Here is a 55,619-nt window from a genome sequence, read left to right on the forward strand (position 1 = left end):
GGCTATGACAACGCGACCAAAGTCGCCAAGACCGCGCATAAGAACGGCACGACCCTCAAGGAAGAGGCGATCGCGCTCGGCTTCGTGGACGAGGCCACCTTCGACCGCATCGTGCGCCCCGAGGACATGATCGGACCGAAAGCCTGATCCACGCGTCCGAGGTCAGAACTCGAAGGGCGGTCCGAAGGGGCCGCCCTTTTCCATTCAGGGGGCTCCGCCCCCGCGCGTGCCGCGCTCCCCCCGGGGATATTTGACCAGAACCGAAGTGGATTGCGCGCGCTTTTTCGGGCCTGCCCGAAATATCCCGGGGGTGAACGGCGAAGCCAGAGGGGGCAGCGCCCCCTTTTCCGGCACGAAAAGCTGTGGCACTCTTCACGCCATGAGCAACGTCACCAATCTCAACCGCTTTCGCAAGCAGCAGGCCCGCGTGAAGAAACGCGCGCAAGGTAATGAAAATGCGGTGAAGTTCGGCCGCAGCGCCTCGCAGAAACGGCTCGAGGAGGCGCGGAGCGAGAAAGCCGGGCGCGCGCTTGAGGCGCATCGCCGCGAGCGCGAGGAATGAGCCGCCCCAAGAAGCGGTCTCTCACCCTTGGAGGGCATCGCACCTCGGTGACGCTGGAGGATGAGTTCTGGCGCGCTTTCCGAGAGATCGCGGCCGAGAAATCCATCGGTATCAATGAGCTGGCCGCCGAGATTGATGTCGCGCGTGGCACCGAGACCGGGCTCGCCACCGCGATCCGGCTCTATGTGCTGGCGCATTACCGGGCGCGCGCGATCTCGTAGGGAAGCCCCGACCGCACCGCCGCTTCCGCCGCCCCTGCAAGCGCCTTGCGCGACGGATGGTCCGCGACCGAAAGCGGTGCGTGGAAGATGATCTCGACCGAACCCTGCCGCCGTTGCGCCAGAACCTTCAGCAGATGCGGCCCGAACGCCATATCGCCCCACCAGCCGTAAAAGCGCGGGTCTTCCCCCACGGGCGGGCGATAGACGACCGTGACCGGCTGGATCTGCATCACCTTGTCGAGCCCGTGACTGTAAAAGGCCTGAAACAGCGTGGGCTTGAAGGGAAGGACACGGCGCGCATCGGTCGAGGTCCCTTCGGGGAAGAAGAGCAGGTGATGACCGGCCCGGATACGGTCCTCGAAGAGCTGCTGCTGCGCCTTCGCCTCACGCGGGTCGCGGCGGATGAAGACGGTGCCCGTCGCGCGGGCGAGCCAGCCGATCAGCGGCCAGCCCGCCACCTCGGCTTTCGAGACGAAATAGACCCGCTGGCAGGCATTGAGCGCGAAGATGTCGAGCCAGGAACCGTGATTGGCGACCACCGCGCCGATCTGCGTCATCGGGCGCCCCGTCACCTTGTAGCCCATCCCGAGGATCGGAAAGGCCGCACGGCAGACCGCGCGCGTGATCGCGGGCGTCCAGGGGCGGTGATGGCCATTGAGCGGAAGCTCGATCAGACGCAGGATCAGCAGCACGAGCAACCCGCCATAGATCACGATCCCGAGCACCAGTCCGCGGATCAGCGCGCGCGCCCAACCCGCCCCCGAGATCCGGACGGGCGGCGGCTCAACCTCGTTCCAGATCATCCCCGGCCCTCGAAGCGGCGCGTGTAGAAGGCGCGGTGCTTGTCGCTCATCGCCTTGGTATCCATCAGCAAAAGCACATCGGTCGTGTTGAACGGGTAGTCGATGAAAGCCCCCTCGCCCACGAAACCGCCGAGCCGCAGATAGGCCTTGATCAGGTTCGGCATCTGCGCCATCGCCGCACGCCGATCGAGCTCCGCCTCGGGCACGAGATCCATCCGCTGGAAGGCTTCGGCGCGCGCGCGCGGGCGCAGGCCCTCGGGCGCGAGATAATGGTGATGCAACCAGGAGAGCGGCATCTTCAGGGCTTCCGGATCGGTGCCGTGAAACGAGGCCACGCCGAACAGGATCTCGATGTCATGGGCCAGAGCGTAATCGGCGAGCGCGTTCCACATCAGCAGCATCGCAGCACCACCCCGATAGGCCGGATCGACACAGGAGCGCCCCAGCTCGAGCAGTTTGCGCCCCGAGGCGCGCAGCGGGGTCAGATCGTATTCCGCATCGCAATAGAACCGCCCCGCGGCCTCGGCGCGATCGGAGGGCAAGAGCCGGTAGGCGCCCACCACATGCTCACCTTCGGGACGGTTCCGGTCGATCAGCAGCAGGTGGTCATAAATCGGGTCGAGCTCGTCGCGTTCGATGCGGGCGACGTGATCGACGGTGTCCCCACCGCCGCCGAGCTCCTCGACGAAGACCCGATAGCGCAGGCGCTGCGATGCCTCGAGATCCGCCCCGGACCGGGCAATCCTGATATCGAAAGCCGCGTTTTCGGTCACGCCGTTCCTCCTGCCGCGAAACTGTGGCGCCGGTGTAAGGAGCGAGAGCGCGCTTGGCAATATCGGGGCGGCGCCATTTCCGCCCCCGGCGCGCAGTCGTGACTCGACCTTTCGCCCGCCGGTGTTAACCTTTCGTCAATTCTGATCCGTGAAAACAAGTTCAAGCGCGACACGCCGCCCGTCTATCACCTGTTTGCCGACATGCTCGAAATTGACCGTAACCTTTTCGCCGATCCGCGACTGCACCTGCCCGATGCCCCAATCGGGCTGGGCCGGGTTGCGCACCAGCATGCCGGGTTCAAGAATTTCATACATAGTGACCTCGCTTTCGGAGATTTGAATGCCGAACGACCCTGCCCAGCCCGACCCGCCCGAGGCCGATCTGGTCGCGCTTCTGGGCTCGCGCCTCTGTCATGACCTGATCAGCCCGATCGGGGCGATCGGCAACGGTCTGGAACTGCTCGCGCTCGCAGGAAGCGTGACGGGGCCGGAGATGGAACTGATCGCGCAAAGCGTCGCGGCGGCGAATGCGCGGGTGCGGTTCTATCGTCTCGCCTTCGGCCAGGTCGGCGACCAGCAGCGCCTCGGCGCGTCCCAGATCGCGAAGATCTTGACCGAATTCGGCACGATGGGGCGGATCAACTATGACTGGCAGGTCGAGGGGGAGCGCCCGCGCAGCGAGGTCAAGCTCGCCTGCCTCGCGATGCTCTGCCTCGAGGCTGCCCTGCCCTTCGGCGGCACCATCGAGGCGCGCGAGACCGGGGGGCACTGGGAGATCGCAACGCGTTCGGACAAGCTTCGCGCCGAGCCCCGGCTCTTCGCACGGCTCGACGGCACGCCGGGAGACCTCACCCCCGCTCAGGTGCAATTCGCGCTCCTGCCGATCGAGGCCGCCCGCCAGCGCCGCCATCTCAGCTGGACCCTTGCCGATCGACAGGCCGCGATCCGGTTCTGAGACGCCGCTCAGGACCGCACCGTGCCGGAGCCGGTGACGAGATATTTGAACGAGGTGAGCTGCTCGGCGCCCACCGGCCCGCGCGCATGCATCTTGCCGGTCGCGATCCCGATCTCGGCCCCCATCCCGAACTCGCCGCCATCGGCGAACTGGGTCGAGGCGTTGCGCATCAGGATCGCGCTGTCGAGCCGCTCGAAGAAGCGCGCCGCCGCCGCGTCGTCCTCGGTCAGGATCGCCTCGGTATGCTGGCTGCCATAGCGGCGGATATGCGCGATCGCGCCATCGACCCCGTCGACGATCTTCGCCGCGCAGATCATGTCGAGAAACTCGCGCCCGTAATCGTCGGCCGCGGCCTCGGTGACGCCCTCGATCGACAGCAGATCACCCATGCCGCGCACCTCGACACCGGCTTTCAGCAGGTCCTCGACGAGCACGCCCCCATGCTCGTCCCAGAAGGCGCGATCGATCAGAAGGCACTCCATCGCGCCGCAGATACCGGTTCGCCGGGTCTTGGCATTGAGCACCACCGCGCGCGCCTTCTCGAGATCGGCGGCCCCGTCGGCATAGACGTGGCAGATGCCCTCGAGATGGGCGAAGACCGGCACGCGCGCCTCGGCCTGCACGAGCCCCACGAGCCCCTTGCCGCCGCGCGGCACGATCACGTCGAGATACTCGGTCGCGCGCAGCATCTCGGCCACCGCCGCGCGGTCGCGCGTCGGCACGAGCTGGATCGCATCCTCGGGAAGGCCCGCCGCCTTGAGCCCGTCGACGAGGCAGGCATGGATCGCCCGGCTCGAATGATAGCTCTCCGAGCCGCCGCGCAGGATCACCGCATTGCCCGATTTCAGGCACAGCGCGCCCGCATCGGCCGTCACGTTGGGCCGCGATTCGTAGATCACGCCGATCACGCCCAGAGGGGTACGCACGCGCTGGATATGAAGCCCCGAGGGCATGTCCCATTCCGCGATCACGTCGCCCACCGGGTCCCGCTGCGCGGCCACAGCGCGCAAGCCCTTGGCGATCGCCGCGATGCGCGACTGGTCGAGCATCAGCCGGTCCATCATCGCCGGGCTCAGCCCCTTTTCGGCGCCATAGGCCATATCCTCGCCATTGGCGGTGATGATCTCGCCGGCGCGCGCGAGGATCGCGTCGGCCGCGGCCTCGAGCGCCTGCTTCTTCACCTCGGCGCTCGCGAAAGCCAGTTCGGCCGAGGCCGCGCGCGCCGCCGCGCCCATCCCCTCGATCAGCGCTTTCGCGTCCATCTCGTCCTTCATGCCGCACCTCCGCCGGATTTGCCGGTCTTGCCCGTTCTCACCCATTGCCCGAGCTTGATCGCGAGGATCACCCAGGGCAGCCCGTGCAGCACCAGATCGAACCAGTCGATCGGCCGCACCAGCGTTCCGGCGGCAAGCATTTTCAGCTTTTCCCAGACATGCGGCTCTGGCGTGAAGGGCGCAAGCCCCAGCAGCGCGGCGAACAGGATCGCCTGAAACAAAGTGATGTGGTCGAAAACCTGTCTGATCCAGCGCATCGCCGCCTCCTCGCATATCCGCCCGGATATAGGCGAGCGGAGCGCAAAGCTCAACGCGCCATCGCAGGGCCGTTTTCCGGTGAAGGGAGGAAAGTGGCGCGGTTGACGGGGCTCGAACCCGCGACCCCCGGCGTGACAGGCCGGTACTCTAACCAACTGAGCTACAACCGCGCACAGCGCTCGGGCGATCCGGATGATGGCGCGGTTGACGGGGCTCGAACCCGCGACCCCCGGCGTGACAGGCCGGTACTCTAACCAACTGAGCTACAACCGCTCGCATCATCTGCCCGGATCGCCATCCGAGCGTGGGGAGCGTATTACGCGGGCCACCTGCCCCCGTCAAGCGGCACGAGACGAAAAAGTTCGACGAATTTTCGCCTGCCGTCAGGGCAAGGAAATGCCCCGCGCATGGGTGCCCCGCGCGGCCGTCTCCGGCGGAAGGATTGCGCGGAAGGTGAAGCGCGGTGGCGCCTTCGATCTCACGAAAAATTCCCTGCGAGATCGCGGGCCGGGCGGAGCGCCGCCAAACCAACGCGCGTGGGTGAGCGCTCGGGGTCAGCGCGTGGGTGAGCGCTCGAGGTCAGCGCTCGGGGGCAGGAATGAAATCCCGGTCGTCCTCGGGCGGCAGCCGGAAGCGCCCATGCGCCCAGTCGCCCGCGCGCCAAGCCTCCTTCGCCGCCTCGATCTTGTCGCGCGAGGAGGCCACGAAATTCCACCAGATATAGCGCGGCCCGCCCATCGTGGCCCCGCCAAGCACCATCAGCCGCGCGCCCTGCCCGCCCGCTTTCAGCGAAATCCGGTCGCCGGGGCGGAAGACGAGCATCCGGCCCGCCTCGTAGGTCTCGCCCGCGACGGTGACCTCGCCTTGCAGCACATAGACGCCACGGTCCTCGTGATTGTCGGGCAGCGGCAATTGCGCATCGGGGGCCAGCCGCGCATCGGCGTAGAACATCTCGGAGGGCAGATCGAGCGGCGCGCGTGCGCCCCAGGCGTCACCGAGCACGAGCCGCACGGTCTTGCCCTCGCCCTCGAGCACCGGCAGCGCTTCGGCGCCGACATGCTCGAAGGCGGCCTGCCCCTCCTCGAGCTCTTCGGGAAGCGCGACCCAGGTCTGGATGCCGCCCAGCGTCTGCCCGGTCTCGCGCACGGCGCCGTCGGTGCGCTCGGAATGGGTGATTCCATAACCCGCATTCATCCAGTTCACCGCGCCGGGCTCGATCCACTGGTCGGTGCCGAGCGAATCGCGGTGATGCAGACGGCCCTGCAAGAGATAGGTCACCGTCGCGAGGCCGATATGAGGATGCGGGCGGATATCGATGCCGCGCTGACCCGAGAGGAATTCCACCGGGCCGATCTGGTCGAAGAAGATGAAGGGGCCGACCATCTGCCGTGCCGCGGAGGGCAGCGCGCGGCGCACCTCGAACCCGCCGAGGTCGCGCGCGCGGGGCGCGATGACGGTCTCGATCGCATCGACGGCGTCGCCGATCGGGATCTCGGGGTCGAGCGCGGGGTTCCAGCTCATCTTCGGCTCCTTTCGTTACAGGGCATTAAGATAGCATCCCTGCCCGGGCATCACAGAGCGGAGCGGCGCGCAGCCCCTCTGCACTGGCTCACAGCTCCGCTGGCCTTCGAGAAGCACTTGAAAAGGCTGCGGTCCATGCGATGATTTCGGCCGTGTTGATCGATGTCGTAAATGCACTGGGCGGGGTCGGGTTGTTCCTCTTCGGAATGATCTGGCTCACTGACGGCCTGCGTGGACTGGCGGGCCAGACCCTGCGCAACACGCTCTCGCGCTTCACCAACACACCGCTGAGCGGCGCGGTCACGGGCGCCGCGACCACTGCGCTGATCCAGTCCTCGAGCGCCACGACGGTGACGGCGGTCGGCTTCGTGAGCGCGGGGCTTCTGACCTTCCCGCAAGCGCTCGGGATCATCTTCGGGGCCAATATCGGCACCACGATGACGGGCTGGCTCGCGACGATCCTCGGCTTCAAGCTCGATCTGGGGCAGATCACCCTGCCGCTCGTCTTTCTCGGGGCGCTCGCGCGGCTCTTCGGGGGCGCGCGCCTGCCGCTGATCGGGACAGCCGTGGCGGGTTTCGCGCTGATCTTCCTCGGGATCGACATCGTGAAATCGAGCCTCGCGGCGTTTCAGGGCATCGTCACCCCCACCGATTTCCCGCAAGACAGCCTGATCGGCCGGGTCGAGCTGATCCTGATCGGTGCGCTGATCACGGTGGTCACCCAATCCTCGAGCGCCGGGGTCATCGCCGCGCTCGCCGCCCTGGGTGCCGGCGCGATCAGCTTGCCTCAGGGACTCGCGATGGTGATCGGGATGGATGTGGGGACCACGGTGACCGCGGCGATCGCGACGCTGGGCGGCTCGACCGCGACACGCCGCACGGGGCTGTCGCATGTGATCTACAACTGTCTGACCGGGCTGATGGCGTTTTTCCTGCTGAGCCCCTACAACGCGCTCGTCGGGGCGCAGGGCCTGCATCTCGACAGCCAGATCGCGCTGGTCGCGTTTCACTCCGGTTTCAACATTCTCGGGGTGATCCTGATCCTCCCCTTCACCGGCGCCTTCGCGAAACTCGTGACCCTCATCGTGCGCGACAGGGGCAATGCGCTCACCGCCGCTCTGGGCCGGCAGATGCTGAAGGACCCGAATGCCGCGCTCGATGCGGTCGTCTCGTCGCTCGACGCGGTGGTGAAGGCGCAGTTCGAATTTCTCGCGAAACGGCTGGAACACCGCGAGGCGACCCATGACGACACGGACAGGCTGCGCGAGATCGGCGATGCGATCACAGAGTTGCGCAATTTCGTCGACGGGATCCCGGCGATGCGCAGCGACGATCCGGCCGCGGCGCGGCTGGTCTCGGTGCTGCATGTGATCGACCATCTCGGGCGGCTCTATTTCCGCTGCACCCAGGAGCAGAGCCTCACCGCCTTTTCCCTCGACAACCGCCTGCGCCGTCTGAGCGCGATCCTGCGCTCGCTCACCGCCGAAGCCGCCAGCGCGACAAATCTCGCGGCGACGGAGGCCCGCCTCAACAGGGTCCGCAGGCTGCTGCGCGCGCAGCGCGAGGTCTATCGCACGCGGATCTTCGGACACGCCACGCGCCGCGCCGTTTCCGGAGACACGCTCGGCCAGCGCCTCGATGCGGCGCGCTGGCTGCACCGGGTGAGCTACCACCTCTGGAGGATCGAGCATCACATGGTGACGATCCATGAAGGGCTGGCCCCGGCATCGCCGCGGCGCGAGGCGGCGCTTGACGTGATGGAGGATTGAGGGGCTCCCGCCCTGCGGAAGGCAAAGCGCACGGACCGTTCCAAGGGAAAGACCCATGGACATGTCGGCAATTTCCGGAAAGGGGTGGTGGGCGGTGAGGGACTCGAACCCCCGACATTCTCGGTGTAAACGAGACGCTCTACCAACTGAGCTAACCGCCCCCGCCCTTCCTCTAGCGGCGATCCGCACGGTGATCAAGACCGTGCCTCACCCGAGATCGAAGAGACGCGGCGGCCTTCCGTATTCGCCCCGAAACCGGTTGCGAGCGCGCATCGCTGTGCGCCCCGCAAAGCAAAAGCGGGTCCGCAAGGAACCCGCTTCCGTTTCTCGATCGAAGAGGTGGCCGGTTTCGCTGAACGCCCCCTGCCCCGGTCCGCCTCAGAGGCGGTTGAGCGGGATCCGAAGGCTGAGCGACACCACGCCCGCATTGTTGTCGAAGGTCAGAGGCTCGACGGGCTCCGAGCCCCCCGCCAGCGGGACGGACCCGCCATTCGCGGTTCCGAAATGGTAGTAGCGATAGGCGAGTTCGAGGATCGCCGGATGCTCGCCCGGAGGGGTGAGCTGGACCGACACACCGACCCCGACAGAAACCGCCAAGTCGGTGTTGTTGTCCCCTTCGAAGGAACGGGTGACCGGCGTCGTCGAGCTATTGGTACGGGTCCAGGAACTGACCCGGTTATTCGCAAGACCGATGCCGCCCACGACGAAGGGCTGCACCCGCGAATTGACGCCGCGCTGTTCGAGCGGCGAATAGAAGAGGTTACCCATCAACGCGGTCGTGGAGACGGAGGCTTCGGTGATGTCGGCATGCGGGCCGGGCGTCGTATGCGGACCCGTAGCGTCCGAACGGCCGGTCTTGATGACGCTGACATCGCCGCGGAAACCGTTCATCCAGTCATAGCCCACCGCGATCCCGCCGAAGCCGGTATGGCCGTCGGCCAGATCGAAATCCACGCGCGGATCTGTGGGATATCCCGGCGGCAGCCAGTGACCGTCCGAGAAATCGGTCGCGAGCGAGCCCGCCTCGAGGCGCACATACGGACCGAAGGTCACGCTCGCGGAGCCGAGCCCGAAGATCCCGCCGGCGGTCTGCGCAGGCGCAATTGCGGGCGCTCCCGCCAGAACTCCGACAACCAAGGCTCCTGCGACGATAGTTTCCACGTTCATTTTCAGTCTTCCCCTTCTTATTTCCCCGACCGTCTCTCTGCTGGAGCTGTCCACGCTCCGATGGGAGAGAGCAAAATCGAGTATATGAGCGCTTGGAATTCGAGGAAGACCGGATCAACTTATTTCCGAGTCCTGTTGCCTCTTCACCAACCTCTGATTGCAGGCGAATGCGACCCGATCAGCCGCATTTTTCCTTTCTTCGCCCGTCCCCCGCACGAGGCCCCGCGGCGTCTCTGCCGCAAGGCAGCGGAACACGCGGCGGGTCGCCTCTCGAAAAATACAGCCCGCCACGCGATGCGCAGCGGGCTGTCGATCCCGTGTTGAGATCAGCCGTGACCGGCGAGGATGGCGATCCGCACCGCTTCGGCCTGAGCTGCAAGCTGATCCGCAGCCGCACCCGTGACAGGGCTCCCGAGGATCGTCGTCACCGCGGTGACGGTATCCTTGGTGATCGGCACGGACTTGTCCGAAGCCGAACCGAGGAAGATCGCCTCGAGCGTCGCGACATTGTTGGTCACGCCCAGGTTCGAAAGCCCCGAGCTGCCATCGAGCGCATCCTTGAGCAGCGCGAGGTTCTGCAGCGGCGAGTCGATGAAGGTCACGTTGTCCCAGTTCAGCGACAGGCTCGAGATCACCTGATCGAGGCTCAGATTGTAGAAACTCACCATGTCGGGCGAAATGGTCGCGAGCGCCTCGTCATAGGCACGATCGAGAACATGCGAGGGAGACCGCGCGACGTTCAGGCGACCCAGTTCGATCTCCGGGATCCCCTCCTGCGCCCAGACGGGCTTGCCGCCACCGGTCGAGGACGGTGCCCCGGCCTGCGGGCCCTGACCTTCGGAATCGGGCCCGGGACCGCCCTGGCCCTGCCCCTTGTCATTCTGGTTTTCCTGGCCAGCCTGTGCGCCCGGGCCACCCTTGCCCTCGCCTTCCGCGCCGGAATGGCCGCCCTCGTCCGATTGACCGGCCTGTTTGCCCTGACCGTCCTGACCGCCTTTGCCACCGCTCTCGCCGTCATGCGTATCGGCATAGGCCGCGCCTACGAACCCATGAAACGGGGCCTCCCAGGCCGTCGCCATGCCGAGAGCCGACACGATCGCAATTGCCGAAACGAAAGACTTACTCTTCGAACCGATCCCACACATTCGGAACCTCCTACCCGGTGAAAGAAAGAAATCGTGTCACCTACAAATCATGAAACCCACATCGCAAATATGATTTAGATCAAATGATTTTTACCAAGTCGGAATTGGACTTGCAGAGGCCGCGCGTTTCACCCGTCGCACGGTTCGCTTCACAGGAGGATGGCATCCAAGCAGGGAGGCTTTCCGAGGGTTCCGAGGCTGAAATACCGAGGCGAGGCGGGCCGTCGACTCGCATTAGGCTCTCAGTCCGAGGCCACCTCATTTTTCACCTGTCCCCAGGTGACAAGGGTGAAGACGGCGGTCCCCCCGACGACGTTCCCGGCCAGCACGGGGAAGAAGAATCGCGTGATCGCCTCGCCCGCCGGCAGTTCGCCATGCCACACGAGAAGCCCCGCCTCGACCGAGCCCGCGATGACATGGGCGAATCCCGCCGCCGAGAGGAGCCAGGTCATCACGAGAATGATGAAGAAGGAATTGCCCTGTGCGCCGGGCATGATCCAGACCACAGCGGCGATGATGAGACCCGCTGGCATGGCGCGGAAGAAATTCTCCGACACGCTGCCCTCGGTCGCGTGCCGGGCCACCGCGAGAAGGCTGTCGAGAAGCCCGGGCGGGACGACATGCGGGAGCACGAGAAAGCCCGACGCGACGGTCGTGCCGATCACATTCGCGCATAGCACCACGACCCAGAGCCTGAGCAGTTTGACGAAACAGGCCGGGGAGCGATCCGCGATCACCGGCAGAACGGTGGTGATCGTGTTCTCGGTGAAAAGCTGCATCCGACCGAAGATCACCACGAGGAAGCCCACCGAATAGCCCATGCTCTCGACCAGCACCGCCCAGTCGCTGCGCGGAAGATGGTCGCGCAGAACGGCCTGGGCGATCACCGACAGGCTGATGAGCACGCCCGCCGCCACCCCGGACCAGATCAGCGACACGACCGGTCGGCTGAGCTCCTCGTCGCCATCGCGGCGGATCACTTCGTAGATCAGGCGGGCCGAAAGACGCGAGGCCCGGAAGACCGATTTCTCCTCCGCCGGCTCCTGGATGGCCTCGGATTGGTCGTCATTCTCGGTGCGGGCGGAGGAGGAGGAGTTTTTCATGTCGCCAGAACCCCCTAGGCGGGAGTTTGTTCCGCACCAAACGCCGCAGCCGAGGACAGGTCACGTCTTTGGCATCGCAAGCGCGCAGAAAAAATTCCGAAGCGAAACCGCCGACGCGAAAACCTCGGTCGATCGTGTCAGCTGGCGTGGTCAGGAGGAGGATGGTGGGCGATGAGAGATTTGAACTCCCGACATCTTCGATGTGAACGAAGCGCTCTACCACTGAGCTAATCGCCCTCCGTGGCGCGCCTTTTAGCGCCCCTCTTCGGGCTCCGCAAGAGGGTTTCGCGCGGTTTTTTCATCCCCTGCACCGGGTGTCGACCGGGCCTTGGGGCGGCGCAGCTTGAGCACGAGAATCTCGTCGCCGGACTTCTCGAACTGGCGGTTGATCTTGAGCTTTCCGAGCGGCGGCAGCGTCAGCCCCTGCCCCTCCGCGAGCGCCTCGCCCAGCACCTTCAGGACGGCTTCCGACATCGCGCGGGCCTCGCCCCTCTTCACCCCGGCCTAGAGCATCACCCGCTCGACGAATTCCTTCTTGCGCAGCTCCCCCTTCGATTGCGGATCGGTTTGCGCGCTTTCGGGGGCGATCGAGGCGGTGTCAAGCGCCGCCTCCGGTTTCGCGGGGGCTCGGGTCTTTCTCGGTTTGCGGGGCGTGGCCATGACGGCTCCTTTTTCGTGATCTGCGGGAAGCTTAGCGAGCCGAAAGGCGGAACGCAAAACGCCCGCCGCGCGAGAGCACGGCGGGCGTTCATCATGTCACCACGAGCGGGCTCAGTGCGCGGTCGCCGCGCCGTGCCCTGCGGCCTTGGCAGCCGCCGCGGCAGCCGCCGCCGCTTCCTCGGCCTCCTCGTCCCATTCGACGGGTTCGGGCATCCGGGTCAGCGCGCGCGGGAGAACCTCGGTCACATGCGAGACCGGGATGATCTCGAGCCCCGCCTTCACGTTATCGGGGATCTCGGCCAGATCCTTCTCGTTTTCCTGCGGGATCAGCACCGTCTTGATGCCGCCGCGCAGGGCCGCGAGAAGTTTCTCCTTGAGACCGCCGATCGCGAGCACATTGCCCCGCAGCGTCACCTCGCCCGTCATCGCCACGTCCTTGCGCACGGGGATGCCGGTGAGAACCGAGACGATCGAGGTCACCATCGCGATACCCGCGGACGGCCCGTCCTTCGGGGTCGCGCCTTCGGGAACGTGGACGTGGATGTCCCATTTTTCGAATTTCGGCGGTTTCACCCCCATCGCAGGCGCGACCGAGCGGACATAGCTCGACGCTGCGTCGATCGATTCCTTCATCACGTCGCCCAGCTTGCCGGTGGTCTTCATCCGGCCCTTGCCCGGCAGGCGCAGCGCCTCGATCTGCAGCAGGTCGCCGCCCACCGAGGTCCAGGCGAGCCCGGTCACGACACCGATCTGGTCTTCCTTCTCGGCCAGACCGTAGCGGTGACGCTTCACGCCCAGGTAATCGCCGAGCTTCGCCTCGTCGACGGTGATCGTCTTGATCGCGCCTTTCGACTTGATCAGCTCGGTCACCGCCTTCCGGGCCACCTTGGCGATCTCGCGCTCGAGGCTGCGCACGCCCGCCTCGCGGGTGTAGTAGCGCACCATGTCGGTGAGAGCCCCGTCGGTGATCGTCAGCTCGCCCTTCTTGAGCCCGTGCGCCTTGATCTGCTTGGGGATCAGGTGCTGCTTGGCGATCTCGCGCTTCTCGTCCTCGGTGTAGCCCGCGAGCGAGATGATCTCCATCCGGTCCAGAAGCGGGCCGGGCATGTTGTAGGAGTTCGCGGTGGTCAGGAACATCACGTTCGAGAGGTCGTATTCCACCTCGAGATAGTGATCGACGAAGGTCGAGTTCTGTTCCGGGTCCAGCACCTCGAGCATCGCCGAAGCCGGGTCGCCACGGAAATCCTGCCCCATCTTGTCGATCTCATCAAGCAGGATGAGCGGGTTCGTGGTTTTCGCCTTCTTCAGCGCCTGGATGATCTTGCCGGGCATCGAGCCGATATAGGTCCGGCGGTGACCGCGGATCTCGCTTTCATCGCGCACGCCGCCAAGCGAGATGCGGATGAATTCGCGCCCCGTCGCCTTCGCGACCGAGCGGCCGAGCGAGGTCTTGCCGACGCCGGGCGGACCCACGAGGCACATGATCGGCCCCTTGAGCTTGGCCGAACGCGCCTGCACGGCGAGATATTCGACAATCCGCTCCTTGACCTTCTCGAGCCCGAAATGGTCCTGATCGAGCACTTCTTCGGCCCGGAGCAGGTCTTTCTTCACGCGCGACTTCACGCCCCACGGGATCGACAGCATCCAGTCGAGATAGTTGCGCACGACCGTGGCCTCGGCCGACATCGGCGACATCGACTTGAGCTTCTTCAGCTCGGCTTCCGCCTTTTCCTTCGCCTCTTTCGAGAACTTGGTCTCGGCGATGCGCTCCTCGAGCTCGGCGATTTCGTTCGCCCCTTCCTCGCCGTCGCCCAGCTCCTTCTGAATGGCCTTCATCTGCTCATTCAGGTAGTATTCCCGCTGGGTCTTCTCCATCTGCGTCTTCACGCGCGACTTGATCTTCTTCTCGACCTGGAGAACGGAAACCTCGCCCTGCATCAAGCCGTAGACCTTCTCGAGCCGCTCGGAGATGTCGAGCGTCTCCAGAAGTTCCTGCTTCTGCGCCACCTCGAGGCCCAGATGGCCCGAGACGAGATCGGCGAGCTTGTCGGCCTCGGTGGCATCCGCCACTGCCGAGAGCGCCTCTTCGGGGATGTTCTTCTTGATCTTCGCGTAACGCTCGAATTCCTCGGCGACCGAGCGCAGCAGCGCCCGGATCGTGTCGCGGTCGCCCTCGGTTTCGATCAGCGCCTCGGCCTCGGCTTCGAAATAGTCGTCATTCGGCACGAAATCCGTGATGCGCACGCGGCTCTTGCCCTCGACGAGCACCTTCACGGTGCCGTCGGGCAGCTTCAGCAGCTGCAACACGTTCGCAAGCACCCCCACGCGGAAGATCCCGTCGGTCTCGGGATCGTCCTGCGACGGATCGACCTGGCTCGCGAGCAGGATCTGACGATCCTCGGCCATCACCTCTTCGAGCGCCCGGACGGATTTTTCGCGCCCGACGAAGAGCGGCACGATCATGTGGGGGAAAACCACGATATCGCGCAGCGGCAGGACCGGATGGGTGAAATTGGTAAATTCGGTCATCGGCTTTCCTTCAGTGGCGAAAGGGCCAGGCCCCGATTTTCGGCAGCCTCGTCCCTTCCCGGTTCGACCCAATATCTAGGCATCTGGTGACGCCCGTTCAACTAGGCCATGTCGCTCACCTGTCACAATGCGCGGCCACGCTTCGTGCCGCAAGAGCGGATCGGCGGGCTCGGATAATCGGTGAATCGCGTCGCTTGCCCTATGCCTGTTCTACGCGGCTTCAGCGCGGCAGGATCATCTCGGCGAGCAATCCGCCAAGCCGTTCGGATTGCCCGAGTTTCAGCGATCCGCCGTGGCTGCGCAGGATGTCGGCGGCGATCGAAAGACCCAGGCCGACCCCCTGCCCCAGATCCTGATTTCGCGCTGGATCGAGCCGGGTGAAGGGCCGCATCGCCTCCTCGCGGCGCTCGGACGGGATGCCGGGGCCGTCATCATGGACCGCGATTCGCCATCCGCGCTGTGCGATCGAGACGCTGACCTCGGCACGGTTGCCGTATCGGGTGGCATTGCTCAGGAGGTTTTCCAACGCCCGGCGCAACGCATCGGCGCGGAAGGTCGCCGTCTCCACGCTCTCGCAGGGATCGAGGGTCACGTCGTGCCCGGCGCGCTGCGCATCCTCGACCACCTCGCGCACGAAACCGCAGATCTCGCGTGTCTCTGGCTCGCCCCGCGTCGCCCCCTCGCGCGCGAAATCGAGAAAGGCGTCGACAAGCCGCCCCATCTCCTCCACGTCACGCTCCATCGCCGCGACCTCGGGTCCCTCGGGCAGCATCGAGAGGCCAAGCCGCAACCGCGTGAGCGGCGTGCGCAGATCGTGACTGACCCCCGAGAGCATCAGGGTGCGTTGCTCGATCTGCCGCTCGATCCGCGCGCGCATGTCAAGGAAGGCCGAGCCGGCCGAGCGCACCTCGATCGCCCCGCCCACCCGGTAAGGCACGTTGCGCCCCTTGCCGAACTCCTCCGCGGCGCGCGCGAGCCGCCGGATCGGGCGGAGCTGGTTGCGCAGGAAGATGAAGGCGATCAGTGTCATCAGGAAAGAAACAAAGACCATCAGGACAAGCAATTGGTGCGGATTCGAGGCCGACACGCGCCCCCGCGGAAAGACCACCGACAGCGGCCCTTTCGGCGTCTCGAGCACCACCGTCACCTGGTTGTCGCCGGCCACCAGATCGATCGAGCGGATCGCCGTGAGATTGTTGCGCAGCGTCGCCAGAACGACGATCCCGGTCAGGTCGAGGACCCCACGCCGGTCGCCCTGTCGCGTGGCCTGCACCGGCGGCGCGGGAAGATGGGTGCTGAACCCCAATGTATGATCGAGCGCGAAAAGCCGGCTGCGCGCCGTGGCCAGATCGGGCGCCTCGGTCACGACCTGATCGAGCAGAACGATCTCGCGCACCATTCCCAGCGTCATCTGGCGGGTGACGCGCTCGAAATGGCGCTGGATGAAGACCACCGAAACGACCAGCTGGATCGTCACCACCGGCAGAATCAGGATCATCGCGGCACGCCCGTAGAGCCCGCGCGGCATCACCTGTTTGAGCCAGCGAAAATTCATGCCAGAACCCTAGCGGCGGCAAGAGCGGAGGGAAAGATGGAAGAGATGGAACCCGGGCTGCGCCGGATCGTGGCGCCCAACCCCTCGCCGATGACCTTCACCGGTACATGCAGCTACGTGATCGGCACCGGGCGCGTCGCCGTGGTCGATCCCGGCCCGGCGGACTCGACGCATCTCGAGGCGATCCTGAGCGGCCTGGCGCGCGGCGAAGAGGTCAGCCATATTCTCGTCACCCACGCCCATCTCGACCATTCTCCCGGCGCGCGCCTGCTATCGGAGGCGACCGGAGCGCCGGTCTTCGCCTTCGGCCCGCCCGAGGCCGGCCGCTCCGAAGTGATGGCCGATCTCGCGGCGGCCGGGCTCGCAGGCGGCGGCGAGGGCGTCGATCGCGACTTCCGGCCCGACGAGCGGCTCGAGCATGGCGAGACGCTCGCGGGCGGCGACTGGAGCCTCACCGCCCTGCATACCCCCGGCCATTTCTGCAACCACCTGAGCTTTGCGATCGGCGATGCGATCCTGACCGGCGACGTGGTGATGGGATGGTCCTCGACCCTGATCTCGCCCCCCGATGGCGATCTGCGCGATTATTACCGCTCCCTCGCCCTGATCGAAGAGCGCGCGCCCCGCATCCTCTATCCGGGCCATGGCGCCCCGGTGCGCGCCCCCGCGACCCTGATCGCCGAACAGCGCGCGCATCGCGAGGCGCGCAGCGCCCAGATCCTCGAATCCCTGCGCGCCGCCCCGGCCACGCCGCAAGCGCTCACCCGCGCGATCTATCGCGAAGTCCCCGCCGCCCTCCTGCCCGCCGCCGAGCGCAACGTCTTTGCGCATCTCGTTGAAATGACGCAACAAAACCTCGTCACCCCTGCGCCACACCTGACCCCGGAGGCGCAATTTTCGTTGACGTGACGAAAGGATGAATTTTTTGCGCCGAACCCTCTGGACAACCCGTTTCGAGATTCATATACACCCCCTCGTGTTCCGGCGTAGCTCAGCGGTAGAGCAGTTGACTGTTAATCAATTGGTCGTAGGTTCGATCCCTACCGCCGGAGCCATCTTCCCCTCCAGGGTGTTAATTTAGCTACAAAAAGCCTTTCATGGCTTCGTAGGTGTGGCATACGGGTGTTCCATCACCCGAGTTTTGCGTGGGTCCGTCCGAAACAAGGGCGACGCAAGACCATGCACGGCCAACCTCATCTCTCCCGTCGCGGCACCGCCTATCAATGGCGCCGTCGGATCCGGGTGTTTTCCACAAAATTCGTCGACCTGAAGCTCTCCTTGGGGACGACGGATCGCCGTGTTGCGATTATCTTAGCCCGTAAGATTAGTGCGGAGAGCGACACATTTATGGATGGCATCATCAGGACCGAGATCTCGCCTCAGGAGGCGCGCGCCTGGCTGGCGGATGTAATCAAGCGCGAGCGGGCGAAGATCGAAAAGCTGCAATTTCTGCGCCGGTTCGACTCCCTCGATCCGCTCGATGATTTGCGCCAAGACGAGGCCGCGCGAGACGCTTGGGCATATCTGGCACGGTCGGGATTGAATGCTGAGGCACCCGAAGGTGCTTCTGATCTGTTGAGGTCGACGATCGACCTGTATCGCCGTGACCTTGCCAGCGATAGCCGCAGGCGTATCGTCGCAAGGGAGTTTCAGGATCTGACCGGGCGTCCGGCAAGTTCTGCCTTTGAGGTGGTGACCCTCATGAGCCTACTGATTTCTGGCAAGCGGGCCGCGTGGGCCGGCAACGATACAGCTCTTGAGCCGATCGAGGCCCTGGCCGATGACTTGGCCGCCCAGACACCGTCCGACCTGCTGGGGCCCGAACCGCATTGCGCGGCGCCTAATTTCCCTCCAGAAAATGCGGCGCGAACGCCCTCTGTGGTGTCGCAGCCTGCCCAAGACCCTGCTCTTGATCCATCGCTCGACGGTGTGATCGAGCGCTTGATCACGATGAAACGCGAGGAAGGTATCGAAGAGAAGACGCTGCGCCAATATCGTAGTTTTGGCGATTTGTTTACGCTTCTCACCGGGATCACGGATATCCGGCGGGTCCGCCAGGCTGATGCGACCGCCTTCCGTGCCGCGCTCTTGAAAATTCCGAAAAGCTGGGGGAAGAGCCCGAAGGATCGCACCGCGACCCGCGACGAGGTTATGGCGCGTGCTGCCGCCCTGCCCGCCGATCAGGTGGGCCTCTCGACCGGCACGATCAATCGGCACCTCGATCATCTCGGTCAGGTCGCGACCTGGGCCGCCGATGAGGGCTTCTTGATCGACCCACGCCTCGATCCGAGCAAGCTGCGCCGTAAGGAAACTGTGCGCGAGAGCGAGAAGAAGGATGCGTTCACCCCACTCCAACTCGAGGCGCTGTTCCAAAACCCGGTCTGGACGGGCTCTGCGACAGAATACTTCCAGACACGTCCGGGCAAGACGATCTACCGCAACGGCATCTATTGGTGCCCTCTGATCGGCGCGGTTACCGGGGCACGGCGCGAAGAGATCGCAGGCTTATCGCCCGAGGACATCATCGAGGTCGACGGCATTCCTTGCATTTCTATCCGTGAGACCGAGCAGCGCCGTGTCAAAACGCTCTCCTCTTGTCGCACCGTGCCGATCCATGTGCGCCTGATCGAGCTCGGGTTTCTCGACCATGTGACGAAGATGAAGCGTGCCGGGCACCCTGATCTGTTTCCGGACCTTCGGGAACCGAAGAGTGGCAAGCACGGCAAGAAACTCGGGCGTCGGATGAGACAGATCATCGATGATACGCTGGGTGCCGATGGCGCGGCGCTATCTTTCCACAGTTTCCGCCACTACGTTCAGAACGCGCTCGAACACGCGGCAATCGACGATAAGATCATTCGCGACATCGTGGGCCATGAAGGGCGCGATATTCACGAGAAGACTTACCACAAGCCGACCCCACCCAACCTGATGCGCCCGGCAATCGATGCTCTGCCACTTTGGGTTTGACGGGGATGTGCCAGGCGTTTTTTTGGGGGGGGACAGCGGCCATTAGCTGCGTTTTTTTCCAAGGCCTGCTAAACACGCGAACGTCGATTGTGACGATCCCCGCGGTAGTCATAAATAAATGCCTCACCCAAAGAGGGACCAATAGCAAGATGGCTACTTTCCTTGCGCCTTCACGATGCTGATCGCCCCGTTTCGTTCGATGTAGGCGACTTCGACCTCACCTGGGCCACGAAGCCCTTTGAGGCGCAACTGTTCGGTGAGGTCTCGCTCTCCGAGACGGCTTCGCGGGCGTCGGCAAGGCTCATGAACCAGTGGGCGTTCAGGCACTCCGCCCTGAGCTTGCTGTTGAATGCCTCGATGAACCCGTTGTCGGTGGGTATGCCGGGCCGCGAGAAGTCCAGAATGACGTCGTTGGCATAGGCCCAGAGATCGAGGTCGCGGGAGATGAACTCGCTGCCGTTGTCGACCCGGATCGTCCTGGGATAGCCGGTGCGGGCACAGACGCGTTCCGGGGTCTGGACGACGTCCTCGCCGCGGTAGGCGAAGCGGGGATCGGTCGCCGGACTGAACCTCGAATGGGTGTCGACAATGGTCAGGATGCGGAGCTTCTTGCCCATGGCGAGTTGGTCGTGGACGAAATCCATCGCCCAGACATCGTTCGGGCCGACGGCTTCCTGACGGTCCTCGCGCAGCTTTGCCTTCACACGCCGCTTCGGGCGCTTGTTGCGGAGCTGAAGCCCCAACTCGTTGTAAATCCTGCGGGTCTTCTTGATGTTCACCTGCCAACCCTCCCGGCGCAGCAGCACATGCACCCGTCGATAGCCGTAGCGAATACGGGTCTCGCAAATCTCCTTGGTCCGTCGTTCGAGACCCGCCTGTCCGGTGCGGCGGGATTTGTAATGATAGGTCGAGGTGTCGAACCGCAGAGCCCGGCAGGCCCGGCGGATCGACACGCCCCAATCGACCAACATCCCGTCAACCAGCTGTCGCTTCCGGACAGGCCTCAGAGCTTTCGGCGGATGTCCTGCAACATCTCGCGGTCGAGCGTCAGGTCGGCCACGATCTTCTTCAGCCGGGCATTCTCGTCCTCAAGCTGCTTCAGCCGCCGCATCTCGTCCGGCAGCAACCCGCCGTATCGCTTCTTCCAGTTGAAGTAGGTCGCCTGGCTGATCCCGGCCTTGCGGCAGATCTCTGCGACCGGCGTGCCTTCCTCGCCCTGCTTCAGGATGAAAGCCTGTCTCGCGCCTCCGTGAACTTCGATGCCTTCATGCGATTCTGCTCCTCTCCCAGCCAGGAAAAATTAGCCGAAAACTCCAGCTTCAAACGGTCCAATTTTTAGGGGGCAGAGCACTCTGTGTAGGTGAGAAGAGACCAGTCACTCCCTCGGCGCATCGGCAGACAGTTGATATCCGAACACCAGACCTGCGTCGGGCGATCCACCCGCAGACCTCGCAGCAGGTAGGATAGGTCCTAGGGCCCTTCGCCGGTCTGTTTGCCGTCATTGCTCGGCTTCTCAGTCTCAGGCGGTCGCGACCACAACATTCGACACATGTGGGAAGCGCAGCGAGCGAGCCTCCAGATAATCGCCTAATCCAGTGAGAAACGCCTGGACGGCTCGGTCGATGGCTCCGTCCGGAAGACCTGCGAGCTTGTCTCCTGTGTGCATTCCCCCCATCGCTCCGGCAGCAAACGCCGCGGCATCAGGATGCTCAAGCTCAAGGGAAACCGATTCCAGTTCGATACCCCGAAACCCTGCAGCTTCGAAAAGGTCTCTGAGTTCGGAACTGTCCGGGAGGCTGCAAATCGCGTGCACTGCAGCGGCAGCCTCGGCTCCGACATGGGCTTCAAGCGCTGCTGCCTGCGCTTGAAGCATTGGGTTGACGGCCATTTCCCGTTGAACGCAAAAGACCGCACGCCCTCCGGGTTTGAGCACACGTCGCAATTCTCGCAGTGCGCCCAGCTTGTCCGGGAAGAACTGCAAGGCTTGCTGGCAGATGGCAAGATCGAAGCTGTTGTCGGCGAAAGGCAACACGGCTGCATCGGCCTCCACCCATTCGACTTCAAAACCTGCTTTCCTGGCAAGAGATCGGGCGACATAGAGCATGTCCGGGCTATGATCTGCCGCGGAAAGTCTGCACGGTTCCGGAACCTGTTTTGCAATTTCTTTTGTTACGACACCGGTCCCGCAGGCGAGGTCGAGGATATGCTCACCGGACTGCGGTCGAGCACGCCGGATCAATTCTCTGGCCCATGGTTCAAAAATGACTGGGACCAGAACGGATTGATACCGTTCGGCGAAGGTAATCCGCTTCGTCATCGTCATCTCCAAATTTATTGGATGATACCATACGGAGCCCGTCGAGTCGCTTCGGATGCGGGCCTTCGCTGCACTTGCCACGAAGGTCTCCTATGGGCCGATCACAACGCTCTGATGAAAGGGCGGAAAGCCGCCCTTCGCTGCGTTACTCACGAATGTCGGCTCAGCGACACTTCGACAGCGCGCGACAGGTCGTCATCTCCTTGTATAGTAGATTCATGTTCCAGAGCGGAAGTCGCTCTTCCCTCTGGAGGCCGCCGAGACATGCCGCGCGGCCAATTTGCCGAATGCGCTTCCCCCGCCCGATGCCCGCAACGCCGGCGCCGGGTCAGTGGGGCGGCGCTTCTCGCGTCAGAGAATTCAGGTCATCCCACGGGAGCGCAGGAGTTCGTCTCGCGCCCCCTGCAGCACTGCCTCCATCGCTTTCTTCGCGGCGTCGGGCTCGCGGTTCTCGACGGCCCTGACGATTGCGCGATGAAGGGCGACGACCTCGGCCATTTCCGACGGTCCGCGCTGCTGGTCCTCGGTCTCGCTCGCCAACAGCGAATAGAGCGCGGTCTGCACGAGATCGCCGAGCGACTGGAGAAAACGGTTGCCGGACAGATGCAGGATCTGGCGATGAAAATCGAGATCCGCGAGCGCGAACTCACCGCGGCTCGCGGCAGCCTCCAACGCATCGCAATGCGCCGACAAGGCGGCATTCCCGCTCGCATCGGCGCGTTCGGCTGCGAGAGCCGCAGCGGAAGGCTCGACGATCAGGCGCATCTCGAACATGTCGGCCAGAAAGGAATCCGGGCGTCGCTGCATCGTGTGCCAGCGCAGCACGTCCGGGTCGAACATGTTCCATTCCGTGGCCGGGCAGACGCGCGTGCCCACCTTCGCCTTGGAAACCAGCAGGCCCTTCGCGATCAGCGTTTTCTTCGCTTCCCGGATGACGGTCCGCGATACCCCGAAGAGCTCTTCGAGATCGGGATCGAGCGGGATCATCGTGCGCTCGGGATATTCGCCGGACACGATGGACAGCCCCAGCCGGTCCACGACGAAAGCAGTGTGGTTCGAAGCGCGATCCGCTAGACCGCCCGCCGTGGCGAGGTTCATGATTGCGCGGCGGATGCGCTCGCCCGCGGGATGCGTCCCGTCGTTACCCAAGCAAGTCCCTTTTGCAGCATGATGAACGTGAACAGCAATATGCCTATCACGATCTTGGTCCACCAACTCGACAATGTGCCATCAAATACGATGTAGGTCTGAATGAGCCCCATTATCATGATACCGAAGAAAGTCCCTGCGACGAAACCGCTCCCCCCGGTCAGCAACGTGCCCCCGATGACAACCGCAGCGATGGCATCGAGCTCCGTTCCGACTGCCGCCAAGGAATATCCGGCCGAGGTATAGAGCGAAAAGACAATACCCGCCAGCCCCGCCAGCCCGCCGGAAACGGCATAGATCATGATCGTGCTGCGGGCGCAGGAGACGCCCATCAACTGCGCGGTCTGGGCCGATCCGCCGAGGGCATAGACATTCCGCCCGAACCGGGTCCGGTGCAGGACGATCATCGCGCCGAGGAACACCAGAAGCATGATCCCCGCGATCAGTCGAAACCGCCCGCCGCCCGGCGCCTTCCAGTAAAGCGACTGAAGCCAGTCGTAGAACTCGTGATCGATCGGGACGGACTCGGTCGAGAGCACGTAGGCCAACCCGCGCATCAGGAACATGCCCGCGAGGGTCACGATGAAGGGGGGCATCTCGAGGTAGTGGATGATCGCCCCCATCACCGCGCCGAAGAGGGTGGTGATGCCGAGCGCCAGCACGAAGGCGACGAGCGGGTGGATCGACGTGTCGCGCAGCACGACGGCCAGAAACACTCCGGTGAAGGCGATGACCGAGCCGACGGAGAGGTCGATGCCGCCCGAGAGGATGACGAATGTCATGCCGACCGCGGTGATGCCGAGAAAGGCATTGTCGGTCAGCAGGTTCGCCACCACCCGCGTCGAGAGCATCGACGGAAACTGTGCGATGCAGAGCGCGTAGGCGAGCAGGAAGGTCGCGATCGTGATGTAGAGCGGAAGCTTCGTCGAATGTCTCATGTCCTACCCTCTTCGGTAATTCGCTCGGTGCCGGCGGATCTCCTGCGTGGCGCGGATGGCCTTTCCACCGGGGGCTGCGTTCCGGACGACGCGCGCAGCAGATAGAGTGAGTGTTTTATGCGCGGCGACTGGATGACGAGGATGGCGATGATTATAAGCGCTTTGATCACCAGATTGAACTCCACCGGCATGCCCGACAGCAGGATCGCGGAATTGACCGACTGGATGATCAGCGCCCCGAGCAGCGAGGCGGTGATCGAGAACCGTCCGCCGAGCAGCGAGTTGCCCCCGATCACCACCGCGAGGATCGCGTCCAACTCCATCCATAGGCCGGCATTGTTGGCATCCGCGCCGCGGATGTCGCCCGCCACCACGATCCCGGCAATCGCGGCGCAAAGCCCCGCGACAAGGTAGACCGCGACCAGAAGAACCCGGGCATTGATACCGGCGAGCCGCGCCGAGCGCTCGTTGATGCCTGTGGCTTCGATCAGCAGGCCGAGCGCGCTGCGCCGCACGACGATGCCGACGATCAGTGCCAAAGCGATCCAGAGCCAGATCGGCGTGGGAACACTGAAGATCGTGCCGCCACCCAGACGCACGAGGCCAGGATCGTTGAATGTCAGGATCGCGCCATGTGTCAGGAGTTGTGCGATACCGCGCCCCGCCACCATCAGAACGAGTGTTGCAACGATCGGTTGAATGCGGAAGATAGCCACCAGCACCCCGTTCCACAGCCCGCAGAGCGCTCCGGCGCCAAGCGCCGCGAACACCGCCACGAGCCAGTGCGACCCTTCGGTCACGACGGAGGCCGCCACCGCGCCCGCGATCGCCATCACCGCCCCAACCGAGAGATCGATGCCGCGCGTCGCGATCACCAGCGTCATGCCGATCGACAGAAGGGCTACCGGCGCGCCCCGATTGAGCACGTCGATCAGGTTCCCGAACAGGCGCCCCTGATGCATCTCGACCTTGAAGAAACCCGGCGAGAGCAAGAAGTTGAGAAGAAGGACGAGCCCAAGGATAAAGATTTGCGGTGCCACCCGACGAAGCGTTGCGCGGATCATGCGACCTCCTCCTCTTCCGCAGCGATCGCACGCACAATCGCGGCAGGCGAAATTTCGTCCCCGCGCAGTTCACCGACCTGTTTGCGGTCGCGCAGCACAATGACGCGGGTCGAATAGGCGACGAGCTCCTCCATCTCGGACGAGGCGACCAGAAGCGCCATGCCGTCCGCGCGAAGGCGTTCGATCAGCGCGATGATCTCGGCGTGCGCGCCGACATCGATGCCGCGCGTGGGCTCGTCGAGGATCAGGAAGGCGGGATCGGTTGCCAGCCACCGCGCGAGCAGCGCCTTTTGCTGGTTGCCGCCCGAAAGCAGGCGGATCGGCGTGTCGAGGCTGGCGAGCCGGATATCCAGGGCCTGAACGTAATGCTCTGCGATTTCCTCGATGCGGGCGCGCGGCAGGGGCCGGAACCAGCCTTGCCGTGCTTGCAGCGACAGGATGATATTCTCGCGCACAGACAGATCGCCCACGATCCCGTCGGTCTTGCGATCCTCGGGGCAGAGCGCGAAGCGATGCCTGATCGCTGCGCGCGGGTTCGAAAGGCGCAGCGGATCGCCCCGCAGCCTCGCCTCACCGCGATCCGCGGGATCGGCGCCGAAGACGGCATTGCAGGTCTCGCTCCGACCCGATCCGAGCAATCCTGCCAACCCCACCACTTCACCTTCCCGGATCTCCATGCTGAACGGCTCGATGCTGCCGCGACGACCGAACTCCTCGAGCGAAAGCAAGACGTCGCCCGGAACACCGCGATCGGCGCGGCTCGTCACTTCTTCCAGTTGCCGCCCCAGCATCATCGTCACGATCTCGGTGCGCGAGGCCTCGGCCAATTTCAGCGTTCCCACCACGCAGCCGTTGCGCAAGATCGTCGCCCGGTCGCAGATGGCCTGCACCTGATCGAGGAAATGGGTAATGAAGACCACGGCGAGTCCGCGCCCGGTCAACCGTCGGATCACCGAGAACATCAACTGCACCTCGTCGCGATCGAGGCTCGCCGTCGGTTCGTCGAGGATCAGCACCTTGCCCGACAGCTCGACCGCCCGCGCGATCGCCACGATCTGCTGCACTGCGATCGAATAGCTGGAAAGCAGTCGCGCCGGGTCGATGTCCAGCCCGTATTCGGACAGGATCGTGCGGGCGTCCCTTACCATTCTGCGTTGGTCGATCATCCCGAAACGGCGCGGTTGCCGGCCCAGGAACAGGTTCTCGGCGACGCTGAGGTTCGGCAGAAGGTTTACCTCCTGATAAACCGTGCCGATCCCGGCCTCTTGGCTCGACAACGGATCGCGCGGGCTGATCTCCACCCCGTCGAGTTCGATCTTGCCGCCGTCGCGCGCGTAGGCGCCGGTTAGGCATTTGATCAGCGTAGATTTCCCCGCGCCATTCTCGCCGAGAAGCCCGTGGACCTCGCCCGGATAGAGCGTCAGCTCGACATCATCGAGCGCAATGACGCCCGGAAAGAATTTCGAAATACCCGTGGCGTGCAGCACGGGCGTAATATCTGTTGGCATGACATCTCTCCCCCTCTGAAAGCCTATCCCTCCCGAGCGCCGCTCGGAAGGCCGGACGCAAACCCGTTGCGCCCGGCAGAGAGGAGATCAGTAGCCCAGGTCCTTTTTGCGGTCATACGCCGCCATGTTGTCGGAGTCCTGGGTGTAGAGCGTGGATTTCGTCTGGATCCACTTCGGCGGCATGGTGCCGTCCTTCCAGTAGGCCTTGAGCGCCTTGAAGGCGGGACCGGCCATGTCGGGGGTGAGTTCCACAGTTGCGTTCGATTCACCATGCGCGATGGCGAGATGCATGTCCGGGACCGAGTCGATCGAGACGATCTTGATATCCTTGCCCGGCTTCAGACCTGCTTCCTTGATCGCCTGGATCGCACCAAGCGCCATGTCGTCGTTATGTGCGTAGAGGGCGCAGATGTCCTTGCCGCCGTCTTCGGCCTTGAGGAAGCTTTCCATGACGATCTTGCCTTGGGCGCGGGTGAAATCGCCGGTCTGACTGCGAATGATCTTCAGGTTCGAGGCGCCGTCGATCGCGTCCGCGAACCCCTTCTTGCGGTCGATGGTGACGGACGCGCCCGTCGTGCCCTGAAGCTCGACGATGTTGCAAGGTTTTCCGTCCACGGCATCCTTGAGCCATTCGCCCGCTACCTTACCCTCATGGACCGTGTCCGAAGTGACGGCGGTCATGTAAAGATCGTCGGGGGCATCGACCTTACGGTCGAGCAGGATGACGGGAATGTCGGCATCCTTCGCCTCTCCGAGAACTTCATCCCAGCCCGTGGCCACTACCGGCGCGAGGAAGATGGCATCCACGCCCTGGGCGATGAAGCCGCGAAGGGCCTTGATCTGGTTTTCCTGCTTCTGCTGCGCATCCGCGAACTTCAGGGTGATGCCCTCCTGCTTCGCATCCTCCTTCGTTACCGCGGTCTCCGCAGCGCGCCAGCCGGATTCCGATCCGATCTGCGAAAAGCCAACCGTTTGCGCATAGCCGGAAACGGGCAGCAATGTCGCGGCAGTCACAAGCAAAGTTTTGAGTAGTTTCATAATTTCCTCCCTTGAGTCGGTCCTCCAACCAACGCCATTAAGTATTACTTTATTATATTTGTAAACAGGGCTCCGTTTTCTCGGGCTGTGAGCGTCGGACTGATTTACATGATAACGCGGTCGCTGAGAGCTTCTTTGACCTGTTGAAGCGTGAGCGGATCAGAAGACGGACCTACCGAACACGCGAATAAGCCGGACAGGATGTGTTCGACTACATCGAGATGTTCAACAATCCAAAGCGCAAACACGCCCGGAACGGAATGCTGTCGTCCGTCGACTTCGAGCGGCGCAGAAACTGAGACACGAAGGCGTCTACGAAATCGGGGCTATTCACGGGCACCTCCGCGATGAAGCGGGACATAACCCAGCTCATGTTGCCATCGACGGCCTCCCCCACGGCTCTGTAAACCGGGTGCGCCAACTTCAAGGGTTATAACCATCATCGCCGAAGCTCGATATCCAGCTGTGCAGGAACGCGTCGCGCTTGATCTTGTCGAGGAAGGTCAGCAGTCCCGGACCCAGACGAATTGGAAGAAAGCTTGGATTTCCAGACAGCGGCAGATCGCCCTGAGCGATGAGACCGCCGCGTTCAGGATGAAGGGGAATGAGCGGTGTTTTCTCTGCGATGATCGCCTGACCGTCGACAGAAAGCAGGAAGGTGACGAATTTCTCGGCCATCTCCGGCTCGGGTGCAGTCTTGGGAACCAGCGCGGTCCGCGACATCACGAGATTGTAATCTTCGAGAAAGTGCACGCCGATATTGTCATTGGCGGCATCTGGGCCGCGTTTCAGCGCGTAGGATCCGATAACGTTGAGCGCCATGGATAACTCTCCCGAAGCGATGCCGTCGAGCATCTCCGAGGTGCAGCAATAGCTGCGTGCTCCGGCCCGCCCGAGCACCTCTGTCAGGCGCTGCGCCTGCACGCTCTGGATGGTATCCTGCGTCGCGAAGAGATAGCCGATGCCTGATCTGCGTAGGTCGTAGCCGCCAATCTTGCCGCGTAGCTTGGCTTCGTTCTTACGTATAAATGCGACGAGGTCTGGATGACTGGTCGGCAAGTCTTTTTCGGAGAGGACCCGTTTGTCGTAGATGATGGCGGCCGGCTCCCATGTGAAGCCGAAGAGCTCCGAGCGCCAACGCGCCCAGCCCGGCGGAAGCAAAGTGTCCGGGATCCACAGCTTTCGGGCCAGCCCGCGGTTCACCAGGTCGACCTGAAGGTCCATGGCCGAGGAGATGACAACGTCGGCCGGCGCGCCCGGTTTGCCATTGAGCACTTCCTGATAGAGATCAACCGTCTGATATTCTCTGTAGATTACATTCCAACCCGGGTTTTGCGCCTCGAATGCGTCGACAAGAGGCTGGATCGCTCCCGGATCGGTTGCCGCATGGATCACGAGATCGCGAGCCGACGACGGAGCCGCCGGAAGCATCATCAGGAAAGAGAGCAGAATGCACGTCAGAAGCCGTGGAAAGGCAATGGTGGCCCTCAAGCCACCGAGGGCCGAATCTCCGAGCTCCAGCCGCGCGCCATGGCCCTCGGCCACCGAGCGCACGATCGCGAGTCCCAGCCCGGATCCTGCGGTCTTACGGTTGATCGATGTAAAACGCTCGATCGCTCGCGCCCGATCGGCTGGCGCAATGCCCGGACCGGCGTCTGACACCGCGAGCCACACGGTTTCCGCATCCGCATCGAGTTCTATCAGAATGGAGTTGTCCGGCCCACCATGACGCACCGCGTTGTCGATGAGGTTACGCAATGCCTCGCGGATGGAGATCGCGTCGCCCCGGATCGGAGCGGAACCAGAGGGCAAGTTGGCCTCCTCGAGAGAAATCACCACGTTGCGCAACCGCCGCTCGCGCAGCAGCTCGGCGAGCGTGTCCCGCACGAGCCTGCGCAGGTCCATGGGCTCGAGATGCGTTTCGTCCGAGCGGTGGATCACCATGGCATTGGCCAGCAACTGGTTGGTCAGCTGCACCGTGCGCTCTGCCTGCCGTTCGGCGCGACCGACCCGGTCCCGCATGCGCTCCGGTTCCTTGGCGTCGGCCGCCAATTCGAGTTGCCCTTGCAACGCCGAAAGCGACGTGCGGGTCTGGTGCGCGACATCCGCTATGAAGCTCTCGGTCAGGGCGCGGCTGCGCCCCAATTGGGCAATGAAGCTGTTGATTGCCCGGAAGAGGTCGGAAATTTCAAGCGGCGGGTCGCCCTCGATTGGCGACAGGTCGCGCGGGGTGCGGGCGTGTAGCGTCTCGGCTATAGCCCGCAGCGGCGCGAGCGCGGTGCGTATCGCAAGCCAGACGAAGGCCAACCCGATCAGGGAAACCCCTCCAAGCCCGGCCATTCCGTATAGAAACAGCGTGTCGCGCTGGGATTTGCGGGCGTTGAGAGTTTGCCCGACCTGGACGAAAACCCACTCTCTGCCGTTGGTCGACGTAATCTGACGGCCCTGGTAGACGAACCGGAACCCCTCGTCGAGTTTCGCGTCGTAGAACACCGGATCGACCGACGGTTTGAGATCCTTGGGCTTGGGCAGTTCCGGTGTGCCGGTCAATTCACCGTAGCTCGGCGAAAAGACCCGGTAGACCACACGGTCATCGGGGGCCAGCGCAAGGATGTCCATCGCGGATTGCGGAAGGTCTACCGTCGGCCCTCTGGAATTGTAGGAGACCCGTTCGAGCACCGAAAGCGCCGCCCCCGCCAACAGCAGATCATAGGTGCGGTTCGACGCGGCCTTCGCGTAGTTCCACAGCAGCAATGAAATCAGCAGGAGCAGCAGCAGAAAGGCCGCGGCCATCCCGGCAAGCAGGCGGCGTTTGAGCGAATGCCCGCGCCGGGCCTCAATCGTCGTCGTTGACATAGGCGATATATCCGAGGCCCCGCGCGGTCTTGATGATCAGCTGCGCGCCTTCCAACTTGCGGCGCAGTCGCGTGACGAGCTGTTCGACCGCATTGAGGCTCGGTGTCTCATCGAAGGTATAGAGCTTGTCGGCCACCTCCTCCTTGGTCAGCATTCGGCCGAGATTGTCGATCATGATCTCCAGCAATTGCACTTCGCGCGCCCGAAGCTCCAGCTGACGACCGTCGACATGGGCCTGCTTGGCGGCGCGGTCAAAGCGAAAGTTCCCTGCACTGAATGTATTGCTCGACGCGCCCGCGCGGCGCCTGGCCAGAACTCGGCAGCGTGCCGACAATTCACGGAAGTCGAAGGGCTTGATCATGTAGTCATCGGCGCCGGCATCGAGTCCGACGACGCGGTCGTCGATTTCGCTCCGGGCGGTCAGCACGATCACGGGCGTCGCGTCCCCGCGCGAGCGCATCGAGCGCAAGACCTCGTAGCCGCTGCGTCCGGGCAGGTTGATGTCGAGCAATACGATGTCGAAGGAAGAGAAGCGCAGAAGATCATTGGCCTCGTCGCCGTTGATTTCGCGATCTACGGAATGGCCCTCGCTCCGCAGACGATCGAGGATCGTCTCGGCAAGCTCGTCATTGTCTTCCACCAAAAGCATTCGCATGGCGCGACAGTAGCGCCTTTGGATCGGGCCCGGAAGCGAGCATCGACGCTACGGCGGTCAAGTCAGCATCCTGTCAGTTTCGCGTCAGCATCGGCACAGGCTTGATGGCGCATAAGCGGGGATGCCCGATGGGCTTTGATATTAGGGAGGATCATATGAACTTTAAGCGTCTTTCGACCGCGCTTGTCTGCGCTCTTGGCTTCGCGGCCCCAGCTTTCGCCCAGAGCGTTATCGACCACCCCGAATGCGTGGCTCCGGCCAACCCGGGCGGCGGCTTCGACCTGACCTGCCGCGTGGCTCAGACCGGCCTTGCTCCGCATGTCTCGAGCCCGGTGCAGGTCAACTTCATGCCCGGCGGCATCGGCGCCGTTGCATTCAACCAGTTCAACACGAACCGGGCCGATGACGGCAGCGCCATCGTCGCCTTCTCCACTGGCTCGCTGCTCAACATCATCACCGGTAAATACGGCGCCTTCGACGAGAATTCCGTGCGCTGGGTCGCGACCGCCGGCGCAGATTTCGGCGCAGTGGTGGTTCGCGCCGACAGCGATTACAAAAACCTGAAGGACGTGATGGACGACCTGAGCAGCGACCCGCAGAGCGTGGTTGTGGGCGCCGGCGGTTCGGTCGGCTCGCAGGATTGGATGAAGGGCGCGTTGCTGATGCGCGAGGCCGGCGGCACGCCGATGCAGATGCGTTACGTGGCCTTCGATGGCGGCGGCGACGCGATCGCGGCACTGCTTGGCGGCTCGATCGAGGTATACACCGGCGACGTAGGCGAAATGGTGCCCTATCTCGAAAGCGGTGACATGCGCATTCTCGCGGTCCTTTCGCCGGAGCGCCTCGACGCCCCCTTCGACCAGATCCCGACCGCGAAGGAGCAGGGCTACAACGTCGAATGGACGATCCTGCGTGGCTTCTATATGGGCGGCAAAACCTCGGACGAGGACTACAAGAAGTGGGTCGATGCCTTCAACGCGGCTTACGGCACAGAAGAATTCGCGAAAATTCAGCACGACAAGGGCCTCTTGCCGCTCAATATGTCCGGCGAAGAGTTGAGCGCGTCAATCGAAGAGCGCATGAAAACGCTGCGCGAGATCGCGACTGAAGCTGGCCTCGTCCAGTAAACATTTGCGGAAAGCGCGCAGGGCCGGGTTCCAAAATGGCCTCGGCCCTGATCACACACCCGCCACATCCCTGAAAATAGGAGGCCTGGAATGGCCAACCGCATCTTTGCGGCGGTGCTTCTGGTTGTGACCCTCGGCTACGCGGTCATCGCCTTCACCGCGATCAAGGCACCTTTCCAATACGACCCGCTCGGCCCGGAAAGCTGGCCGCGCATCCTGTCGGTCGTCGCGATCCTGTGCCTGCTCATTATCTTGTGGAAGCCTGACGAAGAGGCGTTCGACGTGACGCGGCACGTATGGTTTCGCCTGACCGCTGCCGTGGCGCTGCTCTTCGGCTATGCGGAGCTCTACGAGCCTCTCGGTTTCATCCTGTCGACGATCCTCTTCGGCACGATTGTCTCGGCCATGCTCGGCGCAACGAAACTGCGTGCGCTCGGGTTCGGCGTGGTAGCAGGCATCGCGGGCTACCTGCTCTGCGTCACCCTGATGGACCTCAACCTCCCCGAAGGCGAGCTGATCGCGCCGCTCTTCGAAATCAGCCAACAAGGAGAGAGCTGATGGATACGGTTCTATCCGGTCTTGCGACCGGCTTTTCGGTCGCGCTCGACCCGTTCAACCTCATGCTCGTGATGGTTGGCTGCTTTGTCGGCACATTGATCGGCGCGTTGCCCGGTCTCGGGCCGATCAACGGTGTGGCGATCTTGCTGCCCATCGCCTACGGGCTTGGCTTCGCGCCTGAGTCCGCACTGATCTTGCTTGCCGGCATCTACTACGGTGCCGAGTATGGCGGGCGCATCTCGTCCATCCTGCTCAACGTGCCGGGCGACGCGGGCGCAGTCATGACCACCCTCGACGGCAACCCCATGGCGCGCGCGGGTCAAGCCGGCCGAGCGCTGTCTCTCTCGGCTGTTGCCTCCTTCGCGGGCGGCACTTTCGCGGTAATCCTCATGTCGCTCTTTGCCCCAGCGCTTGCGGGCTTCGCGGTGACCTTCGGCCCAGCGGACTACGTGGCATTGATGGTCTTCGCATTCGCTTCGCTGGCTTCGTTGGTCGGCAAGAGCACGGTCAAGACGCTACTGGGCGCGACCATCGGCCTGATGCTCGCGACCATCGGCATCGACGCCAATACCGGCGTGCCGCGCTACACGTTCGGCCTGCCGGACATCCTTGCCGGTATCGACTTCCTGATCGTTGTCGTCGGCCTCTTCGGCATGGCGGAGCTGCTGACGCTGGTCGAGCACCAGGCCCGCGGCACCCTCAAGTCGCTGCCGGTGGACAAGAGCTTCGTTCGGATGGCCGATCTGGCGGCGACGAAATGGACCATCGCCCGCGCCTCGGTGATCGGTTTCTTCATCGGCATCCTCCCCGGCACCGGCGCGTCGGTCGCCTCCGCTGTGGCCTATGGCACGGAGAAGCGGATCAGCGACAAGGATGGGACCTTCGGCACCGGCGACGTGCGCGGCCTCGCGGCCCCCGAGGCGGCGAATAACGCAGCCGCCGGTGGCTCGATGGTGCCGATGCTGACGCTGGGCATTCCTGGCTCGGGCACCACGGCAATCCTGCTGGGAGCGCTCTTGATGTTCAACATCCAGCCGGGCCCGATGATGTTCGCGCAGCGCCCGGAAGTGGCGTGGGGCCTCGTTGCTTCGATGTATGTCGGCAATGTCGCGCTGCTGGTGATTAACCTGCCGCTGGTCGGGCTCTTCGCCAGGATGCTGACGATCCCGCAGCATTACCTTACGCCGCTGATCGCAATCCTCGCGTTCATCGGTATCTACACGATCGTCGGAAATCCGCATGACCTGTTCATGATCACCGGGCTGGGGATATTCGGCTGGTTTCTGCGCAAGCTCGACTTTTCGTTGGCGCCAATCATCCTCGGTTTCGTGCTTGGCGGGCTTTTCGAAGACAATCTGCGGCGCGCCCTGTCGATCTCCGGCGGCGACTGGAGCATCCTGTTGTCGAACTGGAAGAGCCTGCTGCTCTACGGTTTGGCGCTCCTGGTCGTGATCCTGCCGCTCTGGCTGGGGCGCCGCGCCCGCGCTGCGGCAGCGCGCGAAGCCGCAATGCACTAGTGCCCGGAATGCTGTTGCGCAACGACTTGCAAGTGGCGGGGCTCACGGGTCTCGCCGCGCTCGGGGGGGCGGCGCTTGCCGCCCTTCTGGGCATTCCGGCCGGCGCGCTTGTCGGCGCCATGCTGACGGTGGCGATGCTGGCGGCGCTCGGTCAGAACGTCGCTGTGCCGGCCATCGCGCGCGACCTTGCCTTCCTCGTGATCGGCATATCGCTCGGTGCAGGTGTTGACGCCTCGGTGGTGCCGCATCTGCCGGGCTGGTCGGTGAGCCTGCTCGGCCTTTCGATGGCGCTCGTGACGACCATGGCGGCGAGCAGCATGCTATTGCGGAAGGTCTTCGGGATCGACTGGCAGACTGCCGTATTGGCGAGTTCGCCTGGCACAATGTCCAATGCGGTGGCCATCGCCGTGGAAGGGAAAGGTGACGCCTCGGCTGTAATGATGCTGCAATTGATGCGACTGATCATCCTCGTCACGTTAGTGCCCCCGATTGCATCGTTCCTCGGGGCATCGGACCCGTCGTCTTCCGTGACGCGTTCCGCGATGTCGTTGCTGGCGCTGGTGGGCCTCTTGTTCCTCGGCCTGCCGCTCGGGCGCTACGCGGGCCGGAAGGGCGTCTCTGCCGCCTGCCTGTTGACTGGCATCCTGCTAAGCGGCCTCTCACATGGCGCTGGTCTCGTGCATGGCGCGGCTCCGTCGTGGATGATCTTCCTTGGGTTCACTGTCACAGGTGCGGTTCTCGGAACACAGATCAGCAAGGTAGATCTGCGTTTGGCAATGAAGCTCGTCGGAGCCGGCGCGGTCGTTGTCGGCATGGCGCTTGGCATGGCGGTCGCCTTTGCGCTGATCATCCGGGCGCTCACCGGCTTTCCCTTGGGCCAAATCCTAATTGCCTATGCGCCGGGCGGGGTCGAGGCGATGGCCGCAATCGGCCTTGCGCTGGGATATGACCCGGCCTTTGTAGCCGCGCATCACTTCGCCCGGATCCTCATCCTGCTGGTGCTGGTTCCGGTCTTCCTGTCCCGCAGTCGGAGGCGAGACAATTGGGGGCGCGACAACGACGAGAGCGGTGGGCAGGCCTAAGTTGAACTCCTCCAGTTTTCAATCTTCGAGGCGGCTTCGCCACGCAAGCGTCAAAACCGCGGACCATGGCGGGCTTTTGTCGCGTCTGCAGCGATTGGCGACAAACTGCTCCGCCCAAGGAGGCAATCGTGTTACGCTGCCGCAAGTCAAAATGTCCGATCTTTGACCCGCACCGAACACACCACGGAGTTTTGCGTGGCTTGACATCACTGGGAGTTTGATGGGGCGTATTTCTCTAACGATCCCCCTCAGCGACAAGAGGTGCGAGAATGGGAGCCTTCATTATCGGCCAGATGCAAATTCACAGTCGAGACTGGATGGACGAGTATTTCTCGAAGATACCCGACGTCGTAGAGCAGCATAATGGACAGTTTCTGGCGAGAGGCGGCAACCCCGAGAACATGGAAGGTGAGAACGCGCTTCCTGATGCTGCGTTCATCATCGAGTTTCCAGACCGCAGTTGTGCCAAAGGTTTTTGGAACTCTCAGGAATTCCAAGAGCTTGCCACCTTGCGTCGCTCAGGTTCAACGCTCAATGCGATCTTGGTCGATAAATTGGCATAGGATGTCTTGGCAATGACTGCTGTCCTGTCTCCCTTTTTCGGCGATGAAAAGATACAGGCGCTTCAAAAAGCCAGGGATGAGCAGGTGGCCGAGCTCATGGACATGCCTGGCGCGGTGGTCCACGCCCGCACCTTTTCGAGTGATGATCCGGCGCAACTGGGTTGGGACCGGTTACGAAATAGCATGGCCGACGAGGGCATGATCACGCTTCGCGGTGTCGATGCGCAGACGGTTGAGACTGCGCGCGAAGAGCTGAGCAGCTTCGATCCCAAGCTGCATCTCTGGGACCTGTTCATGGCGGACGCAAATACCATCCGCGACGTCTGCGCAAAAATAACAGATAGCGGACTTCCGGAGGACCTGTCGCGTGTGCCCGACGAAGCGTTGACTCCGCAGAAAGCTCGCGATGTCCAGTCATTCTTGGCAGATCAGGGCATTTCTCCCTTCTCGACGGACGCTCTGCTTGGGAAGCTTTTCCCCGCGCGGCTTATCGCTTTGCAGAGTAGCGACGGGCTCAATATCGGGATGCGTGATACGGCGATCGAATGTTGAAGCCAAAGCGCTCCAAGCCGCACCGAGTTCGGAGCGCTTGCTGCCAATCGGTGGATCGAACGCGTCCAGGTCGTAATGTTCGAGTCCATCGTCATGGGCGAGCACCGAAATGTCCCGCGGGACCTGAAGCCCGGCTTCCTTCACTGCGGCGTGGGCCGCTCATTGGCTATGCGAGGTTCGACAAGGCAACGCTTAGCGTCGACGCCGCAACGCTAAGCGGCCTGCTTATGCCCCCCTAGCAAATACGCGGCAACTGCTCGCCTACCAGCATATCGACGATGCGCTGACCGCCGAACGCCGTCGTCATCCGCACCTGTTTGTGCCCCTCGACCGCGCGGCCCACGATCACCGCGCCGGATCCCTCGGGTCTCGCGCGCATCGCGGCCAGCGCCGCCTCTGCCTCGGCCTCAGGCACGAAAACCACCAGCCGCCCCTCATTGGCCAGATACAAAGGATCGAGCCCGAGGATTTCGCACATCCCCACCACCTCGGTGCGCAGCGGCAGCGCGTCCTCGACGATCTCGATGCCGCAGCCCGCGGTTTCCGCAATCTCATTGAGCGCCGAGGCCAACCCACCCCGCGTCAAGTCGCGCGCGGCCTTCGCGCCCGGCGCTGCGGCCAGCACATCCGCCATAAGATGCCCCAAGGCAGCGCAATCGCTCTCGATCGCGCTCGACAACGCCAGATCGCCGCGCGCGGCGAGGATCGTCGCGCCGTGATCGCCCAGCACCCCGTTGACGATCGCCACATCGCCGGGCGCGACCAGCCCTGCGGCCATCTCGACCCCACTGGGGATCACGCCGACGCCTGCCGTGGTGACGAACACCACGTCACAGGCCCCGCGCCCGACCACTTTGGTATCGCCGGTGACGATCTTCACGCCGGCAGCCTCGGCTTCGCGTGCCATCGTCGCCACGATCCGGCGCAACAGCGCGATCTCGGTGCCTTCCTCGATGATGAAGGCCGCCGAGAGCCAGAGCGGCTTCGCGCCGCCCACCGCCAGATCGTTCACCGTCCCGCAAACCGCGATCTTGCCGATATCGCCGCCCGGAAACTCGATGGGCGTGACGACATAGCTATCGGTCGTAAAGGCCAGCCGCGCGCCGGGCTCGGCCAGCGCCTCGGCCTGCAGCCGCGCCTGATCCTCCATGCCGGGCGGCGCGAAGACCGAGGTGAACACCTCCTCGATCAGATCCCGCATCGCCTTGCCGCCGCCGCCATGGGCCAGCGTCACCCGCTCGTCGCGCAGAGCCATTCTACCTACCTTCGCCTTGGTTCAAATATCCCCGGGGGAGCGGCAAAGCCGCAGGGGCGGAGCCCCCTCCTCCCTCAATCACTGTCGCCCTCCGGCGACGGGGGCGGAGCCCCGCCCTACTCCGCCGGCTCGACGGCGCGCGCGCCGCCATATTGCCAATAGGCCGCACAGGCCCCTTCTGAGCTCACCATCAGCGCACCGAGCGGCATTTCCGGCGTGCAGCCGCGCCCGAATTGCGGACAGTCCACCGGCTTCGTCCGCCCCGTCATCACCTGCCCGCAGGCGCAACCCTCGGCCTCTTCGACCTCGCGCCGCCCGGTGGCATAGCCAATGCCGAACTTCTCCTCGGCGTCATAGGCCTCGTATTGCGCACGGATGCGCAGCCCCGACTTGTCGATCTCGCCCAAGCCGCGCCATTCAAACGACGGTCGCGTCTCGTAGACATCGTCAATCGCGGCAAGGCTGACCGGATTGCCATGCTCGGGCACGACGCGGGCATATTGGTTCTCGACCTCGGCGCGGCCTTCGGCAATCTGACGCAGCACCATCAATACCGATTGCAGCAGATCGAGCGGTTCGAACCCGGCCACTGCAAGCGGCTTACCGTAATCCTGCGCGATGAAATCGTAGGGATGGATCCCGATCACCATCGAGACATGACCGGGCCCGATGAAGCCATCGAGGCACATATGCGGATCGTCCAAGAGCGCCTTGATCGGCTCGGGCACTTTGATGTGGTTGCAGAACACGCTGAAATTGCCTAAGCCTTCGCGCGCGGCCTGCTGGATCGCGAGCGCCGTGGAGGGGGTCGTGGTCTCGAACCCCAACCCGAAGAACACCACTTCGCGCTCCGGGTTACGGCGCGCCAGCTCCAGCGCGTCGAGCGGCGAATAGACCATGCGGATATCCGCGCCATCGGCCTTCGCCTGCAGAAGCGATTTCTTCGTGCCCGGCACGCGCATCGCATCGCCGAAAGTGGTGAAGATCACGCCCGGACGCTCGGCGATCTCGATGCATTCATCGACCCGCGCGCGCGGCAGGACGCAGACCGGGCAGCCGGGGCCGTGGATGAACTCGATGCCCTCATGGACCAGCTTGTCGAGCCCGTAGCGGAAGATCGAATGGGTATGCCCGCCGCAGACCTCCATGATGTGGACGGGCTTGTCCTTCGTCGCGCCGATCCGGTCGGCCACCTTGGCGATCTCGGCCAGCAGCACCTTGGCGGCTTTCGGATCGCGGAATTCGGATGCGAATTTCATCTGCCTCACTCCCCTGCCAGCGCGGCATCGCCCGCGGCCATCTGTTCCAGCGCCTCCTGCGCTTCGCCAAGATCGCGCAGCGCTTCCAGCGTCTTTTCGGCCTCGTCCTCGTCGATCAGGCTCATTGCGAAACCGACATGGATCAGCGCCCATTGCCCCACGAGCCCCTCCAGCGCGCCCTCGGCCACGCAGGCCACATTCACTTCGCGGCGCACGCCCGACACTTCGGCCATCGCCATCTGGCGCGTCTCATCGGTGATCGCCACGATCTGGCCCGGAATACCCAAACACATCAGTCACTCTCCTCCTCGGTGGCCACCGACGGGTCGGCGATGCCGTAACGATCCAGTTTCGCCCGCAGGCCCACGCGCGACAGGCCCAGCTCGGCCGCCGCACGGCTCTTGTTCCAGCGGTTGCGGGTAAGCGTCTCGCGCAGGATGCGCATCTCCATCAGCTCGATCCGGTCCTTGAGCGTGCCCTCGGCGGTCATCACGTCCTCGGCGGCGCGATCGGCGCCCTCATCCGATGGATCGGCCTGCAGGATGTGGCGCGAGATCAGCTCTGCGCCCAGCACGTTGTCCTGCGCGAAGATCAGCATCCGCGTGACCTCGTTGGTCAGTTCGCGCAGATTGCCCGGCCAGTCGTAATTCTCCAGAAATTCCAGCGCCGCCGCCTCGAACCCCATCACCGGCTTGCCGTGGCTCGTCGCGACCTCCGAAAGGATCGCCTGCGCCAGCATCGCCACGTCGCCCCGCCGCGCGCGCAGCGGCGGGATCGCGATCTCGCCAAGGCTCAACGCATAGTAAAGATCGGTGCGGAACCGCCCCTCGGCGACGCCTGCGCGCAGGTCGCCCGACGCGCCCGCGATCAGTCGCAGATTGGTCGAGACCGCCTCCTGCCCGCCCACCGGGGTCACGACCCCGTCGCGCAGCATCCGGTGTAGCGCAAGCTGCAATGCCGGGCACGCGCCCTCGATCCCGGCCAGATAGAGCGTGCCGCGATCGGCTTTCTGCGCCAGCCCGATCTTGGCCACGCCACCGGGCAGCACGCCGCGCTTGGCGCCGAACAGCTCGACCATCGCGAGATCTTCCGGCATGCCGGAAATATTCAATTCGTAGAACGGCTTCTCCGAGCGCAGGGAGCCGTAATGCATCGCGCGGGCCATCTGCGTCTTGCCCGTGCCCGGCTCGCCCGTCATGAGCACCGGCACGTCGAAGCTGGCATATTGTCGCGCGAGAGTGACCGCCGCGTTCATCGCGGAATTGGGCGCGCGCAGGATCGTCTCGAACCCCATCCCCCCGCGCAAGGACCGACGCCGCTTCTCGACCCGCGTCTCGGTGGTCGAGTTAAGGAACCGCATCTCCAGCGTCAGCCGCTCGTTCTCGCGCGACAGCTGGAACATCCGCGCGGAATTGCGAGCCACCGCCAGAAGCTGCTCGGGATGCCAGGGTTTGGCGATAAACTGGTGAATGCCCGCATCATTGATCGCGGCCACCATCGAAGCGCTGTCGGTATAGCCGGTGATGACGATGCGCACCGTTTCGGGCCAGCGCTCGCGCACCTCGGTGAGGAAATCGACCCCCGAGCGGCCGGGCATGCGCTGATCGCAGAAGATCACCTGCACCCATTCCTCTTCGAGCACCGCCATCGCCTCTTCAGCCCCCGGCGCGGTGAGAATCTCGAACTCGTCCTCGAGCGCCATTTTCATCGCCTGAAGCGAATGGGGCTCGTCATCGACGAGGAGGATGGCCGGGGTCGAGCCGGTCATGACGCGGCCTTCCGGTCGAGCCCGTGCTTGAGCCAATCGAGCCAAGCCTGCATCCCCTCGCCCGTGCGGGCCGAGACGCGCAGCACCTCGATCTCCGGATTCACGCGCTTGATATTGGCCTCGTAGAGGTCGAGATCGACATCGCAATAGGGGGCCAGATCGGTCTTGTTGAGAATCGCGAGACCGGCGGCGGCGAACATGTCCGGGTATTTCAGCGGCTTGTCCTCGCCCTCGGTGACCGAGAGGATCGCGACCTTCGCATCCTCGCCCAGATCGAAGGCGGCGGGGCAGACGAGGTTACCGACATTCTCGATGAACAGCAGCGACCCTTCGGGCAGCGCGAGCCGGTCCAGCGCGGTTTCCACCATGCGCCCGTCGAGGTGGCAGCCTTTGCCGGTGTTTACCTGAATGGCCTTCGCGCCTGTAGCGCGAATGCGGTCGGCGTCATTCGTCGTCTGCTGGTCGCCCTCGATGACGGCGAGCGGCGCATCGCCCAGCATCTCGATCGTGCGGCACAGAAGCGTGGTCTTGCCCGAACCGGGAGAGGAGACGAGGTTGGTTGCGAAGATACCCTTCTGCGCCAGTCGCGCCCGGTTCTTCCCGGCGAAATCGTTATTTTTCGACAGGATATCGGTCTCGATCTCGATCAGACGTTCCTGGCTCATGCCCGGCACTTCGGTGCCTGCCGCCCCAAGGCCGATATGGATATCGCCGTGGTCGTGGTGGTGGGCGTGATCGTGAGAATGATGACCCTGCGCGGGTGCAGGCGGCGCCGGGGCCGCTTGCGCGAGCACCGCCAGAGGCGCCGCTTTCGGCGCAGCCTGACCGCTCTTTTCCAGATGGGCGCGGAACTGATCTTCCACGCTATGTCCGCTGCATCCGCACACCGTGCACATCAGAGCACCTCCATATCCTTGATCCGCATCTCCTCGCCGCCCTGCGCGAGCAATTTGCCGCCGCCGCAGTTCGGGCAAGGGTCCAGTCGATGTTCGATTTCCACAGTCTCCGCGCAATCATAGCAGAGCGCCTTGCCGGGAATGTCGATAATCTGCAATTCCGCACCTTCCGCGGGCGAGCCGCGCATCACCACGTCGAAGGCGAATTCCAACGCGTGCTTTTCGACGCCTGCGAAGCGTCCGATTTCGAGCCGCAGCGTGGTCACGCGCGAAAAGCTGTTGGCCTTGGCCGCATTCTCGATCACGCCGCGGATGCCTTCGGCGATCGACATCTCATGCATCGGCGACCTCCCGCATCAGAACTGGCACGCAGGGATCGAGTATGTCCACAACCAAGCTTGCCAAAGACGCTTTCTCTGCGGGCAGGGTCTCCAAGCTGCGCTGCAACATCCCACCCGGCACGGTCAGATGGTCGATCGGCGTGATCCGCGTGAGCGCGCTCACACGACCGCCGCTCAGTCTGACCTGCAAGGTATAGGCGCCCCGCGCCGCCGCGACCGAAGCCACGCCCGGCGCGATCCGCCGCGCGGGTGGCGCATCGAAGCACAGCCGATCCAGATCGACCACGCGCCCCAGCGCCCGCCACAGCGGCCCGCGCCCGTAGCGCGCTTCAGCCTGACGCATCAGATCCGCGTCGCGCACCCGTCCAGCGGCGGAATTCTCCTGCGGCACCATCGACAAAGGCTGCGACAGGTCGGGCAGATCGGCCACCGCTTCGCCCGGCGCGAAGCGCTCCGCGATCGCGGCCAGAAGCGGACTGATCCCCGCACCGGAACTCAGCCAGTCCGCCAGCCGCGCGGGCCGCGCACCGCCCCAGATCCAGCGCTGCAGCGCCGCGCCGCCCTTCGACCAATCCGCGGGCAGCGGCATCGGGTCGTGTTCAATCAGCGCGGGCCAGCGCAGGCATAGCTTGGAGAGATGGTCGCGCAAAATCTCGCGCCGCGGGTCGCATCCGGCAGTCTCCAGCCCCGTCGCCAGCCGCACCGCGAGGCCCTGCGCCATGCCGCACAGGTTGAACAGGCGGGGCATCAGTTCCGCGACCTCTTCGGGGGTCTTGCCCAGCATCATCGCCTCAACCGGGCTCGGCACGGGCAGCGCAAGCACCGCCTTCAGCCGAGCGCCGTCGCGCGCGATGGTTATGCCGAGCGTCTGGGTCATTCCGCGTCATCCGCCTCGTCGCGCGGCGCATCCTCGGCCAGACCGGCCGAGATCAGCTTGCGCCGGGTCGGTTGCGCCATCTCCTCGACGCGCGCATCTTCCGCCGCCTGCGCAGCCTCGGCCTCCTCGACCGCGGCAAGTTCGGCCTCGCGACCGGCGCGGATTTCGGATTTGCGATCCGTCTCGGCGCGGTTCTCGTCCTTGAACAGCTCCATCATGATCGCGCGGGCGACATCGGTCGCCTGCATCTGCGTCTGGAAATCGCCCATCGGCGAGAAAAGCGAACACGCCTTGTAGCCGCCGCCCATCTCGCGGACGTTATGGATGAACTCATAGGTGCCGGACGGGAAGTCGATGTTTTCCTTGGCGCCGGGGACCAGCGTCGACCAGTCCTCGTCCTCGCGCGGCAACATGATCAGGTTCATGAACCACGGGCTGACAAGCACGCCGAGTCCGCGCCCCTCGTGCGAGACGAAGCCCACCGGCTCGACCGAGAGCGCCTTGTTCACCAAGGGCACGTCGCGCATTTTCGAATGCCAGACCTCACGGAAATCGGCCGTGAGCTTGGCCACCTGTTCCTCGATCCGGCGCGCCTCCAGCATCGCGGGCGCGCCCGGATCGGTCTGCACCATGAACTGCTCTTTCGGTGCGTCGCAATTGGGGCAATGCCAGTCCTCGGGCAGCATTGAGAACGGCGTGCCGGGCAGGACCTGACGGAAATCGTCGCCCTCCGCCGGATCGTAAGGCGTCCAGCAGATCTTGCATTCCATGATCGCCTGATCGGAAATCCGGTCATTGGCGCCCATGTAGCTTCCCTCGAACCCCGCGACGCTCATCGGATCGCCTCCAGCACTTCGACGATCCGCTCGGCGGAGTCGACGAGATCCTCTTTCGCGGCGATCGCCACCTCGGGCATCGTGGTCACTTCGAACGTGTCGAGGATCAGCGTGTCCATCGAGTTAAAGAACTGCACCCGCCAGACATGGGGCAGCCCGGTCGCGGTGACGCGGCAATTGCCGTAGCCACGCGACAGTATCGTCACCGCGCCTTCGCCCGTCGCCGCATCCAGCCAGACGAGGTCTTCCTCGGTATGGGGCAGCAGGGTCAGGTTCACCACATGCGGCTCGCCACCCATGAAACTGCCCGATTTATCCTCCAGTTCGGCCATCAGCGCCGGCGCATTCACAACGCCCGGACCGCGCGGATGGGTCTTGCCTTCGGCCTTGCGGAACGGCTCGAAGGCGCGGCTCAGCGCCGCCGAGGGGACCGGACCGACCTCGATCTTGTCGACGCCCGACCCTGCGATCATCCAGACGCCCGCGAAGACCGACTCCTGCACGGCGAGCGCCGGGATACCGCGGATCTTCATCGCGACCTCGCCCTGCCCCATCGTCTCTGCGATGAGCGCGCGGTTCTCCGCGTCGAGATGGCTCAGATCGAAGCTCGCCATGCCGCCTTGCGCCGCCGCCCCGCAGGCCTTCGCCACATCGGCCAGCGTCTTGAGCGCTGGCGTCACGCTGGAAGGGTCGTCGATGTCAGGCATATGCGCCGAATAGGTGCGCATACCCGAAGGGAGCTGCATGTATTCGAGTTGCGCATCCTCGTCTTCGGGTTGCGAGCCGGGACCGAAGCCCATGGGCGGAAGGTGGAAATTGGAAACCATCGTCTCAGCCTTTCGCGGTCAGGATATGAGAGGTGCGGGCGACGTAATCGTCCCAGTCGCGGATCTTCTCGATCGCGCCGAGATACTCGCCCTCGCGGTAGAACAGGAAACCGGGGGCTTTCAGCGCGCGGGTCTGCTGGCGCAGCTCGGTCTCGATCGCATCGCCCACCACCGCGCAGTCGAACGCGTGCTGGAAGGCCATGCGGATTTCCGGCAGCACCACGGCGGCGTCGGGGGTCTCGAGGTTGCGCTTGGCGTCGCCCGGAATGAACAGGCAATGCGCCCCGGGACGCGCGGTGAACTCGGCCACATCGGACATGTTCGCCAGAAGCGGATAGCCCATCTCGTCGATCAGGCGGGTTACCAGCGGGTGCATCGCGCCCGAGGGCTGGGCAGTATCGGGCATTGCGAAATCGTGCATGTGTCTCTCCTCAGGCAGTCGTTTTGCCGGCATCGCGCGCGGCTTGCAGATGGGGCGGCAGTTGCGGCTCGCGGGCGTCGAGATCGGCGAAAGCATCGCCCAGATCGCCGCCCTGCATCAGGGCCCGCAGCCCGCCAAGCGCGGCCGCGATCTTGGTCGCCTCGTCCTCGGTGATCACCTCGCGAGAAGCCCCGAGAAAGGCCAAAAGCCAGTCGCCGGGCTTGGCGTCGGGCGTCAGCGACAAATCGATGATGCCGGGCTGCCCCTCTTCGAGAACCTCGCCGCGGATGCCATCGACCGCCACCAGTTGAACCGGGATTCCGACGCACATCAGGCACGGACCTTCTCGGCGCCGGGGAAGAAGCGGTGATCGCCCATCCGGCAGGCCTCGCCCTCGGTCGGGCGGCCCCCTTCGTACGCGCCACGACGGATCGAGGCATCGGCAAGGTCATCGGCCTGCGTCACGCCTGCCGCGACCGAAATACCCCAGCGCGCCAGTTCGGCTTCGCATTCGCGGATCGCGGGCTCGATCTGGGCGGCGACCGCAGGGCGCAGACCGCCACCGTAATCCTCCAGCTCGACCGGCTGGCAGCCGATCAGCGTCAGCTTCGCCGGGCAACGGTTCATCAGCTGTGCGGTGGCGATCACGTCCTGAAAGCCGGTCTGGTGCAGGCTCATTTTCTTAGCGCCCATGAAGGCGGGCACGTCGTCGTCGCGCAGCACCCGCATCTCACCCGGCTCCAGCCCGAAATCGATCGCATCGAAGACGATCAGCGCATCGGCCTCTTCAAGAAACGGCAGCAGATACAGGCCCTGCGTGCCGCCATCCAGGAGCTTGACGTTGTCCGGCACGGCGCGGGTCTCGGCCATCACCTCGACGCAGCGCACGCCGAAGCCCTCATCCGCCCAAAGAACGTTCCCGATACCCAGAACGAGCACCCGGTCCGGCGCAAAATCCGACATGATTTCCTCCCTCTCCCCGAGGCGGCAAGCGCGTTGCCATCCTCGCCTCGAATCGACAATAGGCTTTGCAGAGGGGCGGGTTTCACGGAAATCGCGCGGAACTGCGACAATCTGTCTAGCCATTGTTTTTACGAAATTTTCTTTGGAACTACGCCACTATCAAAGCCACCAATGTGGAAACTATATTTCCACCTAAGCGAATTTTTCGCAATGCAATCTTCCACCGGCAGCGCAACGCTGGAAACAGCTCGAATCCGCGCCAGAATGCAGAACGGGCGCGGATTGCCCCGCGCCCGTTCGCCCTACCACCGCACGAACCGTTACTCGATACGATCGTCCTTAAACGTCCGGTGGCCGGAGATCATCGTGGAAACCATCGACTGACGGCTCATGATGTCCTCGCGGATCGCCGCGTAGATGTGCACGATCATGAAGATCACGATGGCCCACATTCCCAAATGGTGCAGCGTGTGCAGCCTCTGTGAGTTCTGCACGAGGCCAAGCACCCAGCCCATCAGCGTATCGGGCAAAGAGCCCTGCCCCGCGCCTTCCGCGTAGAGCGCCCAGCCGGTGATCAGCATGAAGGTGATCCCGAGCGTCATGAAGAAGAACATCGCAAGCTGTGCCAACGGGTTGTGGCCGACGTATTTCTTCGGCGTCTTTTCGAGGAACGCATACCAGCGCAGCTCGTGCCCCAGCTCTTTCCACCAGCGCTTGCGCCAGACCGGCACGTAGAACAGCTGGCGGGCGTGGTGATTGCCCACGAAGGCCCAGTAGATGCGCCCAAAGAAGATCACCGTCAGGACCTGCGCCGCCGCGAAATGGCCGAAGCGGATATAGCCCATGACGAATTGCTCGGTCGCTTCGCCGATCTGCAGCGACGGCAGGGGCGCGCCGATCAGGAAACCGGTCACGATCAGCACCGTGATCATCAGCGCGTTGAGCCAGTGCCAGAGGCGCACGGGCGCCTCGTAGACATAGACGGAAGTCCGGCGGCGGATCGAGTCGAGATCTTCCTCGGTCGCGTCGCCGGTCAGGCGGGAGGCCTCGAAGGCCCCTGTCGCCTTGGGGTTTGGCGTGTGGATCGTGTCCTCCATCGCCCTTACTCCTTGCGGACGCGCTTGACGGCGCGGGCGATCTCGACGGCCACATAGGCCAGGGCGATCGCGCCGGCCGCCATCGCGACATGGGCGATGGTGTGCCCTTCCGCGCCGGGGGCCACAGCGTGGCCCGGATGGGCCAGCGCAGGACCTGCGATCATGCTGAAAGCAAATGCGAGTTTCTTCATGATTTCCTCCTCCCTCAGCGCACCTTGACGGTGGTGAGCTCTTCGCCGTCGGGCGACATCACATGGGTCGAACAGGCAAGGCACGGATCGAAGCTGTGCAGGGTGCGCAGGATTTCGACCGGCTCTTCGGGACGCTCCACCTTGGTGTTCATCAGCGACGCCTCGAAGGCACCGATATTGCCCTGCGTGTCACGGGGCGAACCGTTCCAGGTGGTGGGCACGACGCATTGGTAGTTCTCGATGCGCCCGTCCTTGATCTTGACCCAATGCCCCAGCGCGCCGCGCGGAGCCTCGGTCATGCCGACGCCCTTGGCCTCTTTCGGCCAGCTCGACGGATCCCACTTCTCGACATTGGCGGTGCTTTCGTCGCCATTCTTGATGTTGGTCATCATCTTGTCGAAGAAGTGCCGCTGCAGACGCGAGCAATACTCGGATTCCAGCGCCCGCGCCGCGGTCCGGCCCAGCGTCGAGAAGACCGCGTTGAACGGCAGGTCCATCTTGCGCAGCAGACCGTCTACCTGGTTCTTGATGTCTTCGTGACCCTTGGCGTAGCCCACGACGTAACGCGCGAGCGGACCGACCTCCATCGCGTGCCCCTTCCAGCGCGGGGCTTTGATCCAGCTGTATTTCGCAGCCTCGTCAAGCTCAATGATATTGGTCCGCGTGCCTTTGGCGTTCGGCCCGAGCTCGTATTGCGGCTCGGTCACGCCATCCCACGGGTGCAGGCCCTTGCCGGGCTCGCCATAGGTGTACCAGGAGTGATCGACGAATTCCTGCACCTGCTCGGGGTCGCGCGGATCGACGTCATGCACCTCGTTGAGGTTGCCGTTGATGATCGCGCCACGCGGCAGGTGAAGCTGCTCGGGCGAAAAGTCGTTCGGGTTCTCGGGAATGTCGCCATAGGCAAGGCAGGCCTGCGACGACAGACCGCCGCCATAGAGCCAGTTCTTGTAGAAGCCGCCGATCGCGATCACGTCGGGGATATAGACGTTTTCGTTGAACTCCTGACACTTGTCGATGATCGAGGAGACGAGGTTCAGCCGCTCCATATTGATCGCACCGACCGAGCCGACGCCGTCGATATTGATCGGGCACGGCACGCCGCCCACCAGCCAGTTCGGGTGCGGGTTCTTGCCACCGAAGATGGTGTGAACCTTCACGATCTCCTTCTGAAGATCGAGCGCCTCCAGATAGTGCGTCGTTGCCATCAGGTCCGCTTCCGGCGGAAGCAGATAAGCCGGGTTGTCCCAATAGCCGTTTTTGAACAGCCCGAGCTGTCCGCTTTCGACGAATTTCTTGAGACGGTTCTGCACGTCCCGGAAATAGCCTGGGGAGGAGAGCGGATGGCTCGGGCTGACCTTCTGCTGCAGCTCCGAAGTCGCCTTCGGGTCTGCGCGCAGGGCGTTGACCGGATTGACCCAATCGAGCGCGTGCAGGTGATAGAAATGCACGATGTGGTCATGGATCTGCAGCGCGAGCTGCATCATGTTCCGGATCGAATTCGCATTGTCGGGGATCTGGATCCCCAGCGCATCTTCCACCGCGCGGACCGAGGTCAGCGCATGGGTGCCGGTGCAGACGCCGCAGATCCGCTCGGTGAAGGCCCAGGCGTCGCGCGGATCGCGGCCCTTCAGGATCACTTCCAGCCCGCGCCACATCGTGCCGGTCGAGACCGCGTTGGTGATCATGTTGTTTTCGTCCACATTCACTTCGCAGCGCATGTGACCCTCGATCCGGGTCACCGGGTCGACAACGACCCGCTTGCCCGAATTGTCCATCGTGTAGCCGTTCGGCGTGTTGAGAACCGACATGGATTACGCCTCCTCGTTCTTCTTCTGGGCGCGTTTGAGCGCGGAGACGGCAGCGTGAACTGCCACCGCACCGCCGACGACGGCCGCCGTGGTGCCGCCGACCACATCGGCATTCGCTTCGATCCCGAATTGCTTGATGTTGGTGAGCCGGTCGTAGAAGGAGCCCTGATCCCAGAACCCGTCCTCGGAACAGCCGATACAGCCGTGACCCGACTGGATCGGGAAGCTGACACCCTCGTTCCAGCGCACGGTCGAGCACGCGTTGTAGGTGGTCGGCCCTTTGCAGCCCATCTTGTAGAGGCAATAGCCCTTGCGCGCGTTCTCGTCGTCCCACGTCTCGACGAACTGACCGGCGTCGAAATGCGGACGGCGGTAGCACTTGTCGTGGATACGCTGCGAATAGAACATCTGCGGGCGGCCCTGACGGTCCAGCTCGGGCATCCGGTCGAAGGTCAGCATGTAGGTGATCACGCCGGTCATCACCTCGGCGATGGGCGGGCAGCCCGGCACCTTGATGATCGGCTTGTCGGTGATGACCTTGTGCACCGGGGTGGCGCGCGTCGGGTTCGGGGCGGCAGCCTGCACGCAGCCATAGGAGGCGCAGGCACCCCAGGAGATAATGGCTTTCGCGTGCTCGGCAGCGTGGCGGAGTTGGTCCACGAAGGGCTTGCCGCCCACGATGCAGTACATCCCGTCTTCGTTGAGCGGCGGATTGCCCTCCACGGCGAGGATGTAATTCCCTTTATACTTGTCGATCGTGTCCTGCAGCGCGGCTTCCGCCTGCGCGCCCGCCGCCGCCATCAGCGTGTCGTCATAGTCGAGCGAGATCATCGAGAGCACGACATCCTTGGCCAGCGGGTGGGCCGAGCGGATGAAGCTTTCCGAACAACAGGTACATTCGAGCCCGTGCACCCAGATCACCGGGGTGCGCGGCTTGGTTTCCATCGCATGGGCGATCTTGGGCACATAGGCCGGGCCGAGACCCAGCGCCGCCGCCGTCAGCGAGCAATATTTCATGAAGCTGCGGCGGGTAATCCCCTGCCGACGCATCACGTCGTAAAAGGTTTCGATCGCAGGCAAAGTGTCCCTCCCTCTGTGATCCCGATGACCGGATTCTCCCTCCTCCCGAGGGGAATACGCATATGTGATCTCAGGATTGGCAGGTCGGGTCCGCGAACAGAACGAAATAATGACAGGATGTCGCAGGCGCGAATTCCTGTTTGTTTCCGATATGTTGCCAGTCAAAACCCCGGTGCGGCGCGGGGCTGCACTGGTACGTCAGTGACCAGCTTTCCGGGATTCCGGTCAGTCTCTTTCCGACTGCGCCGCAGCAATCACCGCCTGCCCCAGCGCCAGCGAGCCGTCATTCGCCGGCAGCGTGCGATGGCTCAGCACCGGCAGGTCGCCCAGCGCGGCGCAGGTGAGCCGATGCAACAGCGCGTTCTGATACACGCCACCGGTGAGCGCCGCGGCTTTCGCGTCTCCGCTTTCGATCAGCGACCGCACCCGGCGGGCAAAGCCCTGCGCCAGCGCCGCATGGAACCGAAGCGCGATGGCCTCGGGCGCAACCCCGGCCTCCAGATCGGCGGCGAGCGCCTGAAAAAACGGTCCGGTCTCGAGCGCGTCGCCCGCATCCGAGAACGCATAGGCCCCGGCCTCCGCTGACTCACCGTTGGCCAACGCGTGCGCCGCCAACGCTTCGAGCCGCATCGCGGCCTCGCCCTCAAAGCTCTGCCGCATCGGGCAAATCCCGAGGCAGGCCGCCACCGCATCGAAGAGCCGCCCCGCCGACGAGGACAGCGGTGCGTTGATCCCCTTCGCCGCCGCCTGACGCGCCAGATCGCGCGGCGCCTCCGGGAACAGCATGTCGGCCAGCCCCTCCAGCCCCGCCGCATCGAGCCGCACCAGCGCATTGCGCCACGGCTCTGCCTGCGCCCGGTCGCCACCGATCAGCGGCGCGGGCTCCAGCCAGCCGCGCCGCGCGAACCCAAGGTAATCGCCCAGCAACAGTTCGCCGCCCCAGACCGTGCCATCGGGCCCCAAGCCGAGCCCGTCGAGCACGATCCCCGCGACCTTGCCGCCCTCCAGAGGCCAGCCATTCTCAGCCATGCAGGCCGCGAGATGCGCATGGTGATGCTGCACCTCGACTAGCTGCAACCCGTCGCGCGCGGCCCGTTCGGCCCCGTGGCGCGAAGCCCGAAAATCGGGGTGCAGATCGACCGCCACGACTTCGGGGCGATGATCGAACAGCGCCGCATAATCCGCATCGGCCTGCTCGAACGCCTCCCATGTCAGCGCCTCGTCCAGCTCGCCCAGATGATGGCCCAGCAGCGCCTGCCCGTTCTTGATCAGGCAGATCGCCGCCTTCATCTGCCCGCCATAGCCCACAACCTGCGGCGCGCCCTCGAACCCTTCGGGTAGGGGCACGGTGCCCGGCACCTGCCCCCTCGCGCGGCGCAGCACCATCGGCGGATCGGCCCGCACGACGCTGTCATCGAGCCGCCGCGCAATGTCGCGGTCATGCATCAGGAAAGCATCGACGAAGCCAGCCAGCTTCTCGCGCGCCTCACCGTTGCCGATCACCTGCGGCTCGCCCGAGAGATTGCCCGAGGTCATCACCAAGGGGCGCCCCTCTTCCCCCCGCGCCCATTCGCGCAACAGCAGATGATGCAGCGGCGTATAGGGCAGCATCCAGCCGAGGCTGTCCTGCCCGGGCGCCACTGCCTCCGGCAAAGCCTCCCCCGCCTTTTGCAGCAACACGATCGGCGCCGCAGGATCGCGCAGCAATTCTTCCTCGGCTTCCGAAACCCGGGCATAGCGGCGGATCGTCTCGATCTCGCCCATCAGCGCGAAGGGCTTTGCAGGCCTGCGCTTGCGCTCGCGCAACAGCGCCACGGCCTCGGCATTGGTCGCATCGCAGGCGAGATGAAACCCGCCCAAGCCTTTCACTGCGACGATGCCCCCGCCCTGCAAAACCGCTCCGACCTCTTCGGCAGGACGCTCCTCCCCGCCCATCTCCAGCCACACCCGCGGCCCGCAATCGGGACAGGCGATCGGCTGCGCGTGGAAACGTCGATCCGCCGGGTTCTCATATTCCGCGCGGCAGGCGGAGCACATCTCGAAGGGCGCCATCGTCGTCTGCGCCCGGTCATAGGGCAGCGCGTGCAGGATCGCGAAACGCGGCCCACAATGGGTGCAGTTGGTGAAGGCGTAGTGCCGCCTGCGCCGGTCGCCCCGGATTTCCGCGAGACAATCCGGGCAGGTCGCCGCATCCGGCGTCACCCGCGTCTCGGCCCCCGCCCCCTGCGAGGCAACGATATCAAAACTCTCAGGCGCGGTGTCGAACACAAACTCCGACACCTCCACCGTATCGACCCGCGCAAGCGGCGGCGCCTCCGCCGAGATCGCCTCGGCCAAACCGTCCAGCGCCCCCGCCACCCGGATCAGCACGCCCTCGGGATCGTTGAGCACATGGCCCGAAAGCCCGCGCTCCTGCGCAAGCCGCCAGATGAAGGGGCGGAACCCCACCCCCTGCACCTGCCCGCGCACCCTGATCTCGAAACCCTGCATCTTCCTCTTGGCTCAAATATCCCGGGGGTTTGGGGGCAGAGCCCCCATTTTCATCAACGTTTCTCGCCCTCCGGCGACGGCAGGGGCGGAGCCCTCAACTTACTCAATGCACCGTGCAGACCATGCAGGGATCGAAACTGCGCACGATATGCTGCACCGAGACCGGGGTGGTCTCGCCCGCCGCGACCGGCGCACCGACCAGTGCGGCCTCCAGCGGGCCCGGCACACCCTCCGCGTCGCGCGGGCTGAAATTCCACGTCGTGGGCGCGATGATCTGATAGGAAGCGATGCGCCCGTCCTCGATCCGCAACCAATGGCCCAGCGCGCCGCGCGCGGCCTCCACCAGCCCCGCGCCCTGCCCTGCCTCGGGCAGATCGCCCTTCAGCATGAACGCAGCAGCCGGATCGATCCCTTTCGCAAGCCCCTCCATGAAGGCTTGCGTCCGCGCCAGCTCCAACAGCCGCCCCGCGACCCGCGCCAGAACGCCGCCACCCGCCAGCGCACGTGCCAGCGGGTGCCCGTCCACGACCTGCCGCGCGAGCGCGCCGGTCTCCACCGTCTGACCGTTCAGCCGCGGCGCCTTGCACCAGCTGTAGGCGGCGTCGCGCATCGCCTCATCGGGCCGTGTCTCGCCCTGCCAGGGATGAGCCTGCGCCCCCAGCATCCACGCATGGCTGAGGTCTTCGGTGATCGCGCCGAAATCGACCGTGACCAAGGCCCCGTCCCACAGCCCGCGCCCAAAGCCATAGCCCTCGGCCAGCGGATAGGCTCCGAAGCTCATATACCGGCCCGAGCCGCGCCCGAGCCGGTCCAGATCCAGATCGGCCGCGATGCGCAGGAACAGCCCCGCATCGCCGGTCTCCCACGCCATCAGCTGATCGACGGTCTCATTCGCACAGAAGGCCTCGAGCGACCCGCCGAAAACCACCTCCTCCAGATAGCGCCGGAAAGCGCGCAACGTCGTCTCGATGCGCACCTTGTCGCGCGGTCCCGGCGCGCGCGTCACGCCGCCGGGCTGGATTGCGAGCGTATGGGGCCATTTGCCCGCCATTAGCCCGAGGATATGCATCAGCTCGGCGCGTGCCGCGACCGCCGCGCGCTGCGCGCCGCCCTCGGCGGGGGTGAAGCGCGACACCGCCCGGTCAAACCACGGTTTACCTGCGTAAACGGGGCGGATGAAATCGGGCATGAAGAACAGGTTGAAGTGGAACAGGTGGTCCGAGACATTCTCGACCGCATGGATCAGCGCCGCCATACCCGCGCCCTGTGGCGTGGGCTCCAGCCCCATGGCCGCGCCCAGCGCGCGCGCCGCCGCCGCGGACTGGCTGATCGAGCAGATGCCGCAGATCCGCGGCGTGATCGTCAGCGCATCGCGCGGGTCCTTGCCTTCCAGCATCCGCTCGAACCCGCGATAGAGCGGCGAGTTCACGCGGGCCTCGGCCACCGCCCCATCGGCGAGATCGAGATGCACTTCCAGATCGCCCTCGACCCGGTTGAAAGGGCCCACGACGAGGCGCGGCGTCTCTGTCATCTGCGTCCTTTCGGCTTGCGGATCGTCGGCGTCACCTCGACCCGGTCAGCAACCGCGTTCTTCGCGATCCGCTCGGGCGTCGCCGCCTTCGACAGCGAGGCGAGCGCCATAAACCATGCCTTTGGCATATCGGTCGGAAGGCCCACCGGGATGCCCGCGATCTTCGGCGTCTCGGTGAAGGCATGGCGTGGTTCCTCGAATTCGGGCGCGGTGCAGTTGATGCAGGGATAGCCCCCCGAGGTGCACGACCCGTCGCCGTTCCAAGGCCGGATATTGCAGTCCCCCACGGCCTGCGTGCCGATGCAGCCCAAGTTCTCCATCATGCAGCCGATATCGGACAGCTCGACCGCCGAGGCCTTGTATTCGTAGAACTCGTTTTTCGAGCAGCCGTGATGGACGAGATGCTTGGCGTAGAACAAAGGCCGCCCGAAAGCGTCGAGATCTTCCGCCCCCAGCGCGCCTTCATTGAGCAGCAAAAGCGTCTCGGTCACCCAGTCGGGATGGGTCGGGCAGCCCGCCACGTTGATCACCGGAAGGCCAGAGCCCGAGCGAAACTCCGCCGGCAGCGCCCCTCCCGGCAGCGCCCCGTCATATTGCACGCCGACCGCATCGGAGGGGTTGCCGCCCGCCGAGGTCACGCCGCCATAGGTCGCGCAGGTGCCCACCGCGACAACATGCCGGGCTTTCGGCGCGAGGCTCACCACCCAGTCGAGCATCGAGCGCCCGGTGCCGGACACCATCTGGAACTTGCCCGTCCCGCGCGGCCCACGCGCGATCGAGCCCTCGACGGCCAGCACGTCCAGCGCGATCTCGCCGCTCTCGATCGCCTCGAAAATCGCGCGCACCTCCGCGCCGGTCTCGAGGCTCACGGTCGGGTGCCAGAGGAACTCGATCCCCGCGCCGCCCAGCGTGTCGAAGACATTCGGGGATTCCGCGCAAAGGAGCGACATGGTGCAGCCGCCGCAGCCTGCCGCTTGCAGCCAGAGAACCTTCATTCCGCCCCCTCACCCAGTTCCAGATCGAAGGAGAAACAGGCCCCGCCCAGCGCCGACCCTTTCGGGCAGAGCCGCAGACGCCCGCCATGTTCCTCGATGATCTTATGGCTAATCGCGAGGCCCAGCCCCGTGCCCGCGCCCACCGCCTTGGTGGTGAAGAACGGATCAAAGATCGCCTGCGTCAGCTCCTCGGTCACGCCGGGACCATTGTCGCCAACCGACAGCGTCCCGCGCCCCTCCATCACGCGCGCGTCGACCTCGATCCGGCCGGTGCCCTCTTCGAGCCCCGAAAGCGCGTCGATTGCATTTTGCACGAGGTTCATCACGACCTGCTGGATATGCCCCTGCCGACCGCGCACCTGCAGCGTCTCTGCGCCGGTGAAGGCGATCTCGACCCCGGCCTTGGAGCCGCGTTGCACCCAGTTCGCCGCCACCCGCGCGGTCTCGACCAGATCGAAGACGACCATCTCGCCCGAGCCCTCGGCACTCAGCCGCCGCAGATCCTCGACGATGTCGCGCACCCGTTCTGCCCCGTCGCGCGCGCCCTCGATGGCCGAACGCAGGTTGCGGATTTCACGGTCGAGCTTCAGCTCCTCGCGCAGGGCGATCAGTGCCTCGCGATCCGCTCCGGCCTGCACTTTCTCGAAATAGGCCTCGAACTTGCCCGCATAGCGCTCCAACGCATGGGTATTTGCGTAGACGAAAGAAATCGGGTTGTTCAGCTCATGCGCGACCCCAGCAAGAAGACGGCCCAGCGAGGCCAATTTCTCGTTGCGCACCAGTTGCGCCTGC

General features: G+C 64.4%; 54 protein-coding genes, 5 tRNA genes and 2 pseudogenes (2 of these 61 only partly in view). 15 read left to right on the top strand and 46 right to left on the bottom strand.

From position 1 onward, the window contains the following. The 3 genes from fumC to DW2_RS08340 form a co-directional block, all read left to right on the top strand. Window positions 1–147 carry the final stretch of a class II fumarate hydratase gene (gene fumC, locus DW2_RS08330; RefSeq protein WP_038145343.1) on the top strand. The gene continues 1,248 nt to the left of window position 1, outside the view, so 147 of the gene's 1,395 nt are visible here — the last part of the coding sequence; its start codon lies beyond the left edge, outside the window; its stop codon occupies window positions 145–147. 232 nt (window positions 148–379) lie between these two features. Then, complete coding sequence (locus DW2_RS08335) at window positions 380–562, top strand: DUF4169 family protein (RefSeq protein WP_038145344.1); 183 nt, start codon at window positions 380–382, stop codon at window positions 560–562. Further along, entirely contained in the window at window positions 559–783 is a 225-nt protein-coding gene (locus DW2_RS08340) for a ribbon-helix-helix domain-containing protein (RefSeq protein WP_038145345.1), read from the top strand. Before DW2_RS08335 ends, DW2_RS08340 begins: the two co-directional genes overlap by 4 nt. Here the strand turns inward: DW2_RS08340 and olsA are convergent. The 3 genes from olsA to DW2_RS08355 all read right to left on the bottom strand — a co-directional run bounded on the left by olsA (window position 759) and on the right by DW2_RS08355 (window position 2,674). Then, the gene (olsA, locus tag DW2_RS08345; RefSeq protein ID WP_038145346.1) at window positions 759–1,586 is read right to left on the bottom strand and encodes a lyso-ornithine lipid O-acyltransferase; all 828 of its coding nucleotides are present in this window, start codon (window positions 1,584–1,586) and stop codon (window positions 759–761) included. The two genes, DW2_RS08340 and olsA, sit on opposite strands and share 25 nt — an antisense overlap. After that, window positions 1,583–2,359, bottom strand: coding sequence for an L-ornithine N(alpha)-acyltransferase (gene olsB, locus DW2_RS08350; protein ID WP_038145347.1), 777 nt, complete (start codon window positions 2,357–2,359; stop codon window positions 1,583–1,585). Before olsB ends, olsA begins: the two co-directional genes overlap by 4 nt. Before the next feature lie 135 nt (window positions 2,360–2,494). After that, window positions 2,495–2,674: a DUF3553 domain-containing protein gene (locus tag DW2_RS08355; protein WP_038145349.1), complete on the bottom strand. Its 180-nt coding sequence runs from the start codon at window positions 2,672–2,674 to the stop codon at window positions 2,495–2,497. Between the two features lie 25 nt (window positions 2,675–2,699). Between DW2_RS08355 and DW2_RS08360 the strand changes: the two genes are divergently transcribed. Continuing rightward, a complete protein-coding gene (locus DW2_RS08360; RefSeq protein WP_051855670.1) occupies window positions 2,700–3,314 on the top strand; it encodes a histidine phosphotransferase family protein in 615 nt (204 codons plus the stop codon). An 8-nt stretch (window positions 3,315–3,322) separates the two neighbouring features. On the opposite strand, the gene DW2_RS08365 is transcribed toward DW2_RS08360, so the two are convergent. From DW2_RS08365 to DW2_RS08385, 5 genes are all read right to left on the bottom strand, one after another. Further along, window positions 3,323–4,588, bottom strand: coding sequence for a glutamate-5-semialdehyde dehydrogenase (locus DW2_RS08365; protein WP_038145350.1), 1,266 nt, complete (start codon window positions 4,586–4,588; stop codon window positions 3,323–3,325). Then, window positions 4,585–4,845 (bottom strand): hypothetical protein, encoded by a 261-nt coding sequence (locus tag DW2_RS08370; protein ID WP_051855673.1) that lies wholly within the window; start codon window positions 4,843–4,845, stop codon window positions 4,585–4,587. Before DW2_RS08370 ends, DW2_RS08365 begins: the two co-directional genes overlap by 4 nt. 94 nt (window positions 4,846–4,939) lie before the next feature. Further along, window positions 4,940–5,016 (bottom strand) — tRNA-Asp (locus DW2_RS08375). A 26-nt stretch (window positions 5,017–5,042) separates the two neighbouring features. Beyond that, window positions 5,043–5,119 (bottom strand) — tRNA-Asp (locus DW2_RS08380). A gap of 306 nt (window positions 5,120–5,425) precedes the next feature. Further along, the gene (locus DW2_RS08385; protein ID WP_038145352.1) at window positions 5,426–6,367 is read right to left on the bottom strand and encodes a pirin family protein; all 942 of its coding nucleotides are present in this window, start codon (window positions 6,365–6,367) and stop codon (window positions 5,426–5,428) included. A 155-nt stretch (window positions 6,368–6,522) separates the two neighbouring features. Between DW2_RS08385 and DW2_RS08390 the strand changes: the two genes are divergently transcribed. Further along, entirely contained in the window at window positions 6,523–8,136 is a 1,614-nt protein-coding gene (locus DW2_RS08390) for a Na/Pi cotransporter family protein (protein ID WP_162178893.1), read from the top strand. An 85-nt stretch (window positions 8,137–8,221) separates the two neighbouring features. Here DW2_RS08390 and DW2_RS08395 read toward each other — a convergent pair. From DW2_RS08395 to DW2_RS08430, 9 genes are all read right to left on the bottom strand, one after another. Beyond that, a tRNA-Val gene (locus DW2_RS08395) sits at window positions 8,222–8,297 on the bottom strand. Window positions 8,298–8,514: 217 nt separating this feature from the next. Then, on the bottom strand, window positions 8,515–9,303 hold the full coding sequence (locus DW2_RS08400) for an outer membrane protein (RefSeq protein ID WP_038145355.1): 789 nt from the start codon (window positions 9,301–9,303) through the stop codon (window positions 8,515–8,517). A 326-nt stretch (window positions 9,304–9,629) separates the two neighbouring features. After that, window positions 9,630–10,448 (bottom strand): hypothetical protein, encoded by an 819-nt coding sequence (locus DW2_RS19705; protein WP_156102922.1) that lies wholly within the window; start codon window positions 10,446–10,448, stop codon window positions 9,630–9,632. Window positions 10,449–10,690: 242 nt separating this feature from the next. Then, a complete protein-coding gene (locus DW2_RS08410; protein WP_038145356.1) occupies window positions 10,691–11,551 on the bottom strand; it encodes a formate/nitrite transporter family protein in 861 nt (286 codons plus the stop codon). A gap of 162 nt (window positions 11,552–11,713) precedes the next feature. Then, window positions 11,714–11,788, bottom strand: a tRNA-Val gene (locus tag DW2_RS08415). 15 nt (window positions 11,789–11,803) lie between these two features. Then, window positions 11,804–12,025: a hypothetical protein gene (locus DW2_RS08420; RefSeq protein WP_051855675.1), complete on the bottom strand. Its 222-nt coding sequence runs from the start codon at window positions 12,023–12,025 to the stop codon at window positions 11,804–11,806. Between the two features lie 30 nt (window positions 12,026–12,055). Further along, the gene (locus DW2_RS19710) at window positions 12,056–12,211 is read right to left on the bottom strand and encodes a hypothetical protein (RefSeq protein ID WP_156102923.1); all 156 of its coding nucleotides are present in this window, start codon (window positions 12,209–12,211) and stop codon (window positions 12,056–12,058) included. 111 nt (window positions 12,212–12,322) lie between these two features. Next, window positions 12,323–14,740, bottom strand: coding sequence for an endopeptidase La (gene lon, locus DW2_RS08425; RefSeq protein ID WP_038145357.1), 2,418 nt, complete (start codon window positions 14,738–14,740; stop codon window positions 12,323–12,325). Between the two features lie 220 nt (window positions 14,741–14,960). Next, a complete protein-coding gene (locus DW2_RS08430) occupies window positions 14,961–16,295 on the bottom strand; it encodes an ATP-binding protein (RefSeq protein ID WP_038145358.1) in 1,335 nt (444 codons plus the stop codon). A gap of 36 nt (window positions 16,296–16,331) precedes the next feature. On the opposite strand from DW2_RS08430, the gene DW2_RS08435 reads away from it, so the two are divergent. From DW2_RS08435 to DW2_RS08445, 3 genes are all read left to right on the top strand, one after another. Next, the gene (locus tag DW2_RS08435; RefSeq protein WP_051855677.1) at window positions 16,332–17,204 is read left to right on the top strand and encodes an MBL fold metallo-hydrolase; all 873 of its coding nucleotides are present in this window, start codon (window positions 16,332–16,334) and stop codon (window positions 17,202–17,204) included. Window positions 17,205–17,275: 71 nt separating this feature from the next. Beyond that, window positions 17,276–17,350 (top strand) — tRNA-Asn (locus DW2_RS08440). A gap of 124 nt (window positions 17,351–17,474) precedes the next feature. Further along, window positions 17,475–19,265 carry a site-specific integrase gene (locus tag DW2_RS08445; RefSeq protein ID WP_081874911.1) on the top strand — a complete coding sequence of 597 codons (1,791 nt, stop codon included), beginning with the start codon at window positions 17,475–17,477 and terminating at the stop codon, window positions 19,263–19,265. 170 nt (window positions 19,266–19,435) lie between these two features. Here DW2_RS08445 and DW2_RS08450 read toward each other — a convergent pair. The 7 genes and pseudogenes from DW2_RS08450 to ytfQ form a co-directional block, all read right to left on the bottom strand. Further along, window positions 19,436–20,534 (bottom strand): annotated as a pseudogene (locus DW2_RS08450) (IS3 family transposase). A gap of 250 nt (window positions 20,535–20,784) precedes the next feature. Beyond that, complete coding sequence (locus tag DW2_RS08460; protein WP_051855679.1) at window positions 20,785–21,582, bottom strand: class I SAM-dependent methyltransferase; 798 nt, start codon at window positions 21,580–21,582, stop codon at window positions 20,785–20,787. Window positions 21,583–21,942: 360 nt separating this feature from the next. Beyond that, complete coding sequence (locus tag DW2_RS08465) at window positions 21,943–22,731, bottom strand: FadR/GntR family transcriptional regulator (RefSeq protein WP_238321293.1); 789 nt, start codon at window positions 22,729–22,731, stop codon at window positions 21,943–21,945. After that, window positions 22,677–23,669 carry a galactofuranose ABC transporter, permease protein YjfF gene (gene yjfF, locus DW2_RS08470; RefSeq protein ID WP_038145363.1) on the bottom strand — a complete coding sequence of 331 codons (993 nt, stop codon included), beginning with the start codon at window positions 23,667–23,669 and terminating at the stop codon, window positions 22,677–22,679. Before yjfF ends, DW2_RS08465 begins: the two co-directional genes overlap by 55 nt. After that, window positions 23,666–24,733 carry an ABC transporter permease gene (locus tag DW2_RS08475; RefSeq protein ID WP_051855689.1) on the bottom strand — a complete coding sequence of 356 codons (1,068 nt, stop codon included), beginning with the start codon at window positions 24,731–24,733 and terminating at the stop codon, window positions 23,666–23,668. The genes yjfF and DW2_RS08475 overlap by 4 nt, the downstream gene beginning before the upstream one ends. Next, the gene (locus DW2_RS08480) at window positions 24,730–26,241 is read right to left on the bottom strand and encodes a sugar ABC transporter ATP-binding protein (protein WP_038145365.1); all 1,512 of its coding nucleotides are present in this window, start codon (window positions 26,239–26,241) and stop codon (window positions 24,730–24,732) included. Before DW2_RS08480 ends, DW2_RS08475 begins: the two co-directional genes overlap by 4 nt. Before the next feature lie 87 nt (window positions 26,242–26,328). Then, the gene (gene ytfQ, locus DW2_RS08485; protein ID WP_038145366.1) at window positions 26,329–27,279 is read right to left on the bottom strand and encodes a galactofuranose ABC transporter, galactofuranose-binding protein YtfQ; all 951 of its coding nucleotides are present in this window, start codon (window positions 27,277–27,279) and stop codon (window positions 26,329–26,331) included. Between the two features lie 92 nt (window positions 27,280–27,371). Here ytfQ and DW2_RS19355 point away from each other — a divergent pair. Beyond that, window positions 27,372–27,578: pseudogene (locus tag DW2_RS19355) on the top strand (IS3 family transposase); the annotation flags it as partial. A gap of 124 nt (window positions 27,579–27,702) precedes the next feature. Here the strand turns inward: DW2_RS19355 and DW2_RS08495 are convergent. Then, window positions 27,703–30,135, bottom strand: a complete 2,433-nt coding sequence (locus DW2_RS08495; RefSeq protein WP_051855693.1) for a sensor histidine kinase — start codon at window positions 30,133–30,135, stop codon at window positions 27,703–27,705. Further along, window positions 30,116–30,790, bottom strand: coding sequence for a response regulator transcription factor (locus DW2_RS08500; protein WP_038145369.1), 675 nt, complete (start codon window positions 30,788–30,790; stop codon window positions 30,116–30,118). Before DW2_RS08500 ends, DW2_RS08495 begins: the two co-directional genes overlap by 20 nt. A 128-nt stretch (window positions 30,791–30,918) precedes the next feature. Between DW2_RS08500 and DW2_RS08505 the strand changes: the two genes are divergently transcribed. The 6 genes from DW2_RS08505 to DW2_RS08530 all read left to right on the top strand — a co-directional run bounded on the left by DW2_RS08505 (window position 30,919) and on the right by DW2_RS08530 (window position 36,189). Then, window positions 30,919–31,917 (top strand): Bug family tripartite tricarboxylate transporter substrate binding protein, encoded by a 999-nt coding sequence (locus DW2_RS08505; RefSeq protein WP_238321294.1) that lies wholly within the window; start codon window positions 30,919–30,921, stop codon window positions 31,915–31,917. A gap of 90 nt (window positions 31,918–32,007) precedes the next feature. Further along, entirely contained in the window at window positions 32,008–32,475 is a 468-nt protein-coding gene (locus DW2_RS08510) for a tripartite tricarboxylate transporter TctB family protein (protein ID WP_038145371.1), read from the top strand. Beyond that, entirely contained in the window at window positions 32,475–33,992 is a 1,518-nt protein-coding gene (locus DW2_RS08515; RefSeq protein ID WP_038145372.1) for a tripartite tricarboxylate transporter permease, read from the top strand. The genes DW2_RS08510 and DW2_RS08515 overlap by 1 nt, the downstream gene beginning before the upstream one ends. A gap of 8 nt (window positions 33,993–34,000) precedes the next feature. Continuing rightward, a complete protein-coding gene (locus DW2_RS08520) occupies window positions 34,001–35,074 on the top strand; it encodes an AbrB family transcriptional regulator (RefSeq protein ID WP_051855696.1) in 1,074 nt (357 codons plus the stop codon). A 269-nt stretch (window positions 35,075–35,343) separates the two neighbouring features. After that, window positions 35,344–35,637 (top strand): DUF1330 domain-containing protein, encoded by a 294-nt coding sequence (locus tag DW2_RS08525; protein WP_038145373.1) that lies wholly within the window; start codon window positions 35,344–35,346, stop codon window positions 35,635–35,637. Window positions 35,638–35,649: 12 nt separating this feature from the next. Beyond that, window positions 35,650–36,189 carry a hypothetical protein gene (locus DW2_RS08530; protein ID WP_202900103.1) on the top strand — a complete coding sequence of 180 codons (540 nt, stop codon included), beginning with the start codon at window positions 35,650–35,652 and terminating at the stop codon, window positions 36,187–36,189. Between the two features lie 235 nt (window positions 36,190–36,424). On the opposite strand, the gene hypE is transcribed toward DW2_RS08530, so the two are convergent. From hypE to DW2_RS08630, 20 genes are all read right to left on the bottom strand, one after another. After that, window positions 36,425–37,444, bottom strand: a complete 1,020-nt coding sequence (gene hypE / locus DW2_RS08535; RefSeq protein ID WP_038145374.1) for a hydrogenase expression/formation protein HypE — start codon at window positions 37,442–37,444, stop codon at window positions 36,425–36,427. Between the two features lie 116 nt (window positions 37,445–37,560). Continuing rightward, on the bottom strand, window positions 37,561–38,703 hold the full coding sequence (gene hypD / locus DW2_RS08540; protein ID WP_038145376.1) for a hydrogenase formation protein HypD: 1,143 nt from the start codon (window positions 38,701–38,703) through the stop codon (window positions 37,561–37,563). 5 nt (window positions 38,704–38,708) lie between these two features. Beyond that, a complete protein-coding gene (gene hypC, locus DW2_RS08545) occupies window positions 38,709–38,996 on the bottom strand; it encodes a HypC/HybG/HupF family hydrogenase formation chaperone (protein WP_038145377.1) in 288 nt (95 codons plus the stop codon). Next, window positions 38,996–40,471, bottom strand: coding sequence for a sigma-54-dependent transcriptional regulator (locus DW2_RS08550; protein WP_038145378.1), 1,476 nt, complete (start codon window positions 40,469–40,471; stop codon window positions 38,996–38,998). The genes hypC and DW2_RS08550 overlap by 1 nt, the downstream gene beginning before the upstream one ends. Continuing rightward, a complete protein-coding gene (gene hypB, locus DW2_RS08555; protein WP_038145380.1) occupies window positions 40,468–41,367 on the bottom strand; it encodes a hydrogenase nickel incorporation protein HypB in 900 nt (299 codons plus the stop codon). The genes DW2_RS08550 and hypB overlap by 4 nt, the downstream gene beginning before the upstream one ends. Beyond that, window positions 41,367–41,708 (bottom strand): hydrogenase maturation nickel metallochaperone HypA, encoded by a 342-nt coding sequence (hypA, locus tag DW2_RS08560; RefSeq protein WP_038145381.1) that lies wholly within the window; start codon window positions 41,706–41,708, stop codon window positions 41,367–41,369. The genes hypB and hypA overlap by 1 nt, the downstream gene beginning before the upstream one ends. Continuing rightward, complete coding sequence (locus DW2_RS08565; RefSeq protein WP_038145382.1) at window positions 41,701–42,585, bottom strand: hypothetical protein; 885 nt, start codon at window positions 42,583–42,585, stop codon at window positions 41,701–41,703. The genes hypA and DW2_RS08565 overlap by 8 nt, the downstream gene beginning before the upstream one ends. After that, a complete protein-coding gene (locus tag DW2_RS08570; protein WP_038145384.1) occupies window positions 42,582–43,421 on the bottom strand; it encodes a [NiFe]-hydrogenase assembly chaperone HybE in 840 nt (279 codons plus the stop codon). The genes DW2_RS08565 and DW2_RS08570 overlap by 4 nt, the downstream gene beginning before the upstream one ends. After that, the gene (locus tag DW2_RS08575) at window positions 43,418–44,248 is read right to left on the bottom strand and encodes a hydrogenase expression/formation protein (RefSeq protein ID WP_038145385.1); all 831 of its coding nucleotides are present in this window, start codon (window positions 44,246–44,248) and stop codon (window positions 43,418–43,420) included. The genes DW2_RS08570 and DW2_RS08575 overlap by 4 nt, the downstream gene beginning before the upstream one ends. Window positions 44,249–44,252: 4 nt before the next feature. After that, window positions 44,253–44,669 carry a thioredoxin domain-containing protein gene (locus DW2_RS08580; protein WP_078569979.1) on the bottom strand — a complete coding sequence of 139 codons (417 nt, stop codon included), beginning with the start codon at window positions 44,667–44,669 and terminating at the stop codon, window positions 44,253–44,255. A gap of 10 nt (window positions 44,670–44,679) precedes the next feature. After that, window positions 44,680–45,000 carry a HypC/HybG/HupF family hydrogenase formation chaperone gene (locus DW2_RS08585; RefSeq protein WP_038145386.1) on the bottom strand — a complete coding sequence of 107 codons (321 nt, stop codon included), beginning with the start codon at window positions 44,998–45,000 and terminating at the stop codon, window positions 44,680–44,682. Next, a complete protein-coding gene (locus DW2_RS08590) occupies window positions 45,000–45,632 on the bottom strand; it encodes a HyaD/HybD family hydrogenase maturation endopeptidase (RefSeq protein WP_038145388.1) in 633 nt (210 codons plus the stop codon). Before DW2_RS08590 ends, DW2_RS08585 begins: the two co-directional genes overlap by 1 nt. A gap of 320 nt (window positions 45,633–45,952) precedes the next feature. Beyond that, on the bottom strand, window positions 45,953–46,729 hold the full coding sequence (gene cybH, locus DW2_RS08595; protein ID WP_038145390.1) for a Ni/Fe-hydrogenase, b-type cytochrome subunit: 777 nt from the start codon (window positions 46,727–46,729) through the stop codon (window positions 45,953–45,955). Window positions 46,730–46,734: 5 nt separating this feature from the next. Further along, entirely contained in the window at window positions 46,735–46,920 is a 186-nt protein-coding gene (locus DW2_RS08600; RefSeq protein ID WP_038145392.1) for a hypothetical protein, read from the bottom strand. A 14-nt stretch (window positions 46,921–46,934) separates the two neighbouring features. Next, window positions 46,935–48,731, bottom strand: a complete 1,797-nt coding sequence (locus tag DW2_RS08605; protein WP_038145393.1) for a nickel-dependent hydrogenase large subunit — start codon at window positions 48,729–48,731, stop codon at window positions 46,935–46,937. Window positions 48,732–48,734: 3 nt separating this feature from the next. Then, a complete protein-coding gene (locus DW2_RS08610; RefSeq protein ID WP_078542014.1) occupies window positions 48,735–49,811 on the bottom strand; it encodes a hydrogenase small subunit in 1,077 nt (358 codons plus the stop codon). Between the two features lie 225 nt (window positions 49,812–50,036). Then, window positions 50,037–52,301 (bottom strand): carbamoyltransferase HypF, encoded by a 2,265-nt coding sequence (gene hypF / locus DW2_RS08615; RefSeq protein WP_038145394.1) that lies wholly within the window; start codon window positions 52,299–52,301, stop codon window positions 50,037–50,039. Window positions 52,302–52,404: 103 nt separating this feature from the next. Beyond that, on the bottom strand, window positions 52,405–53,832 hold the full coding sequence (locus tag DW2_RS08620; protein ID WP_038145395.1) for a nickel-dependent hydrogenase large subunit: 1,428 nt from the start codon (window positions 53,830–53,832) through the stop codon (window positions 52,405–52,407). Then, a complete protein-coding gene (locus tag DW2_RS08625) occupies window positions 53,829–54,827 on the bottom strand; it encodes an NADH-quinone oxidoreductase subunit B family protein (protein WP_038145396.1) in 999 nt (332 codons plus the stop codon). The genes DW2_RS08620 and DW2_RS08625 overlap by 4 nt, the downstream gene beginning before the upstream one ends. Continuing rightward, on the bottom strand, window positions 54,824–55,619 hold the 3' portion of the coding sequence (locus tag DW2_RS08630; protein WP_081874913.1) for a sensor histidine kinase. The gene runs 599 nt beyond the window's last position; only the last 796 of its 1,395 coding nucleotides appear in the window; its start codon lies off the right edge, out of view — the gene reads right to left on this strand; its stop codon occupies window positions 54,824–54,826. Before DW2_RS08630 ends, DW2_RS08625 begins: the two co-directional genes overlap by 4 nt.

The sequence above is a fragment of the Thioclava atlantica genome (genome assembly GCF_000737065.1).
In the GTDB taxonomy this organism is placed as follows: Bacteria; Pseudomonadota; Alphaproteobacteria; order Rhodobacterales; family Rhodobacteraceae; genus Thioclava; species Thioclava atlantica.

What these genes read in the sequence shown, in the direction of transcription:
- DW2_RS08410 (WP_038145356.1), bottom strand. Translation starts at nt 11,551, where the DNA reads ATGAAAAACTCCTCCTCCTCCGCCCGCACCGAGAATGACGACCAATCC.
- hypF (WP_038145394.1), bottom strand. Translation starts at nt 52,301, where the DNA reads ATGCAGGGTTTCGAGATCAGGGTGCGCGGGCAGGTGCAGGGGGTGGGG.
- DW2_RS08525 (WP_038145373.1), top strand. Translation starts at nt 35,344, where the DNA reads ATGGGAGCCTTCATTATCGGCCAGATGCAAATTCACAGTCGAGACTGG.
- hypA (WP_038145381.1), bottom strand. Translation starts at nt 41,708, where the DNA reads ATGCATGAGATGTCGATCGCCGAAGGCATCCGCGGCGTGATCGAGAAT.
- DW2_RS08335 (WP_038145344.1), top strand. Translation starts at nt 380, where the DNA reads ATGAGCAACGTCACCAATCTCAACCGCTTTCGCAAGCAGCAGGCCCGC.
- DW2_RS08430 (WP_038145358.1), bottom strand. Translation starts at nt 16,295, where the DNA reads ATGAATTTTCGCTGGCTCAAACAGGTGATGCCGCGCGGGCTCTACGGG.
- hypD (WP_038145376.1), bottom strand. Translation starts at nt 38,703, where the DNA reads ATGAAATTCGCATCCGAATTCCGCGATCCGAAAGCCGCCAAGGTGCTG.
- DW2_RS08370 (WP_051855673.1), bottom strand. Translation starts at nt 4,845, where the DNA reads ATGCGCTGGATCAGACAGGTTTTCGACCACATCACTTTGTTTCAGGCG.
- DW2_RS08585 (WP_038145386.1), bottom strand. Translation starts at nt 45,000, where the DNA reads ATGTGCGTCGGAATCCCGGTTCAACTGGTGGCGGTCGATGGCATCCGC.
- DW2_RS19705 (WP_156102922.1), bottom strand. Translation starts at nt 10,448, where the DNA reads ATGTGTGGGATCGGTTCGAAGAGTAAGTCTTTCGTTTCGGCAATTGCG.
- DW2_RS08360 (WP_051855670.1), top strand. Translation starts at nt 2,700, where the DNA reads ATGCCGAACGACCCTGCCCAGCCCGACCCGCCCGAGGCCGATCTGGTC.
- DW2_RS08365 (WP_038145350.1), bottom strand. Translation starts at nt 4,588, where the DNA reads ATGAAGGACGAGATGGACGCGAAAGCGCTGATCGAGGGGATGGGCGCG.
- lon (WP_038145357.1), bottom strand. Translation starts at nt 14,740, where the DNA reads ATGACCGAATTTACCAATTTCACCCATCCGGTCCTGCCGCTGCGCGAT.
- DW2_RS08435 (WP_051855677.1), top strand. Translation starts at nt 16,332, where the DNA reads ATGGAAGAGATGGAACCCGGGCTGCGCCGGATCGTGGCGCCCAACCCC.
- DW2_RS08565 (WP_038145382.1), bottom strand. Translation starts at nt 42,585, where the DNA reads ATGACCCAGACGCTCGGCATAACCATCGCGCGCGACGGCGCTCGGCTG.
- hypC (WP_038145377.1), bottom strand. Translation starts at nt 38,996, where the DNA reads ATGTGTTTGGGTATTCCGGGCCAGATCGTGGCGATCACCGATGAGACG.
- DW2_RS08575 (WP_038145385.1), bottom strand. Translation starts at nt 44,248, where the DNA reads ATGGTTTCCAATTTCCACCTTCCGCCCATGGGCTTCGGTCCCGGCTCG.
- olsA (WP_038145346.1), bottom strand. Translation starts at nt 1,586, where the DNA reads ATGATCTGGAACGAGGTTGAGCCGCCGCCCGTCCGGATCTCGGGGGCG.
- DW2_RS08385 (WP_038145352.1), bottom strand. Translation starts at nt 6,367, where the DNA reads ATGAGCTGGAACCCCGCGCTCGACCCCGAGATCCCGATCGGCGACGCC.
- DW2_RS08340 (WP_038145345.1), top strand. Translation starts at nt 559, where the DNA reads ATGAGCCGCCCCAAGAAGCGGTCTCTCACCCTTGGAGGGCATCGCACC.
- DW2_RS08480 (WP_038145365.1), bottom strand. Translation starts at nt 26,241, where the DNA reads ATGCCAACAGATATTACGCCCGTGCTGCACGCCACGGGTATTTCGAAA.
- DW2_RS08400 (WP_038145355.1), bottom strand. Translation starts at nt 9,303, where the DNA reads ATGAACGTGGAAACTATCGTCGCAGGAGCCTTGGTTGTCGGAGTTCTG.
- DW2_RS08495 (WP_051855693.1), bottom strand. Translation starts at nt 30,135, where the DNA reads ATGTCAACGACGACGATTGAGGCCCGGCGCGGGCATTCGCTCAAACGC.
- DW2_RS08505 (WP_238321294.1), top strand. Translation starts at nt 30,919, where the DNA reads ATGGGCTTTGATATTAGGGAGGATCATATGAACTTTAAGCGTCTTTCG.
- DW2_RS08445 (WP_081874911.1), top strand. Translation starts at nt 17,475, where the DNA reads ATGCACGGCCAACCTCATCTCTCCCGTCGCGGCACCGCCTATCAATGG.
- DW2_RS08420 (WP_051855675.1), bottom strand. Translation starts at nt 12,025, where the DNA reads ATGTCGGAAGCCGTCCTGAAGGTGCTGGGCGAGGCGCTCGCGGAGGGG.
- DW2_RS08605 (WP_038145393.1), bottom strand. Translation starts at nt 48,731, where the DNA reads ATGTCGGTTCTCAACACGCCGAACGGCTACACGATGGACAATTCGGGC.
- DW2_RS08355 (WP_038145349.1), bottom strand. Translation starts at nt 2,674, where the DNA reads ATGTATGAAATTCTTGAACCCGGCATGCTGGTGCGCAACCCGGCCCAG.
- DW2_RS08570 (WP_038145384.1), bottom strand. Translation starts at nt 43,421, where the DNA reads ATGAGCGTCGCGGGGTTCGAGGGAAGCTACATGGGCGCCAATGACCGG.
- DW2_RS08510 (WP_038145371.1), top strand. Translation starts at nt 32,008, where the DNA reads ATGGCCAACCGCATCTTTGCGGCGGTGCTTCTGGTTGTGACCCTCGGC.
- DW2_RS08515 (WP_038145372.1), top strand. Translation starts at nt 32,475, where the DNA reads ATGGATACGGTTCTATCCGGTCTTGCGACCGGCTTTTCGGTCGCGCTC.
- DW2_RS08620 (WP_038145395.1), bottom strand. Translation starts at nt 53,832, where the DNA reads ATGACAGAGACGCCGCGCCTCGTCGTGGGCCCTTTCAACCGGGTCGAG.
- DW2_RS08460 (WP_051855679.1), bottom strand. Translation starts at nt 21,582, where the DNA reads ATGACGAAGCGGATTACCTTCGCCGAACGGTATCAATCCGTTCTGGTC.
- cybH (WP_038145390.1), bottom strand. Translation starts at nt 46,729, where the DNA reads ATGGAGGACACGATCCACACGCCAAACCCCAAGGCGACAGGGGCCTTC.
- DW2_RS08600 (WP_038145392.1), bottom strand. Translation starts at nt 46,920, where the DNA reads ATGAAGAAACTCGCATTTGCTTTCAGCATGATCGCAGGTCCTGCGCTG.
- ytfQ (WP_038145366.1), bottom strand. Translation starts at nt 27,279, where the DNA reads ATGAAACTACTCAAAACTTTGCTTGTGACTGCCGCGACATTGCTGCCC.
- DW2_RS08520 (WP_051855696.1), top strand. Translation starts at nt 34,001, where the DNA reads ATGCTGTTGCGCAACGACTTGCAAGTGGCGGGGCTCACGGGTCTCGCC.
- DW2_RS08500 (WP_038145369.1), bottom strand. Translation starts at nt 30,790, where the DNA reads ATGCGAATGCTTTTGGTGGAAGACAATGACGAGCTTGCCGAGACGATC.
- DW2_RS08530 (WP_202900103.1), top strand. Translation starts at nt 35,650, where the DNA reads ATGACTGCTGTCCTGTCTCCCTTTTTCGGCGATGAAAAGATACAGGCG.
- DW2_RS08625 (WP_038145396.1), bottom strand. Translation starts at nt 54,827, where the DNA reads ATGAAGGTTCTCTGGCTGCAAGCGGCAGGCTGCGGCGGCTGCACCATG.
- hypE (WP_038145374.1), bottom strand. Translation starts at nt 37,444, where the DNA reads ATGGCTCTGCGCGACGAGCGGGTGACGCTGGCCCATGGCGGCGGCGGC.
- DW2_RS08550 (WP_038145378.1), bottom strand. Translation starts at nt 40,471, where the DNA reads ATGACCGGCTCGACCCCGGCCATCCTCCTCGTCGATGACGAGCCCCAT.
- DW2_RS19710 (WP_156102923.1), bottom strand. Translation starts at nt 12,211, where the DNA reads ATGGCCACGCCCCGCAAACCGAGAAAGACCCGAGCCCCCGCGAAACCG.
- DW2_RS08475 (WP_051855689.1), bottom strand. Translation starts at nt 24,733, where the DNA reads ATGATCCGCGCAACGCTTCGTCGGGTGGCACCGCAAATCTTTATCCTT.
- yjfF (WP_038145363.1), bottom strand. Translation starts at nt 23,669, where the DNA reads ATGAGACATTCGACGAAGCTTCCGCTCTACATCACGATCGCGACCTTC.
- hypB (WP_038145380.1), bottom strand. Translation starts at nt 41,367, where the DNA reads ATGTGCACGGTGTGCGGATGCAGCGGACATAGCGTGGAAGATCAGTTC.
- DW2_RS08580 (WP_078569979.1), bottom strand. Translation starts at nt 44,669, where the DNA reads ATGCACGATTTCGCAATGCCCGATACTGCCCAGCCCTCGGGCGCGATG.
- DW2_RS08590 (WP_038145388.1), bottom strand. Translation starts at nt 45,632, where the DNA reads ATGTCGGATTTTGCGCCGGACCGGGTGCTCGTTCTGGGTATCGGGAAC.